The sequence below is a fragment of the Pseudomonas sp. GM78 genome (assembly GCF_000282475.1).
Lineage (GTDB): Bacteria > Pseudomonadota > Gammaproteobacteria > Pseudomonadales > Pseudomonadaceae > Aquipseudomonas.
In genome coordinates this window covers 1-46,986 of sequence record NZ_AKJF01000128.1, presented here as the reverse complement: position 1 = coordinate 46,986, position 46,986 = coordinate 1, and the positions used below count along the sequence as shown (strand labels likewise).

The following is a 46,986-nucleotide window of genomic DNA, read 5'->3' as shown; positions in this document are numbered from 1 at the left end:
TGCCAGCGAAGGCGGCCTGACAGCCGACCCGTCGCTCGCGGATGTACCCGATCAACTGTGGGAGCTGGCCTGCCAGCGAAGGCGGCCTTCAAGCCTGCCTGGATTATGTCGACTAAATACGCCGCCTTCACTGCCACGGATACTTCTTCTCCCACGCCCAGGCATGCGCCACGATCTGTTCCAGCGTGGCATATTGCGGTCGCCAGCCCAGCAGGGTGTTAGCCCTGCGAGCATCCGCCACCAGTCGCGGCGGGTCGCCAGCGCGGCGTGGCGCTTCACTGATGAAGATGTCCCGGCCGGTCACGCGGCGCGCCGTGTCGATCACTTGCTGCACCGAGAAGCCCTGGCCATTGCCGAGGTTGAAGGCCGTGCTGCTACCTCCCGCCAATAAATAGTCCACGGCCAGAGCGTGGGCGGCCACCAGGTCGACGACGTGGACGTAGTCGCGAATACAGGTGCCGTCCGGCGTGTCGTAGTCAAAGCCGTAGACGGTGATGGTCTTGCGCCGGCCCGAGGCGGCCTGCAGGATCAGCGGCAGCAGGTGGGTCTCCGGTTCATGGCGTTCACCCAACTGCCCATCGGGGTCCGCGCCGGCGGCGTTGAAGTAGCGCAGGCACACCGACTTGAGCCCATAGGCACGGTCGAAATCTTCCAGCACCTGCTCCACCATCCACTTGCTGCGACCATAGGGGTTGATCGCGGCCTTGGGGTGCGCTTCATCGATGGGCACATACTCCGGGTCGCCATAAACGGCGGCGGTCGAGGAGAAGATGAAGCGTTTGACCCCGGCACGAACCATGGCCTTGAGCAGCGTCAGGGTGGCCGCCAGGTTGTTCTGGTAATACTTGGCCGGTTCGGTGACGGACTCGCCCACCTGGATGAAAGAGGCGAAGTGGAACACGGCATCGAAGTCGTGGGTTCTGAACAAGGCGTCCAGCGCCTGGGCGTCGGCGATGTCGAGTTCGACCAGTGTCCCGCCCAGCACGGCGCTGCGATAGCCCGTGGAAAAATTGTCCGCTACCACCAGTTCATGCCCCGCGCCAAGCAGCTGCTTGACCATGTGTGAACCGATGTAGCCCGCGCCGCCAATCACCAGAAATTTCATGCAGCTCTCCTTGACATCGTTGCGGTGTCAGCGCGAGGCGCATGACCCGTCCTTCAAAAGAGACCAGTGACCTGCGAGGTCACTTGAGACTATCACTCGCTTGCGATGGATTTTTTTTCAGGAACAGCCAATTGTGCGCCTGCAGGCCGTCGAACTTGATCGTGTAGCGGCCATCCTGGTAGGTGGCAGGCAGTTTTCCAGGTTGTCCAGGAGGCCCGCCCTGGGTGAACAGGGTCAAGCCCGGGGGGGCCAGCAGGGTTAGCGTGCCCTCGAGGGGTTCCACGTAGAAGGGCGTCTTGTTGTTGTCTTTGGGGATGGCCCGGGTGCCCAGGGAAATCAACAGGTTCGCGGACTTGCCGACGGGCGCGTCGTCCAGGCTTTGCACCACCACGCTGGCGTAGGCGGTATTGATGTTCACCTGGATATTGCCCAGCTTGATCGACTCACCGCCGATCCAGCCGGTGGCCGCCTGGGTGCGAGGCGTATCGATGGTGTAGAGGCCTTGTTTCCAGTTGCGCTTGAGTTCACCGGTGTCGGTGGTGGACTCGCTGGCCGTGGCGTCCAGCAGCGACTGGGCCGGGTCATGGAACACCTGTGCGTTGCTGGCGATGATGCCCGGTTGCAACCAGGGCAGTTGCGGCGTCTTTGGCATGGCGATCTGCAGCTTGCCTTTCTCCATGGCGGTGCGCAGCAGGGCCGAATTGGCCGGTGTGATGCTTTGGTTGAACAGGGTCTGCGGCGTCGGTGCGAAGACATAGGCCGTCTTCGCTTCGTGAACGTCGGCGCGCCGATAAAGCAAGGCGGCGGCGGGCAAGGTCGCCAGCATGGCCGGGTCGCTGTAGGCGTGCCAGTTGTCGGCCGATATCGATTGCCCGTTGAGGTCCTCCTGACTGTAGGCATATTGCATCAGCGCATCCCAGCCCTGATGACTGGCCGTGCCGGCCAAATAAAGTGGCAGCGAATGGCGGTCGGCGATGGGGAAGGGTTCGTTGTTCCATTCCGTGACGGTCAGGGGTTTGCCGACGACCTGGCCGGCGGCGATCCAGTCCAGCAGATTGGCGCTGGTCAGCGGGTTTTTCTCAAGCTGTCCCGGGCCACCGTAGCTGTGGACGTCGATCACGTCCCCGGCGGTCAGGGCGGGCAGGGCACTCAGGCCGTTGCCGCCCCAACTGCTGGTCGTGGCAATCGGCACTTTTACGCCTGTCTCGCGCAAGGAATCGATCATGTCGGCGTTGAAACGCCGTTCCAGGTCGTTGAGGAACAGTTTGGCGGGGCCAGGCTCCCAGGACCGCCAGGTCTGGTTTTCTGACAGGTCGTGCTGTTTGGCAAAGGCCTTGGCAGCCTTCATGTACAGCTCGTTGTGCCTGGGCACAGACTTGTCGGGCAACAGGGCGTTGCCATAGTGTTGGGTGATGTCGTTTTCGTTGGTGATCAGCACGGCGGCGATCGCCGGATCGTCCTTGTAGGCCAGGCCCGTATAGCTGTTTACGTGGCTCAGGTAATCTTTGGCAAAGCGTTTCATGGCCTGCTGGATCGTGACGTTTACGTAGGCGTAGCCCTTGAGGTCGGCGATGCCATACTGGTTCTTCGGCAATTCATCGAAGGCAAAGATGTTGTCGTTCGCCCAGAGGCCTCGTCCGACGTGCATGTCGAGCCAGACATAGATGCCCTCGTCCTTCAGGCACTTGATCCACCAATCGAGCTTCTTCAGTGATTCCTGGCTCAGGCGCTGGGTATCATGCACCTCCCGGCCGTCACCGAAGATGTTGGGAAAGACCCACAGCGAGTCATGGTGATGCAGTCGCACCAGATTGAAACCCAGGGCCGAGAGGCGCTTGGCCTGCAGCTTGATCGCATCGTCGGGTGTTTGAAATAACGTATAGGCCGACAGATTGGTGCCCCAGAAGCGTGCCGGGGTGTTGTCGGCAAACAGCAGTTGCTCGCCGACAGCCTTGACGAAACCGCGCTTGCCCGCAGGTTTTTCCTGGGCATTGAGAAAGGACAGGTCGACCGGCGCAGTCTTCCAGTCCAGCCTGTCACTCGGCCAGCTTTTCGGATCCGCAATTCCAAAGCGCTCGGCGTCGGTCGGCCCCAGCACCACATCGCCAGACACGCTGAACGTGGCTGTGAAGTTTTCGCGACCGGGCTTGATCCGGTCCTTGTAGAGGAACGCCCGCACCTGGGAGCGATCACCGGGTTCGAAATACACCCTCTCCAGCGCGGGCTCGAAGCGCATTTCGATGCGCCGCCCTTGGGGTTTGCCCCAGGTCCAGCCACGGTTGCCAGGCAGCAACACCGGTTCGCCCATTTCTTCGGCCAGGGCCGGGTCGAAGTTGAAGACGATGCCCCCGCCCATCACGTTCGACTTGAGGGTGCGGGCATCCAGCACCAGGTTGATGCTCAGCGTCTGCTCGTTTTCCTTGCGAATCTGCCCGGTCGCGTCGAAGTCCAGGATCTGGCTCTTGCCCTGCATGGCGTAGACAAAGGGCGAGATCACCTTGAGCGAGGGGGTAAAATCCGCCCAGTCCCAATTGCCGCCCCAAAAGACGAATTGCGAGGCGACGGCTGGGCTGCCGCCACGCGTAACCTGGGGCAGGCCACTGTGTTCATCCACGCTGGCAACCCATTCCGCCGCCCGGACGTTCAATGGCCAAATGACAAGAAACAGGAGAAAGACTGACAGCAAGGGCATGCGGTAAAAAAAACTCGTCATGAGCGTTACCAGGTCCGTTGGAGGGTACTCTTGCTGCTTTCCGTCTGTGCGCGCTTGAGCCTGCGCGCCATCTGAGCATAGGACACGCCCAGCCCGGCTACCGACCAATACACCACGGGGATTACGGTAATGCTGCTGACGGTGATGATGGTCACCAATATCCCGGCCAGAGTCGCCAGCAAGGCGCGCCCGAGGCGGTACGACTCATCGTCCCGGTTGGGGAACGAACGCATCGCCTTGCGAATGCCGAACACGATCGTGCCGAAAAAAGACACGAACAGCGACAGCCCGATAACGCCCATTTGCAGGGCAATGGCGATATAGGTGTTGACGATGTCGATGATGCCCTGGCCCTGGATCATTGACTGCATTTCAGGGGTGCTGCGGTAATCGAAGGAGCCCAGCCACAGATTGCGCTGGATGACGATCAGCGAGTTATCGATCAAGCGCTGGCGGTAGGTGATGTTCTCGGCTTCCACCGAGCCGATGAAGGGCAGCAGATCAATGATTTTCTGCCCGCCGGGCAAGACGGCCAGCAAGGGCAGGGAGAGCACTGCGGCGAACCCGAGCAGCATCAGGCGCCTGACTGGATAACGGCCGGTGCCGATGAACATGACGATCATGACGGCGACACCGATCCATGGGCCGCGCGACAGGGGCGCAAACAGGCCTCCGGCGAGCAGGAGGGCGCCGAGTCGTCGCTGCATTTTGCTGCGCACGCCCTCCTGCAGGAACAGGTAAAAGCCGGTGGCCACGGCGATGACATAGCCCAGCGCAATGGCCTGGCCGGTGGTGACGCTGGCGCGCAGCGAGCCGCCACGGCTCAGATAGGTGGCGATTTCCCATTGCACGCCCATGGCGTCGGTCAGTGCGTTGTACAGCAGCCATCGGCGGGAAAATTCGAAGAGGCCGATCAGCGACAGCACCATGGCCGCGAGTAAAAAGCCCAACAGTGCGTCCTTGAAATCGCTGACATTCTTCAGCGCCCGGCTGGCAACGTAGTAAGGCAGAAAAACATCGAAGAACAGAGTGAGCGAGTGACGCAACGTGTCTGTGGGCGTGGTCTGGCGCAGGGAAAGCGCGGCAGTCAGGAGGAGAAAGGCGAGCAGCAGTTTGTCCGGCCAGATGCGTCCGAAGGGCAGAGTATCGGGCTTCCTGCGCAAGGCGAGAAACGCCGGGAGCAGCACGCACAGGGACAATATACGTACATGGTTCAGGTCAACAAAATAGTTGACCAGGCCGAAGCCGGGGACCTGCGCCGAGGCCGGAGGAATGAGAAACAACAGGAAGAAAAACAACGTCACGGGGTTGCGCTCACGCTGTCGCGTGACCGTCAGGATGATAGCGGTAACGCCCGCATACACCCAGAAGCTGTGGGAGACAAAGGCCACCAGCGTCAATGCGAACCATAGATTGCGCCGACGGGTGAAATCACTGAGAGGGATCAGATCTGCCGCCGGTCGCCGTGCAAAAGCGAAGACGATACCGGCAAGGACCAGGATGACGACTAACGCGCGAAAGTGCTCAGGCATGGGCTACCGATATATTTGATGAGTGAGCGATGGCTAATGGCTAGTGGTTTGCCTAATAGCGACTATAGTACCTTTCGTGTCGTCCAATACGGGATTGATGTTATGCCTTCAGTAAACATCTCGCCAACGTTTAGCCTTCGCGGGCGAGCAATATCTGCTGGGGCATGGAACCTGGTGGCGTTGGTCACCTCTCAAGTGATGCGCCTGGCCGGCAACCTGGTGATGACCCGCCTCCTGATGCCGGAAATGTTCGGCATCATCAGCATCGCCGCCACCGTTTTATTCATTCTGCACCTGCTGTCCGATGTAGGGTTGCGCCAGAACATCCTGCAGAGCCCGCGCGGCGACGATCCGGTTTTTCTCAATACCCTCTGGACCGTGCAGATCGTGCGCGGCTTTGTGTTGTTTGCCTTGACCCTGTTTCTCGCCGTCGCTGCCTGGTATGCGCAATCCATCGATTTCTGGTCGCACAGCTCCACCTACGCCGCGCCGGAGTTGCCGATGGTATTGGCCTGGACCGGTCTTACCGCGATCATCTACGGGTTCCAGTCGACGAAAGTCGACCTGGCGGTTCGCGCTTTCCAGCAAAAGAAAGTGGTTATCGCCGAATTTCTTTCCCAGGTGGTCGGCCTGCTGGTGATGTTGGCCATCGGTTACTTTACCCGCTCCATCTGGTCGCTGGTGGCTGCCGGCCTGGCCGCGGCCCTGGCCAGCACACTGCTTGGGCATTTCTGGTTCGAGGGACCGTCCAACCGTCTGAAGTGGGAACGTGCCGCGCTCGACGAACTGGTGGTCTTCGGTCGCTGGATACTGTTGTCTTCGGCCGTGGGCGTACTGTCCATGCAGGGGGACCGGATCATTTTCGGCGGCAGCATGACCGTCACCGAAATGGGCGTGTATTCCATTGCCGGACTGATCCTGGGCGCGCTTCAGACCGGTGTATTGAAAGTGGTCGGGGCCGTGGCCCTGCCGGCCTTCGGTGAGGCCTCGAGAACCAACGACCTCGAGCGGCTGCGCAGGTTGTATTACCGCTTCAAGATGATGGTGGACGTTGCGCTGCTGTTTCTTTGCGGATTCCTCTGGGTCACCAGTCCACTCATCATCAAGGTGTTGTACGACGACCGTTACGCCCAGGCAGGCCACATGATGGCCGTGCTTTCGACGTCGTTTTTCGTGATGCGCTACATCGTGGCCAATCAAGTCTGGATCGCCTTGGGACTCACCAAGTACCAGGCCATCGACAACATCATTCGGGTTGTTTCGTTGTGGGTGCTGGTGCCACTGTTATTGGCTATCGGCGGGGTCGATTACGCGATCTGGGGTGTCGCCCTGCATACGTTGCCGACCCTGGTGCTGGTTGTGTATGTCAATCGTCGCGTGGGTATCCTCGATATCAAGCGTGAACTGATCGTGTTGCCTATGCTGGTGGTGGGGGCCTTGTGTGGTGAGCTGGTGCTGGTCGTTTCCAGGTGGCTTTTCGGTTGAAGCGGTTGGCCAGGGTTTCTTGACGTTGAAGCACCCTTTGAATCTCAGATGCAATCTCGATGCCGTGGAGCCGTGAACGATGAGTGAACGCGAGTTGAATGCCTCTGTCATTAGTCGCAGAGGTCTCATTCGGGCATTTGCCCTGTTAAGCCTGGGGGGGCTGGCGATGAAATTCACCGGGGTTGGGGCCCGGCCTCCTGCAGGAAAATCGGAGTTTGTCGTTATCAACGGGTGGGTGTTACCTGCCGCGCATTTCCGGTAACTGCAAATATGATCAAAGACTACCAAACGCAGAAAGACCTGCGCGATCACTATGATTTCTGCATCGTTGGTGCAGGCCCGGCCGGCATTACGCTAGCCTTGCGTTTGGCCGGCAATGGCTGGCGCGTAGTGCTTCTCGAGGGCGGGGGGCGCGAATATGCGCCGTATTCGCAAAACCTCTACAATTGTCCTTCCACGGGGTTGGATGTCTTCGCTGAAGAAACCCGCCTGCGCTACCTGGGGGGTACCTCCAACCACTGGGCGGGTCGTTGCCGTCCCTTCGAACCTTCGGATTTTACCCTGTCCCCTCCGGTGAATTTGCCCGGCTGGCCCATCGCGTTTTCCGAGATGGAGCGCAATCTGCCAGCGGCCATGGCCATTCTGGACCTGCCGCTGGACTCGGGATTCAAGACCGTCAACGCGGCCTTTCACAGCGACGAATTCGAAGCCGACCGTTTCCTGCTCAGTCCGCCGACTCGATTTGCACAAAAATATGCCAAGGAGCTCGAGGAGGCCGAGGGCCTGGACGTCTTCATCAATTGCAATTGCGTCGACCTGGATTTCGACAGCAAGACCGGTCGCATCACCGCCGTCGTAGTGTCCGATTACGAACGCAATCAAGCGCACATCTCGGCCAGGCAATTCATCCTGGCCACTGGCGCGATTGAGAATGCCAGGCAGTTGCTCAACAGCAAATCCTTGGCCGCCGCTGGCGTTGTCACCGAGGATGGCCTGGTCGGTCGATGCTTCATGGAACACCTGAACATCGCCCTCGGTACCTTCATCCTCAACAACGGCGAAAGCCGGGAGGCCAGGCAGTTCTACACCAAGGATGCGTTTGTGATCGAGCATCACTCCGGTAAAGGCAATGTCACGGCTTCACTGTTGTCGGCCGTGGAAACCTATGGGCGCATGGCGGCAATCAAGGGCTTTTTCGAAAACCTGGCTTGCGAGGCTGGCATGGCGCACAAGATCGAGTTCATTACCAAGTTCAACTGTCCCGGTGACGGCGAGCTCTCCACGATGATCGAGCAGTTTCCCAACCGCAAGAGTCGCGTCGCGTTGACCGAAGAGCACGATGAGCTGGGGATGAGAAAGGCCAACATCCACTGGGAGCTCGCCCCTGAAGACAGGGAGACGGTAAAAAGCATAGGCCTGGAAGTGGCAAAGTGTTTTGCCGAAGAGGGGCTTGGCTATGTCAAGTTGGAGGAAGCGGTGTATGACGTTTCCTTGCCACTGAAGGTCGTGCCGCATGCCCATCACATGGGGACGACCCGGATGGCGACCTCCCCTGAATTCGGGGTGGTCGATGAGAACTGCAAAGTGTTCGGCACCAATAATCTGTACGTCGCTGGCAGCAGTGTGTTTTCAACCGCTGGCGCGAGCAATCCAACCATGCCGCTGCTGCAGCTGACGCTGCGGTTGGCGGATTACCTCAACCATCAAATGGGCCCTGCGACAGGCAGGTATTCTTGAATTGAAAAGTCTTAGGGAGAGCAACCAAATCGGGGTGCCACAAAAACAACAAAACCATGGTGCATCTGGTCTTGGAACCGATGTGAAACGCTGACTTTTGTGAGGCTGACAGGATGATTGGGCTAGCAAGGCGTGCAATAAGTTACTACGCATGGAAAACAGGTCGGGGGAAGGGTTTATACAAGAGGTTTTGTCACCCCACAGGCTTCGAATGGGCAGAGTTCCTGGCGCGCTGGGGAGGTATACACTCGGTCGGCAAGGGCGTGTGGATCAATCCCGGTTGCAACATCCCCGACCCTTCGCTGCTGCGCCTGGGCAACAACGTCGGCTTGTCCGATTGCACAGTGTTCGGGCACGACGGCATCATTGGCCTGTTCGAGGTCAGCGCGGGCAAAACGCTCGACTCCGTCGGTGCGGTCGATATCCTTGACAACAGTTTCGTCGGTTATGGCGCTATCGTCATGCCGCGCGTCACCATCGGTCCGAATTCAATCGTCGCCGCCGGTGCCGTGATCACCAAGGATGTTCCGCCCGGAGTCGTGGTGGGGGGTAACCCGGCGAAGGTGCTCTGCACCGTTGAAGATCTGCTCAAGAAAATCGAAGAGCGTTGTGAAGCCTATCCGTGGATAGATCTCATCCGCCACCGCGGCACTCACTTTGATCCGGATTACGAGCCCAAGCTCAGGGCCATGAGAACGCAGTACTTCTTTGGCGAGAAAGCCAATGAGTAGCGCGCCACTGGATGTGCTCGTGGTCAACTACAACACGGCGGGACTGTTGCAGCCCATGTTCAATGCGCTGCGCCAGTCCAAGAGTGCCGACCCGGCGCGCTACCTGGTAGTGGACAATGCCTCGGCGGACAATTCGCTGGATTGCCTGGGCAGTATTTGTCCAGAGGCCGTGTTGCTGGCCAATAAAGACAATGTCGGCTTTGGCCGGGCCAATAATCAATTGGTTGAGCACCTGGAGGGCAAGTACGCGTTGCTGCTCAACACCGACGCTTTTGTGTCCGACGACACCCTGGCCAAGACCCTGGAGTACATGGAGGCTCATCCCGATTGCGGGATCCTCGGTGTACGCCTGGTTGGTCGGGACGGCGAGCTGCAACCCTCCTGCCGCTACTTTCCGACGCCGCTGAATGTGTTCCTCGTGACTGCCGGGCTTGAGCGCTTTTTCCCTTGGGTGAAACTGGTCGACGACCTGGCCTGGGATCATGCCTCGGTGCGCGAGTGCGACTGGGTGCCGGGTTGCTATTACCTGATCCGCCGTGAAGTGATCGACAAGGTCGGCTTGTTCGATCCGCGTTATTTCCTCTACTACGAGGAAGTCGATCACTGCCGGCGCGTCAAGCAGGCGGGGTGGAAGGTGGTCTACTACCCCCACACGTCGGTGGTGCATATCGGTGGCGAGAGTGCCAAGTCGGTCGACAAACTGAACATGGACGGCCGACAGTTGCAGACGCTGCAAATCGAAAGCGAGCTGTTGTATTTCCGCAAGCATCACGGTTTGCCGGGGTTGGCCTTGCACATGCTGCTGGTCGGCCTGTGTGACCTGATCCTGGGGCTCAAGGCTTTGTTGAAAGGTCGCGGTCGGGCCGCCATCAAGGCGTGTTGGCAACACACCCGTGTGACCTGGGCACTGCTGCGTAAAACCAAACTCGGTAGTCAACCCACACGGTAGGTCAGGCCATGTTCGAAAACATACGTGCGGACTTGCGAGCATACGAGGGTGATTGGGGCGCCCAGGGTTTCTGGGTGATGCTGGTGTATCGCTTCGGGCGTTGGCGCTATGGCGTGCGCCCGGCGCTGTTACGCAAATTGCTCTCCTTTATCTACAAAGTGCTGTTCAAGCTGGTGCAGATCGTGACAGGCATCGAGCTGCCGTGCGAGGTGGTGGTCGGGCGCAACTTCGTCATCGATCATTTCGGCGGCATCGTTATCAGTGGCTATGCGCAGTTCGGCGATGACTGCCGAATCCGCAATGGCGTGGTCGTGGGGCTCAAGAACGTGAAGGAGCCGATCGCCCCGGTGATGGGCAACAACGTCGATATCGGCACCGGCGCCAAGGTGCTGGGCAATATTCGCATCGGCAACAATGTGGTGATCGGCGCCAATGCCGTGGTATTGACCGATGTACCTGACAACTCGGTGGCCGTCGGCGTGCCGGCGACCATCAAGCAGCGCAAGCTCGCTGATGCCGAGCAATACTCATGAGCACGGTGTCGACGGGGGTTGGCGTCGTGGTCATCGGTCGCAATGAAGGCCAGCGCCTCGAGCGCTGCCTGGCTTCGCTGGTCGGGGCGGTGCAGCAGATCGTCTATGTCGACTCTGGCTCCACCGATGGTTCGGTACAGATGGCCGGACGGCTTGGCGTCGAGGTGGTCGAACTGGACATGAGCATTGCGTTCACGGCCGCACGTGCGCGCAATGAAGGTTTTGCCCGACTGCAACGCCTGTTGCCGTCGATGCGTCATGTGCAGTTCGTCGACGGCGATTGCGAGGTGGTCGCCAGCTGGCTGCCCCATGCACAGGCCTTTCTTGAGGCCCACCCTGAGGTGGCGGTGGTGTGCGGGCGGCGCCGCGAACGTTTTCCGCAGCGTTCCATTTATAACCTGATGTGCGATCTCGAATGGGATACGCCAACCGGTGCGACCAGCGCCTGTGGTGGCGATGCACTGATGCGCGCCGACGCCTTCGTCACCGCGGGCGGGTACCGGCCGGACCTGATTGCCGGGGAAGAGCCGGAGCTTTGCGTGCGCCTGCGAGCCAAGGGCTGGAAGGTCTGGCGCTTGCCTGCGGAAATGACCTTGCACGATGCGAGCATGACCCGCTTTGCTCAATGGTGGCGGCGTACCCTGCGCGGCGGTTATGCCTTTGCCGAGGGCGCGTTTTTACACGGGGGCGCACCGGAGCGCCATTGGCGCCGCGAGTCGCGTCGGGCCTGGTTCTGGGGCTTGGGCGTGCCGCTGGCAACAGTGATTGCCACGCTGATGCTGGGCTGGCCCGGGCTGCTGGTGCTGTTGGTCTATCCGCTGCAGGTCGCGCGCCTGGCGAGGCGGGGCGCTGGCCCTGCACGGCAAAACTGGTTACTGGCGTTCTTCCTCGTGCTGGGCAAATTTCCCGAGATGTTCGGGCAGGTCAAGTTTCTTTTGAACAGGTTCGGTGCCGGCAAATCCGCATTGATCGAATACAAGTGAGACTTCGATGGACTATTGGATAATCGTCAAAAGCGTCTTCTCCCTGCACGCTGGCTATTCCCTGAGGGCCCTGAAGAACAAACTCAAGTTTGCGCTGTTGGTGGGCAAGAACTGGACCGAGCTGAATCTGTTTTTCGGGCGTATGTCCAACGCCTTGGGCGATAGCGGTATCGAGAAGCTCGGCGGCGATTGCCTGGGCGTCATCCACTGGCCCTACATCAGCAAGAGCTGGAACTCCCAGGACAAATTGGGCGTCATGGCCTCGCACTACGAGGTGGTCACCAAAAGCTGCCCGCAGCTGCTGCTGTTCGGGCGCGACGACAGCCTGGTCCTGAGCGACCTGACGGCGTGGTCCGCCGGCTGTACCCTGGTGCTGGACCGCCCGTTCTGGTTCATGCGTGAAGGCGAGCTGGTGCTGAACCTGTTCCAGGGCGATTTGCGCATTGCCTCGATCGCCTTCACCTTGTGTTGCACGGACGGTGAGCTTTGCATCTTCATTGGTGCCGTGCAGGGCATACACAAAGGTATCGAGAGCGACCGGTCGCTTGCCATCTACAGGGATGTCACCAAGGACTTCGAAGGCCTGCGGCCCAGGAGTTTTCTGATTGAAGTGATCAAGTACATCGCCGGCAATATCGGTGTCGAAAAAATCTACGCGGTCGGGGATGTCTATCGTCATCATCGCCACCCGTACTTTGGCGCGCATAAAGCCCAGGAGCTGGCCGCCAATTATGATTCGATCTGGCTTGAGCACGGGGCGACACCTTCTGCGCGCGAAGATTTTTTTGAAATTCCCATGGCATCGTCCAGAAAGCCACTGGACACCATTGCTTCAAAAAAACGCGCCATGTATCGCCGGCGCTATGAGTTGCTGGACGATACCTTTGCCAGGATCGACCAGGTGTTGATCGGCAGCTACGCAGTGAATTGACGTGACCGGTTACTGGACTACTGTGGGGGTACCTGCAGTGACAACTTCGACGACATTCAAGCCGGGTGCCCATGCGTATCGCTTATTTCATCAATCAATACCCGAAGGTCAGCCATAGCTTCATTCGTCGCGAGATCCTGGCGTTGGAGCGCCAGGGCTTTGAGGTTCAACGCATCGCGCTGCGAGGTTGGGACGGCGAGTTGGTGGACGCCGAGGACGAGTCCGAACGCGGCAAGACCCGCTATGTGCTGGAGGGTGGCGTCAAAGCGCTGTTGCGACCTGCGCTGCAGGTGCTGCGTGCCCAGCCGCGGCGGTTCTTTTCGACGCTGTGGCTGGCGTTGCGCATGGGCCGGCACGCCGATCGGTCCTGGCCGTACCATCTGGTCTATTTGCTCGAGGCATGCAGCGTGCTGTCCTGGGTACAGGCGTTCGGCGCCCGGCACGTGCATGCCCATTTCGGCACCAACTCGACCGAAGTGGTGATGCTGGTCAACGCACTCGGCGGGCCGACGTACAGTTTTACCGTGCATGGCCCGGAAGAGTTCGACAAGGCGCAGTTCATCCACCTGGGCGAGAAAGTCCGGCGTTCGGCGTTTGTCGCGGCCATCAGCGCCTATGGGCGCAGCCAGCTGTATCGCTGGGTCGAACATGCGCACTGGGCGCGGGTCAAGGTCGTGCATTGTGGCCTGGAGCGGGCCTTCCACGATGTGCCGGCGGTGGCGATGCCGTCTGCGCCGCGGTTGGTCTGCGTGGGGCGGTTGTGTGAGCAGAAGGGCCAATTGCTGTTGCTCGAGGCCGCGCGGCGCTTGGCCGAACAGGGTGTGGCGTTCGAGATCGTCCTGGCCGGCGACGGCGAAATGCGCCCGCAGATCGAAGAACTGATTGCCCGGCATGGCCTGCAATCGCGTGTGCGCATCACCGGCTGGATCAGCAGCGAGCAGGTGCGCACGGAAATTCTCGCCGCCCGGGCCCTGGTCTTGCCGAGCTTCGCCGAAGGTTTGCCGGTGGTCATCATGGAAGCCATGGCGTTGCGCCGGCCGGTGCTGACGACTTATGTGGCGGGCATTCCCGAACTGGTGCGCCAGGGCGAGAACGGCTGGCTGTTTCCCGCCGGCGCGGTGGAAGAGTTGGCGGCGGCGCTGGCGGACTGCCTGGCACAGCCTGTCGAGCAGTTGCAACGCATGGGCGAGGCGGCTTATCAGCGAGTGCTGGAGCGCCACGATATCGATACCGAAGCGACCAAGTTGGCTCATCTGTTCAAGGCGCAAGCATGATCACATTCCTCAATTGGCTACTCGGTGTACCGCTGGCAATCATCCTCCTGCCGGTGTTGGTGCTGTTCGTGCAGGTACTGCTGGCGGGTTTGCCGGTGCGAACACAAGCGCTCGCGCAACGCCCGCGACCTCGGGTCGCAGTGCTGGTGCCGGCCCACAATGAGTCCTCGATTATCCAGGCCACCTTGAATTCCCTGCGCCCGCAACTGCAGGAGGGCGACCGCCTGTTGGTGGTCGCCGACAACTGTTCTGACGATACCGCCGCGATGGCCCGTGCGGCCGGCGCCGAGGTGGTGGAGCGCAGCAATGCCCAGCAGCGTGGCAAGGGCTATGCCCTGGATTTTGGCGCGCGTCACCTGGCCAGCGATGCGCCGGACGTGCTGATCATCGTCGATGCCGATTGCCAGGTGAACGAAGGCTTCATCGAACGCCTGGCCATACAGTGCATCGACTCGGGGCGGCCGACCCAGGCGCTTGACCTGATGCGTGCCCCAACGGGTTCCGGGCTGAAGGTGCAGATCGCCGAGTTTGCCTGGTGCGTGAAGAATCGGGTGCGGCCACAAGGCTGGGCCCGGTTGGGGTTGCCCTGTCAGTTGATGGGCACGGGCATGGCGTTCGTCTGGCGCGACCTGCCCTTGATCACCCTTGCCAGTGGCCACATCGTTGAAGACCTGAAAATGGGCCTGGATTTCTGTCGCAGCGGCAAGCCGCCGTTGTTTTGCCCCGATGCCCTGGTGACCAGCTATTTCCCGCGCAGTGACGAAGGCCTCACGACCCAGCGTACGCGCTGGGAGCATGGTCACCTGGGCGTGATCCTGGGGGACGCGCCAAAATTGCTCGTGGAGTCGCTTGCCCGACGCAACTTCAACCTGCTGGCCATGACCCTGGATCTATTGGTACCGCCGCTGGCCTTGCTGACGTTGTTGTTGGGCGCGGCGTTTATCCTGTCCTGGCTGGTGTTCTGGTTGTTCGGCGCATGGCTGCCGGCCTTGATCGCATCGGTCGGGGTGGGCCTGTTGATGGTGACCATCTTGCTGGCGTGGAGCCAGTTCGGTCGCGCCATCATCGCCTTTTCCGCCTTGCTGTATGCACCGTTCTACGCATTGAAGAAAATCCCCCTGTACCTGGGCTTCCTGGTCAAACGCCAGGTGGAATGGGTGCGTTCCAAGCGAGATGACTCCTGATGCGCACATTGGCCTGGCAGCACAATTGGCAAACGATCATCCAGACACTCAGGGTCATCAAAGATGCCGATCAAGAGCAGCGCCTGATCGAGACGTTGTCCAGGCCGCAACGGGCGACGGTGCTTGGATTCGTCAATGCCCATGCCATGAACCTGGTTGCCAAGGACAACGCCTACTATCAGGCACTGTCGGCCGCCGACGTGTTGCTGCGCGATGGCTCCGGCATGTCGATCCTGTTTCGCCGAATGGGCAGGGAGCCTGGGCTGAACATGAACGGCACGGATTTGATTCCCAAATTACTGTCGGCCTACAAAGGACGGCGCGTGGCGTTGTGGGGCACGCAAGAGCCTTTCCTGGGCAATGCGGCAAAGCATTGCGAGACGGCATTGGCAGTCAATCTCGTGTCTGCCCACCATGGTTTCGCCGACGTCGAGACCTACCTGACGCTCGCCCGGCAACATCAGCCGGAACTGATAGTGTTGGGCATGGGCATGCCCCGGCAGGAGGTCGTTGCTGCGCGGCTGGCGGCCAGCGGCGTGCCTTGCCTGATCGTGTGTGGGGGGGCGATCCTGGACTTCCTCGGTGGCAAGGTGAACCGCGCTCCGCAATGGATGCGGGGCCTGGGTTGCGAATGGGTGTTCAGGCTGGTCAGTGAGCCCAAGCGCCTGTTCAGTCGCTACGTGGTCGGTAACCCGATGTTCATATTGAGAACGCTTGCCTGCACAGCGCCGACTGGCGGGTGAGGTCGGGGCGTATGAGCAGGATTGGCTCTGTAATATCTTGCAAAACTCTGGCATAGCATCTTTACTGCTCATGTAAGCGACGACTTGCTGGCGCGGTAGAGATTTGTTTCGCCTTTTATGCGAAGGGCGACGAAAGTTTGACGTCAAGCGCCTTCGAATCGAAGCCTGGTTTTCCGTCTGTTATTCCTTGATTCGAACTTCCGAATAATCTTTCTTTAATTAATTAGTGTTAATACAAAATGAAAGAATATGTAAAGGCACAGTTGCGTCAGTTGATCACGCCGTCGGTACGCTTTGAACTGAGGAAAGTTCACGCCTGGCTGCGCGATATTGCCGCTCGGGCCTGTTTCTGGCGCTGGGAATTTGTCAGGTTCAAGCTGCGCGAAGATAGCGCTTACGACATTCTCTATATGGGCCGCAAGGCACAGCGCGAATTTGTGAAAGTTCTCATGGGTGCTGAACCTCAGGTAGCCAATCAGCAAGTTAAGACGGATAAGTCAGGTCGGACGGTGTTTGTCAGTGAAATACCGACGCCGGGTGCACTCTGTGTGCCCCAGTATCTTAGCGCTGTAGTACCCCTGGGCCGGTCGATCGAGGACATCACCGCAAGGTACAACTCCGAATTGCGCCGCAATCTTCGCAAGAACCGCTTGCGCTACCGCCTTAAACAGGCGTTGAACGATGATGAAATCGAAAGCGCCGACCAAGGCATGCTGCAACCTTATGCCAGCGCAAGGCATGGCACGTCTGCTTCGCAAATCGAGCAGCAGGAGGTGCGCAGGGTGGCGAAAACCGCTGGCCGCCTGGACCTGGTGCTGCTGGAAGACGAAGTGGTCGCCTGTCACCTTGGCTGCGTGATTACCCGCGCAGGCAAACGCTACTGGAGCACGATCCGTTTCGGCTACCCCGAAACAGTCTATTCGGACGCGAAAAAGCTACGGGAAATCAACTCGATCACCACCTTCATGGCGCTGGAATGGGCGTTGGAAAACGGCTTCGACTATTACGATATCGGCACCTGCCTGGCGCGCCCGGACGATGGCTTGCTGGAGTGGAAAAGACGGCGCGGTGGCGATGTCGATACGCTGAATAACCACGGCTATCTATTTGTTCGCCTGCCCAAGGTGGGCGTCGCGCAATTTCTCTGGGAAACCCCCTTGTTTGCCGTAGAGGGTAGAAAACTGACTCTGCATCTGGGTTTGCCGGACGGGGAAAGTGATGAAGACGTCGCCGAGCGTTATCGCGAAATGGGATTTGGTGGGCTCGGCAAGGTTTATCTGCATTGCGCAAAGGCGCCACAAGAACAACTGCTCGAGACTTTACGGGGGCGATACAGTCATCTGAAATCGCCCCCTGTTCTGGAAACCATTATTTGCAACTGATTGGAGTCTTGATTTTGCGCACAGGGACGGCAAACGCTATTTGTATTTGAACGTAGAGTGGTAATCCTTATGTCGCAATCGAATATGTTGGTGAGCGGCGCTGGGGCGAAATGGAGTTTTGCTGCGTATAAACACATTTTCAAGGAGAAACTTGTCAGGAAACCGCCGCAGAACCTGCAAAGTGTCGCGGTCAAAACCTGGGAAGTGGCTCCGGCGGATGTATCGATTGCTCCGCCTGCTTTTTACCTGCCCAACCAGCTTGAACGCGTGACGGGGTGGCAGTTTTATCCCTTCGAACATCCCCGTCGCACCATGGAGGGTAACGGTCCCGTCCAGCACGGTCCGACTCGGGCCTTTCTGCTCAAGGACGCGTGGTTGATCGACGGCGCGCTTTACAAGGATGATGCCAAAACCTGGTTATCGCCCAGGGCCCATTGGTTGCCGAAGATTCGCATCGAAAACGAAATCGATCGCGGGGCGATGTATTGCACTGTGGGTGGCAACACCTGGTTTGGCTCGTGGATGGTGGATGATTGCATCACCTATCCAATGGCTTGCGAGGAGGGCGTGCCGGTGACCACGGCGCTCGCCGAAACCGAGGTTAGCGCAACCAGGCACGGGATACTTCACGCCCCCGGCTATGAAAAGTGGCTGGGCATGAACCCGCTTCGTTTGCGCAACGGTTTTTTTCGTGAATTGGTGATCTTTGACGACATCAGTCAGAACCGGCACAAGCACCTGCGCTTTCGCGCAATGTCTGAAAAGTTGCTGTCGCATGTCAATGTCGTTTCGCATCCGGGGGTATTCGTGCTGCGGGGCAACAAGGGCGAGTTGCGGTTGTTGCGCAATGAACTGGAACTGGCCGAGCGTCTGCGCGAGCGCCGGGGATTTCGCATCATCGACCCATCGAAAATGGATGTGGCGAGCATCGTCGCCGCCTGTGCCGGGGCCAGGACAGTGATCGGCATCGAAGGCAGCCAACTCATACACGGCGTCAATGTCCTTGCACCCGGCGGTTCGCTGCTGATCCTGCAACCTCCGGATCGTTTCGTCTGCTTCTTCAAGTACCTGACGGATCGCGACCGGCAGAACTTCGGTTTTGTGGTGGGCACTCCGGACGGCGAAGGTTTCAGGATCGACCCCGATGAGGTTGAGCGCACGCTCGACCTGTTCCCGGCCTGACATCTTTCCAGGCTTTTCCTTTCCTGTTGGTAACCCGGTAGCGCTGATGGTCAGCGCTACCCGGCGTTAGATATCGCTCAAGACACGACTAGTAGGCATGCTTGCCAGAGAAGGCCGTCACTGTTCGGGCAAGGATGACGAAGTCGAGCCACAGCGACCAGTTGTTGATGTATTCGATGTCCGAATCCACCCGGCGAATCATTTGCTCGATATCCTTGGTTTCGCCACGATATCCACGCACTTGGGCCAGGCCAGTGATGCCAGGCTTGATGTTGTGGCGCGCAAAGTAGTCGGCGATGTCGGGCGAATACTGCGCATCGTGCTGGATGGCATGCGGACGCGGCCCGACCAGGGACATTTCGCCCATCAGCACGTTGAACAGCTGCGGCAGCTCATCCAGGCTGGTGCGTCGAATGAAGGCGCCGACCCGGGTCATGCGCGGATCATTCTTTTGTGCTTGCTTGACCACACCGTCTTCGGGCTGATGGACGACCATGCTCCTGAACTTCCAGATGCGAAAAGGTCCGCCACTCCAGCCCATCCGTTGCTGGCGAAAGAACACCGGCCCCGGGCTGTCGAGCTTGATGGCAATGGCGACGATGGCCAGCACTGGCGCTGCAAATAGCAAAAGCAGAAACGCCAGCACGCGGTCTTCAAGGTTCTTGAGCAGCAGGCGCATGCCCATCAGTGGCGTTTCGGACAAGGTCAGCACGGGAATGCCGGCAATCTCTCGAACGCTGTGATTGATCAGGCGCAGGGAAAAGATGTCCGGCACCCAGTTGACCGAGATGTGCTTGTCGAACAACTTCAAGTACACATCCTTGATCACCTGCGAGCCGTCCAGTGGCGTGACGAAGTAGACGGTGCGGATGGAATGCTGCACGACCAGGTCGTCCAGATCGGAAATATGACCCAGTATCGCCAGGCGGTTGGGGTTTTCCGAGCCGTCCTTGCCCTGGTCATCGGCCGCCCCGATCAACACGGAGCCGACCACTCGTTCACCCAGCCAGGGATTGTTGCTGATTTTCTGATGCAGGAAATCCGCCAGCTCGCCCGAGCCGATGATCAGTGCGTTGTCCCGTTGGGTGGGGTGAGCCAGGAATTTCTTTTGCAGTTCACGGGTCGCGAGGTGCAAAAGCAGCTGGGCGAAATAACCGATGACGAACAACTCACCCACCAGCAAGCGTGAGTACTGTTCGCTCTGTTTCGTAAGAAAGGCCATGGCGACGAGAAAACAAAAAGCGGCGGTCCACGCCTTGAACAGTTTGAAGGCCTTGATGGCAAAGCCGACATTGCTTCGATAAATGGCGTAGTGGTCGTAGACGACGGCCAATGCCCCCAGCAACAGCAGGACCATGATCACATAAGCCTGCGTGATGAAGCCGACGTGATAAACAATCAGGTACCACGCGACACCGGTGACAGCGAGGCTATCGAGGCCTGCCTGGATAAAGATACTGGTACTACTTCTTCGCTGGAGTACGGAACGGCTACTGCTCGGCTCAAAAATCATGATCAGATCCCATTTTTGCTGCCCCCCTCGCGCCCAACCCGAACGCGATCCAGGTCAAAACCACCTTCGTTTCAGAGCTTTAGCCTCAGCGGCAAGCTACTTATAGTCGAGAAATCCACCGTCCACCGAAATTTGCAGGCAGGGGAAAAAGCGGCATCCCGTGCTATCACTTTAGCAGCAGTGTGGATTCATTCACGCAATGGACGAAGTTTAGTCTGCAGCATTGACGCAGGCGCCGGCCGGCCTGCTTTTGGGGGGATTGGACGACCATCGGTAGCACTTGAATTGCCTGGGCGGGAAGAGCGGATGAGCAGCGCCGTCAGTTACTCATCCCGTCTTCGATGGCGATGCCTTGGGCGCGCATCTTGCTGATCAGTTCGGCGCGGGTGCCAGGCAGGTTGAGCATGGTTTTGGCGCGCAGTGCCGCCACTTCGTCTGCGCTGTAGGGCTGGTAATCGGCGGGTCGGCTTTTTCCGGCCATACCGTCCTCGCGCATCAGCCAGTTGAGCAGGTCAGCCAGTTGCGCGTTATTCAACGCCGATTGCGACATGCCCGGCACGCGCACCAGGAATTCGCGACCGCCGGGGACTTTCAGGAAGTTACCGACAAACCCGGTCATTCGCGGCGTGTCATTGGCCGCCGAGCCCATGCCGTTGCCCAGGTGGCAACCGGCGCATTGCAACTGATAGTTCACACCCACGCTGTAGCCGGCCTCGGCGATGGGCTTTTGCAGTTCCTCGTTGCCCGGCGCGTGATGCTGCGTCGGGTCCGGGATGGCCCGGGCATGGGCGAGTGGGGTGGTCAGGGCGCAGGCCAGGCCGAGGATTAGCAAACGACGCATTTCGAACCCCTAATTTGTTGTGCCTTGAAAAGATCGCAGCCTGCGGCAGCTCCTACAGGAGCACGCGGTCAATGTAGGAGCTGCCGCAGGCTGCGATTTTTTAAAAAGAACGCCGATTGCCAGGGCAACCGGCGGTGGTGCGTGTCAGACCGCCACGCCACGGATGATCGAAACGGTGCAGTGATAGATGTGCGATTTGGCGGCCAGGCACCAGTTCACATCGTTGTTGTTGAACGGACGGTAGGCCGGTTCTTCACTGTCGTTACGGGTACAGGCGCACTGGGCGCAGCTTTGCTTACCGCAGCAGTCGTTGTACGAAATGATGTAGTCCTTGCCGTCGGCCGGGTTGCGGCAGGTGCCGATCCAGGTCACTTGCGAGGCCTCGGTGCCCGGTGGGCAGGAAGTCACCGAACCGCCGCAGCAACTGCACAGAAAGCCGTCGATGGAGCAGTAGCGCCAGTAGTCGCAGCTGTTCGGATCGCCAGGGTCGCCGGCTTTCGGGTCGGTGGCGGCCAGCGCCTTGCTGGTACGGTCCAGCGGCAGCAGCACGGGCAGGGCGGCACCGGCAACGATCAGCGAGCCCATGCGGGCCAGCAGTTTGCGGCGCGAAGTCGTGTCGGCAACACGGCGCGAGGAGCGCTCGAACAACAGATCCAGCAGTTTCATGAAGGTCTCCCTGCCTTATCAGTGGCTATGGCCGTGGCTATGATCGTGAGCGTGGTCGTGGGGCTGAGCATTGAGGTACTGCTGCAGCGTGGCGTGCTTGAGGTGCTCGACTTCGAACAGGCTGTCCAGGTGCTCGCGGGAGTTGACCAGGCCTTTGGCGCGCAGGGTGCCGGACTTGTCGATCAGTGCGGCGTACGGCAGCTTGCCGATCTGGTAGGTCATGCCCACTTCCGGACCGACCACATAAGTGGCGTCTTCCAGTTTGTGTTCGCGGATCAGCGCTTGCTGGGCGTCCATGTCGCCGTCGCTGACGAACACCACGTCCAGCGTGCTGGCCTGTTCCTTGGCGATGGACTTGATCGCCGGCAACAGCGATTTGCAGATCGGGCAGGTCGGCGAGAGGAAGAACAGCAGTTGCGATTTCTCACCGGCATAACCGAAGTTCACCGGGCGACCATTACGGTCGGCAGCGGTCACTTGCGGTGCGGCTTCGTTGACGGCCACGCCTTTGTCCATCATCAGCGCGCCGGCCGGGGCCAGACGGCCGTGCAGCACGCCAATCTGACGGACCAGGCCCATGACGACGAACGCCACGGCCACCAGCAATACCCAGAGCAGAACGTTGGAAACTATCAAGCCTTCCATTTTGATTACCTACCAATCAATTTGAGCAGAAGAGGGGAGTTCGCCGCCAGACCATCGGCCGCGGCGTAGATGAGCAGCGCGACGGCGGCAGACGCCAGGGTCACGAAGCCATCGAACACAGTCATGTCGCGGGCAATCGGTGCCACGCTGGCCAGCAGCGCCAGCGCCACCAGCACGCTGTTGCGCAGCAGCAGGACCGGGCGCAACGGTTGCGCCTGGTCGGGACCTGCACAGCCGCAGTCGATGTCGCGACGACCGCGCCACAGGTTTATGCCGATGGCAGCGGCGTACAGTGCCAACAGGCCCGCCGCGCTCAACGCCGCCCAGGGACGGCTGACCGGCACCAGCAACGCGAAGGCAATGGCCAGTTCCAGTAGCGGAATCAACCGCGCGCTCGGGTGCACCAGCGCGTCAGGCAGCAGTTGATAATCGGCAAGCTGTTTGCGAAAGCGCGCTGGCGCCCGCACCTTGTGGGTCGCGGCACTGGCCAGCAGCACCGCAATGGCGATGGCGCTGGCAAGGATGAAGATCGGATCTGATTGCATGGCCGAACCTCGGTTAGTAGCTCATGACCTGAGTCGCGGTTTTCGCGACCTTGGCCATGCTGCCGGTGTGCTTGTTGGTCTTGAGGTCGAAGATCTGCAAGCCGCCTTCAACGTCGGTGCCCAACAGCAACGGTTTGTCATCACCCGTCGCCTGCATGCTCCACACCGGTACCGGTGCTTCCAGGGTGCCGATTTTCTTGCCCGTCTTCAGGTCGAAGGCCCAGATCAGGGGGCTTGGGTCTTCCCACTTCATCGGTTCATGGGCGTCGTGCATCAGCACGTACAAGCGATTCAGCTTCGGCGCGACTGCCATCAGCTGCCAGCCGCCCGGTGCCCAACCGGCTTTCTTCTCTTCATCGGTGACCAGCGACCAGCTCGGCAGGATCTTCGGCGCGTCGCCGCTGAAATCCACACCGCGCAGGGTGCCGGTGGTGGTGGTGAAGTAGTAGGTGTCGCCGACGTTGACCGCACGCTCCACCAGTTTTTCCGCGTTCGGGTCGAAGAACGGCGTGCGGCTGCGCGCGGTTTCCTTGCCCTCGTCGTTGATCGTCACGACCTGCAGGCTGCCGTCGCCGCACAGCGAGGCGAACTTACGCTTGCCGATCGGGTAGTTGAGCACGCAACCGGGAATCGCGATTTCCGTGGCCACTGCTTTGGCCTGGGTATCGACCACAGTCACCGAAGTCGACGGGGTGAAGTTGTAGACGTAGACGAAACGGTCATCGCCGCTGGTCTTCAGGCCGTAGCGTTGGGTCAGCGACTCGGCGCGCTTGTTCGGGATCAATACTTCCCAGGCCGGCGACAGGGTCGAGCTGTCCCACGCGGTCAGCACGTCGGTGCGGGTGCCACGGGTGCCGCGCGAATACCAGATGTCGGCGCTGTAGATCAGCTTGCCGTCATGGCTCAGGGCCGAAGGCGCGGCAAAGCCGGTCGGGACCATGCCGAGCACGCGCTTCTGGTCGGGGTCGACCACGGTGACACGCCCGGCGACGAAGCTTTCGAACTCGACATCGACGACGAATGCCCGGTGCGGTTCAGCGGGGAAGGCCAAGGTGGTCTGGCCGATGCCGGTGTCGGCGGGCAGGTCCGCGCGGGCACTGTTCAAGCCGAGTACAAGCAGGCTCAGGCCTAGCGCTGACTGTACGGAGATCCTGTTTGTTCGCATAAGGGGAACTTCCTGAATTATTGGTAACGCGGATCGCGGGTGAGTGGGCAGATTCTGACCATCGAATAGTGCCTCGCCCGGCAATCGCGGGAATTGCCCTGCCTGCCAAGTGTTTGTGTATCTGTGCCAGAGGAGTCAGCGGTGCGTTGATCGATCGTTCCCACGCGAAGCAAAGGAATGCAGCCCGGGACGCTCCGCGTCCCTTCCAGAGCCGAACGCAGAGCGTCCGTTGAGGCATTCCCACGCAGAGCGTGGGAATGATCAGATCGCGGGGGGATCAGGCGGAGGTGGCGAGGAGAGGAAGGGAGAAGGTGAATACGGCGCCGCATGGCTCCAGGTTTTGCGCCCAGATATCGCCCCGATGACGGCCGATGATGTTCTTGCACAGCGCCAGGCCGATGCCGTTGCCGCTGACCTTGGACGAGAAGAAGCCATCGAACAGCTTCTCTTGCGCCTGGGCCTGGATGCCGCGGCCGCTGTCTTCGATGCGCACCAGCGCCACGCCGTCGGCGGCGCTGGCATGAATGCGCAACACCCGGCGTTCGAGCGGCAGATCGGCCATCTCTTCAATCGCATTGAACGCCAGGTTGAGGATGACCTGGCCAATCAACACCTTCTCGCAACTGACCCGCAGCGGCTCGGGTGAGGTCACGACGTCCACGCGCACCAGGCTTGGATCGGCCCGCAGGCTGATGAAATAGCGGGTTTCGCGCAGCAGCTCGTTGAGGTCGATCAGCTCTTCGCTTTGCTCCAGTTTCACCACGTAATCGCGCACGCTCTTGATGATCACCGAGGCGTGCTCGATTTGCCGCACGGCGCTCTGCAAGCCCCAGGTGACGCCTTGATCGGCGTCGGCCGCGTTGCCCAGGCGAATCACCGCACCCTCGATGAAATTGCGGGTGGCAGCCAGCGGCTGGCTCAGTTCATGGGCGATGGCCACGGCCATTTCACCCATGGCGTTGTAGCGCGCCAGGTATTCGAGTTTCTGCTCGCTGAGCCGGCGCGCTTCTTCGGCCTGCACCTGCTCGGTGACGTCGCGAAACAGCAGCAGATGCCCGACCAGGTCATCCTCAATCTCTATATAGCGGCACGTTGCGTCATGCCAGCGCCATTCGCCGTCGCGCCGCTGTACTTGGTAATGCACGTTGAACGGCGTGTGTTCCGGTGTCTCGTGGGCGAACTGTTGCAGCAGACGCTGGCGCGAATCCTCATCGCACCAGGCCAGGAAGTTCTCGCCCATCAATTGATGGACTTCACTGCCGAGCAAGTGCGCGCCGGAGTCGCTGATAAAACCGATATCGCCCTCGGGGCCGAGCACCGCCACGCCCTCGGCCAGATCCTGCATGAACGCCTTGAGCCGGCTTTCGAAGCGCTTGAGGTCGCGCTTGACCTTGTCCTCCTTGGAGATGTCGCGGAACTGCACCATCAGCACATCGCGACCGTCCAGGTGCACCAGGGTCGCCACGGCCTCGGAAAGAATCTCCACCCCTTGCTTGGAGCGATAGCACCATTCGATGGCGCGCTGACCGGTGCGCGCGGCACCTTCCAGCCAGCGCAGGCCCACCGAACGCCGGTACTTCGGTGCGTCGCGGGTCATGTCCGGGGCTTTGAGCGGCGTCAGTTCTTCCAGGGTAAAACCCAGCGCCGCCAGGGCGGCAGCGTTGGCCCAGAGAATTTCCTTGGTGTGCGCATCGTGAAGAATGATGCACAGCGGCATGGCTTCGATCAGCGCATGGAAATCGTTTGGTTTTGGCAAGTACATCGCAAAGCCCTTTACGGCAGAGGGTTCCAGTATGGCGCTTTATACCTGCTCGCACAGGGGGACGCGCTCAGAGGTAACCGGTGTGCAACTAGGGGATTTCTTTAGCCGGGGGGCTGCACGCACCAATAGTTGCGCTGCGCAGCGGTTTTTACACTGGACCGCAATGCAAGGGTGACCACGCCGATCCCTTGTAGGAGCAAGGCTTGTCGGATCGCCGCACCGCCGCGATGGCGTACTCAAGGGCGCCATCGCGGGCAAGCCTTGCTCCTACAGGTAGAGCGGTGCGGTGTCCCCCCACTAACAATAATCAAAACGGAGAATGCCCATGCTGCGTTCAGCGGTTGCGCAACAAGACGCATCGATCGGCGTTGACGAGAATGTCGTCGACAGCCAGGCCTTTGCGCAGGTACTGGATGAAGTGCGCCAGCGCCGCGACGAGTTCGACGCCGGCTCCCATGTGCCGCGGGACATGATCGAGCGTTTCAAGCAAGTGGGCATCTACCGTGCCGCCACGCCAAAATGCTTCGGCGGTGACGCCCTGGCGCCGGCCCTGTTCCTGCAAATGATCGAGCGCATCTCCGAAGCCGACGGCTCGGCGGGCTGGGTTGCCAGCTTCGGCAGTGCCGGCGTCTACCTGGCGGCTTTGCCACGCGAAACCCTGGCTGAGCTCTATGCAAAAAGCCCTGACCTGGTATTCGCTGGCGGCCTGTTTCCATTGCAACCGGCCGAAGCGGTAGAGGGCGGTTATCAGGTCAATGGCACCTGGAAATTCGCCAGCGGCTGCAAGGGCGCTGACTTGCTGGGTGTGGGCATCGGCGCTGCGGGCGGCAAGCCGCGCACCGCGGTGTTCCGCCCGGAGCAGGTAGAGATCGTCGAGAACTGGGACGTGGTCGGACTCAAAGGCACCGGCAGCCACGACCTGCGCGTGTCCGACAAGCGCGTCGACGAGCGCTGGACCTTCATCCGCGGCGGTGCCTCGACCATCGACGAACCGCTGTTCCGTTACCCCTCGATTGCCTATGCCGCGCAAGTGCTGGCGGTGGTCAACCTCGGCCTGGCCCGCGCTGCCCTCGATGAAATCAGCCGCATGGCTGGCGGCAGTGGCATCACCGGCGCGCCGAAACTGTCCGACCGCGCCTACGTGCGCATCGAAATCGCCAAGGCCGAAGCCAAGCTGACTGCCGCCCGCGGTTTCTTCTACAACGCCACCGAACAGGTCTGGAACTCGATCCTTGCGGGTAATCCGGTCACCCCGGAGCAGACCAGCCTGTTGCGTTTGTCTGCCATTCACGTGTCCCAGGCCGGCGCCGAGGTGGTGCAGAGCGCCTACAGCCTGGCCGGTACCACCGCCATTTACCTGCGCCATCCACTGCAACGCTACCTGCGCGACTCGATGGTGGTGACCCAGCACGCCTTCCTCAGCGAAGGGCTGTATGACGGCGCCGGCTCGGTGTTCCTCGGCGTACCGCCGTTCCCGGGCTACATCTGAAACCTCTAATTCAAGGATCAATACTCATGACCCAAACCACTCAAGAACCATTGCGCGTCGTCTTCTGCATCGGCATCACCCAGAACTTTTTCGACCTGCCCACCGGCGAAGGCCTGAGCGTGTGGAAAGGCTTCAGCAAGATGATGGGCGACTTGGGCGCGATGCCCGGCATCACCGTGCTCGGCGCCATGGATGACGACCGCCTGATGGTCGGCCCGTCCACTACCTCGCCCTGGACCGTGTACATCATGGCCGACGTCGACTGCCACCAGACGGTGATCGACGCCTGCAACCTGTTCCGCACCACGCCGGTGAACGAATACAGCCTGTGGCGCTACGCCAAGGTCGAAGCGCGCATCGGTCGCCCGCTGACCATCCCTGACGCGGCCAAGGTGTAAGCCATGAACGAGGCCTTGCTGCAGCGTCTGACAACGCTCGAAGGGGAAAGCGCGGTGCGTCGCTTGATGGCGCGCTACATGGATCTCTGCGACGTGCCGCGGGCGCCGACTCAGGTCAGCGAGCTGGCCGAGCTGTTCTGCCTCGATGCGATCTGGGAAGGCGTTGGCCGCGAGACCGCGCAGACCTTCGGCCAGCATCGTGGACGCGAGGCCGTGGCGGCGTTTGTCGGCGGTTACCTGCCGCCGTCGGACCACTTCCAGCTGAACCTGCATTACCTCACCAGCGAGTCGATCGTGGTCGACGGTAATTCGGCGCAGGGGCAGTGGATCATGCAGCAGATCTCCACCTACGCCGATCAGCGCAGCGAACTGTTCGGCACTCGGCTGAACATCGATTTCCGTTGTGTCGACGGAGTGTGGCTGATCGCGCATTTCCGCACGCAACGGCTGTTCAATAAGGAGTTGTGCGCATGAGTACGTTCATCAGCGAATTTCTCCTCGGTGGCAACGGCAAGCGCGTGGCCATCAAGGACTCCATCGACATCGCCGGCTATCCGACCCGCTCCGGCAGCCGTGCCTTTGCCGATGCGCCGGCGGCGACGAAAAACGCCGAAGTGGTGGACGCGATTCTCAACGCTGGCTGGCAGATCGTCGGCAAGACCAACCTGCATGAACTGGCCTTTGGCGTCACCGGCATCAACGACTGGACCGGCACGCCGGTGAATCCTCAAGCCCCTGATCGGGTGCCGGGCGGTTCTTCCAGCGGTTCGGCATCGGCCGTCGCCGCCGGTTTGGCGGACATCGCCCTAGGCACCGACACCGGTGGTTCGGTGCGGGTACCGGCGGCCTGCTGCGGCATCGCAGGATTGAAGCCGACCTACGGCCGTGTCAGTCGTATCGGCGCGCATCCGCTGGAGTCCAGCCTCGATTGCGTCGGGCCGTTCGCCAGGACCATGGAAGACCTGATCGCCGCCATGCAGGTGATTTGCCCGGGTTTCAACATGCAAGGTTTGCCAGGTGACGGCGCCAAGGTCGGCTTCCTCGACGTGGCCTGTGATGCCCATCTGCAAGCCAGCCTCGGTGCTGCCGCCGACCGCGCGGGCTGGCGCCGCAGCCACCTGCAATTGAGCGAATTCGAAGCCGCGTTCGCCGCCGGCCTCACCGTGATCAATTTCGAAAACTGGGCCGCGTTCGGTCACCTGACCGGCAAAGGCCTGATCGGTGCCGATGTGGAAACCCGCCTGCTGGCGGCCAGCCGCACTACTCGTGAAGAGCTCGCAGAGGCAGAAGCCGTGCGCACCCGTTTCACCCAGCAGGTGGATGCCGCGCTGGAAGACTTCGCTGTGTTGCTGTTGCCGACCATGCCGAGCCTGCCGCCGACCCTGAGCGAAGCGCGCAGCGGCAGCAAGGCCGTGGCCGGCATGACCCCGCTGGTGCGTCCCTTCAACCTCAGCGGCCATCCGGCGCTGACGGTGCCGGTGGAACTCGATTGCGGCGGGCTGAAAGTCGGCCTGCAGATCGTCGGTCGCAAAGGTCAGGACGAACTCGTCTGCGCCTTCGGTGCGCAGCTGCAAGCCTCAACCCTTTAAATCTAACAAGAAGCCATGAGGAGAACCGCATGAGCACTCATGAATACCGGCTGATCGCAACGTCGAAAAGCCCCGAAGAGCTGGTCCAGCACGACCGTGTCGACGTCTCGCTGTACAACGACCCGGCGCTGTTCGAAGCCGAGCTCGAGAAGATTTTCTACCGCACCTGGGTGTGGGTCGCCCACGAGAGCGAAGTGCGCAACAGTGGCGACTTCAAGACTGCCACCATTGGCCGTCGCCCGGTGATCGTCGTTCGCGACAAGAAGAACAACATCAACGTGCTGGAAAACCGCTGCCGCCACCGCGGTGCCACTGTGTGCGAGAAGCACAAGGGCAACGCCACCGGTTTCACCTGCCCGTACCACAGCTGGTCCTATGGCCTGGACGGCAAGCTGCGCGCGCTGCCGTATCCGGACGGCTATGAAGGCATCCTGGAAAAGTCGGAATTGCCGCTGACCAGCCTGCGCGTGGAAAGCTATGCCGGCATGGTCTTCGCCAGCTACAACGACGAGATCGAACCGCTGGAGGACTTCCTCGGCGGCGCCAAGCACTGGATGGACCTGTTCATGAAGCAGGGCGCCGGTTACCCGATCAAGACCCAGGGCGAACACAAGTTCAGCTTCAAGGGCAACTGGAAGATCCAGCTGGAAAACACCACCGACGGTTACCACTTCCCGATCGTGCACAAGTCGTTCATGTCGTCGGTGGATGAAGAAACCTCGGAAATGCTTTCGTTCATGACCGACGAGCAGGCCGTCACGCACTCGCTGGGCAACGGCCACAGCGTGATGGTGATGGTGCCGGAGCACGTCGATCTCGATCACGATGACGGCACCGAACAGTTGCAGGAACGCTTTGCCCACGTCACCGAGGAACTGTCGAAAACCATGCCGGCCGATCAGGTGCGCCGCATCGTGCGCTCGCTGCACGGCGCCGGTTTCAACCTGAACCTGTTCCCCAACGTGGCGATGTCGATGTCGTTCTTCCGGGTGCTGCGTCCGGTGTCGGTCACCGAGACCGAGATCCGCCACGTTGCCCTCGGCATGGACGGCGGCCCGGAAATCGCCAACCGCGAACGCATGCGTATCCACGAACACTTCCAGGGCCCGTTCGGTTTCGGCAGCCCCGACGATGCCGAAGCCTGGGACCGCGTGCAGCGCGGCTCGTATGCCGGCGTCGACGCGCCGATCCTGGTCAACCGCGGCCTGAACCGCGAAATCACCGCTGAAAACGGCGACAAGGTCAGCCACGCCACCGACGAGGGCGGCATGCGCGGAGCCTACGACATGTGGAAAAGGATGATGAGCCAATGAGCAATCAAGACACCCTGAACGGTTTTTCCGGCCCGTTGGCGCAGGCCATCGAGTTCATCTGGCGCGAGGCCGAACTGCTCGACCACAAGAACTACGCCGAGTGGGCGAGCTTGTGGAGCGAAAGCGGCAAGTACATCGTGCCGATCGACCCGGACACCGAAGACTTCGAGGCGACGCTGAACTACGCCTACGACGACGCACGCATGCGTGACCTGCGCATCGAACGCCTGACTGCCGGTTACTCGCCGTCGGCGGTGGACGCGGCGAAAACCATCCGCACGATCTCGCGTTTCCGCCTGGTCGAAGCGGCCGGCGACATCGTCGAAGTCAACTCGGCGCAGTTGCTGTACGCCTACAAGCGCGGCGTGCACACGCCGTTCGTGGCCGACCTGAACCACCGCATCCGTTTCACCGATGGCGTGCCGACCCTGGAGCGCAAAGTGGTGCGGCTGATCAACTCCACCGACAGCCTGAGCGCGCTCGGCTTCCTTCTGTGAGGGCAACATCATGAGTCGAGTAGCCCTTGTAACGGGTGCCTCGCGCGGACTGGGCGAGTGCATCGCCCGCCGTCTGCACGGGGCGGGTTATCGCGTCGCCCTGGCGGACGTGCGCCTCGATGGCGTGCGGCGCCTGGCTGCCGAGCTGGATGCCAGCGGTGCCAGCGCTGTCGCCATTGAGCTGGATGTGCGCAGCAAGGCCGACTTCCAGCATGCCCGCGACGTGCTGGTCGAGCATTGGGGCGGCTGCGACATCCTGGTGAACAACGCCGGGGTGTCGAAAGTCGCGGCGCTGATGGACATCACGCCCGAAGAGTTCGACGAGTCGATGGCGATCAACCTGCGCGGCACCTTCGTCGCCTGCCAGGTGTTCGGCGCGCACTTCGCCGAGCGTGGTTTTGGCCGCATCGTCAACATCGCCTCCCTGGCCGGGCAGAACGGCGGCACCGCCACCGGCGCGCATTACGCCGCGGCCAAGGGCGGCGTGGCGACGCTGACCAAAGTTTTCGCCCGTGAACTGGCGCCGCAAGGCGTGACGGTCAACAGCATTTCGCCAGGTCCGCTGGACTTGCCGGTGGTGCGCGAAACCGTGGCCCCGGAGCGTCTGGAACAGATCCTGAAAATGATCCCGGCCGGCACCCTCGGCGACCCGGCGTTCATCGCCGACAGCGTGCTGTTGTTGATCGCCGACAACGCCACCTCCGTAACCGGTGCGTGCCTGGACGTCAACGGCGGCCTGTTCATGCGCTAAGCAGCAGAAAAGTGCCCCCCTGTAGGAGCGAGCCTGCTCGCGATGGTCGTCAACGATGACGCTGGAAACCTGACACCCCGTGGCGGCCTCAGGTTCATCGCGAGCATGCTCGCTCCTACAGGGGGCGAACCAGTCTGTACCGTTAAACAAAAAAAATGAATTTCAGGTGATGCCATGATGAAGGTGAAAATCGAAAGGATCGTCGACGAAGCACAGGATATCCGTTCCTTTCGCCTCGTGCGCAGTGACGGCCAGCCGCTCGACACCTATGAACCGGGTGCCCACGTCGACCTGACCGGGCCGACCGGGGTGACCCGCCAGTACTCGCTGTGCAGCCCGCCGCAGGATCGCCGCGCCTACCTGGTGGCGGTCAAGAAGGAGCCACAGTCGCGCGGTGGCTCCCAAGCCTTGCATGAGCAAGTGGAAGAGGGCATGGAGCTGGAAATGGGCGCGCCGCGCAACCTGTTCCGCCTCGACCCCAATGCCCGCGAGCATGTGCTGTTCGCCGCCGGCATCGGTGTGACGCCGCTGTTGAGCATGGCCTATCGACTGGCGGAAAGTGGCCAGCCGTACCGCCTGCATTACTTCGCCCGCTCGGCGCAGTACGCCGCGTTTACCGAACTGCTGGCGACGAATTTCGGCGACCACGTGGAGTTCCACTACGGCGTCGAACCGGGTGACCTGGACACTGCATTGAGCACCTGCCTGGACCGCGCCAACCCGGCGGCCCACGTCTACACCTGCGGCCCGGCGCCGTTCATGAACAAAGTGGTGGAAGTGGCGGCGCGCAGTCGCGCCGATGAGGCCATTCACCTTGAGCACTTCGCTGCGGACCCGGCGGCCAACAGTGCCCCGGCCGGCGGTTTCGAAGTGCAGCTGGCCAGTTCCGGCGTGGTGCTGCAAGTGCCGGCCAACACCAGCTTGGTGGATGTGTTGCAGGCTCATGGTTGCGACATCGACACCGAGTGCCGCGAAGGCATCTGCGGCACTTGCATCGTCGAGGTGCTGGAAGGCGTGCCGGAGCACCGCGACAACTGCCTTTCCAACAAGGAAAAGGCCTCCAACCAGCAAATTTGCGCCTGCGTTTCACGGGCACTTTCCGCTCGTCTGGTATTGGACATTTGACGTAAAGGACGCTGGAAAGCGTGCGCCGGTGCCTGTTGAATGGGCGCCCGGCGGCCACCCAGGGAGGAGAAGGCTGGAACACCAGACATTTTTACCGAACCGCTCGGCGAAGCGGTCGAAAAATAACAACAAAAACGTGAGGCTTTGCGGACATGATTACAGCATCGACGGTGCGCAACGAGGCGTTCGAAAGTTGGCTGAGCCAGGTAAACCAGGCCTGCGGGCGTTTTGACGCCCGGGCGCTGGACACCGACTTCTACGGCCAACTGACAGAATTTCGCAGCGGCGCGATCAACCTCAGTGTGGTCGACATGGCGCACGTGCATCTGTATCGCACCAGCAAGGACGTCAGCACCAGCAGCGACGGCCACTATTACGCGGTGTTCCAGCTGCGCGGCAGCTCGCACCTGGAACAGGGCGACAACCGCACGCAACTGGGCTGTGGCGACATCGCCCTGATCGACGCCAGCCGCCCGAGCGACATGACCTACAAAGATGACTCGCGCCAGTTGTCGCTGATCCTGCCGCGTCAGGTGGTGGAGCGGGGGTCACACTTCACTGCCGTCAACTGCGCCACGCGCATCGGCGCCAACAGCCCCCTGGCGGCGATGGCCAACAAGCTCGTGCTGGAGACGCGTCAGCAGGAAGGGCTGGACATGCAGGAAAGCGAGGCGGTGCTCGACGCCCTGGCCAGCCTGCTGCTGCCGGGGATCAGCGCCCGTGACGGCGCTGCCGATCCCCATGAGCGGCAGTTCCGCAAAATCATCGCCTTCATCGACGCGCACCTCAGCGACGAAGAACTGTGCCCCGAACTGATTGCCCGTGAAGTGGGTATTTCCGTGCGTGGCCTGTACCGGATGTTCTCCAAGCGTGGCCTGGTGGTGGCGCAATACATCAAGCACCGGCGCCTGGACTTCTGCGCGGAAAACCTGCGCCGTGCCGATGTCGAGCAGAAGCTGTCGGCGCTGTGTTACGCCTGGGGTTTTTCCGATTCCAGCTACTTCTCGTCGGCGTTCAAATCGCGCTTTGGCGTGTCGCCGGGTGCTTATCGCAAGCGCTATAGCCAGCACTGACACCGCGTCATCGTTCATCGCCAGCAGGCTGGCTCCCACAGTGGATCTGCGGTGTACAACCGGGATCAACCTGTGGGAGCCAGCCTGCTGGCGATGGCGGCGTCATGACCGCCACCCATCACTCAATGCCGCGCAGGCTCATCCACCGGCAGATGCAGCACCTCGCGCACCAGCATGGCAATGCTGCTCACGCCCATCTTTTCCTTGATCTTGGTGCGGTGCACGTCAACGGTCTTCACGCTGATGTTCAGCTCCCGGGCGATCACCTTGCTGGCCTTGCCATCGATCACCAGCATCAACACTTCACGCTCGCGGCTGGTCAGCAGCGCCAGCTTGCCCTGCAGGTTCTGACGCTGCTGCTGATCGGCCTGGGCGTGCACGGCGGTCTTGAGCGCCGCCTGGATGCGGTCGATCATCTGCTGCGGATTGTAGGGCTTCTCGACGAAGTCCAGCGCGCCGTTCTTCATTGCCGTGACCGACATCGGTATGTCGCCATGGGCCGAGACGAAAATGGTCGGCAAGGTGCTGCCGCGCTGGTTGAGAATCTCCTGCAACTGGAAACCGCTGGTTTCCGGCATGCGCACATCCAGCACCAGGCACGCGGGCTGCCTGGGGTCGTACTGGCTGAGGAATTCTTCGGCGCCGGCGAAGCACTGCGCCTGCACGCTGACCGACTCCAGCAGCCAGGCCAGCGAGGTGCGCAGGTCTTTGTCGTCGTCAACGATGTAAACAATCGGTTTGCGGGTTTCCATCAGGGGCTGCCACGAAAATTCTAATTATTGTTTTCGCACGCGAACGCGCGGCACGCATCGGCTGTGTTTTTTCCAGCCTGTAAGCAGGATACCCACTGTCGCCGGCCCTTGCGATAAAGAAACCACCTAGTCGACTAGCGGAAACCTAACCTCGCCATGGGGATCGTCAGAATGGTTGCGCCGTGCCCACAGCCTTAGTCTTGTTCCATCACCTACGGGCCGTTTCAAAGCGGTCCTCCTGAAGGAAGGGGCATCGACATGGCCGACCTGAGCCAGCAGCAAATCGACTTTCGCAACGCCATGGCGCAGCTGCCTGCTGCGGTGAACATCATCACCACCAACGGCCCGGGTGGGCGCTGCGGCATCACCGCCAGCGCCGTGTGCTCGGTAACCGACTCGCCGCCCACGGTACTGGTGTGCGTCAACCGCAACAGCGCCACCCACGACGTCTTCCGCAACAACGGCCGCCTGTGCGTCAACGTGCTGTGTGGCGAACAGGAAGAACTGGCCCGGCACTTCGCCGGCATGACCCAGGTGCCGATGGCCGAACGTTTTGCCTGGGACCTGTGGGACGACGGCGCCGCCGATGTACCGGTGCTGCGCGACGCCCTGGTGCAACTGGAGGGGCGCATCAGCGAATGCAAGGAAGTGGGCTCGCACTCGGTGATGTTCGTGGAGCTGGACAAGGTTGGGGTGCGCGAACCGCGCGATAGCCTGGTGTATTTCAACCGGTTGTTCCATCGCCTGGAACACGCTGGGGCGCATTGCTGATAGACCGCGTTATCGTTCTTCGCGGGCAAGCCTCGCTCCTACAAGGGCGAGTCGATCACAACGTTTGTGAACGACACAAACCCGTAGGAGCGAGGCTTGCCCGCGAAGGCGGTCTCAGGTCGAAGCACGTGTTTAATGGCTGTCAGATCAACTTCCTGCAAACTACAGTGCCTTGCGTCATTGCCTACAGGTACGCCAGAATCCGCCGGCTTGTGCACCTTGGCAGCCATCGGTAACTTGATTCGCGTCACTGATCTCCAGTGATCGGGTTTAGTAGCCCGTGGTATTAGAAGGTGCACGAGTGACGGTCATACAGGTAATTCCATACCTGAATTTGATGGTGGCTGTGCGTAGGGCGTCCCTGGGCGCGCCGGCTTTCTTCTTTTCCCCGGTCTACTAACCTGCGTACAGCCGCCACCCCACGTTTAGTAGCGATGGAGTGGCTGCATCACAACGGAAAAGAAAATCATGTTCAAGGTAACGCCTGATCCACCGAGCACCGATTCATGCCCAGACCCGGCCGCCCATATCATGGCCACCCCGCACAAACCCTCCACACTGTTCACCATCAACCCCGATATCGACACCCAAACCCTGCTGGCTCACGCCTGCGAGTCGTTGGCCTCGGCCAGTGTGATGAGCAATGACCTGGCGGGGTTTCTGCAAGGCTCGCACCGCAACACGCTGCTGGGTATCGCCCAAGTGATCATGTTGGGAGAGTTGGCGGTGAACCGGGCGCTGGATAACCTGGATTCATCCGAGTCTGCGACACACAGCTGATCCCCTGTGGGAGCGAGCCTGCTCGCGATGAGGTCAGCACATCCTGCAACTAAGGTGACTGAGACACCGCCATCGCGAGCAGGCTCACTCCCACAGGGATCTCCGTAAACACAGGATCTGTGTACGAAAAAAATCCAGTATGGGAGTGAGCCTGCTCGCGAAGTCGGTCTATCAGGCGTGCAAATATTCCCGGGCCAACCGGCAAGCCCGCTCAATCAACATCGGCGCCATTTCAATCGCCGTCGGCGTGCCCTGGCGGGTATGAATCCAGCCCAGGTACGTGGTGCCGCGCAGCATCAGGAACAACGCCAGCGTCCTGCGATCCGCCTCGGTCAACGGCTTGACCCTGTGGTAACCCTCGAGCAGCGCCGCCTTGATCTGCTCATAGCGCGGATCATCCAGGCAGAAATACAACGCGGTCGCCAGCTCGAACATGTGCCAGCCAAACCCGGCGTCGTCGAAGTCGATCAAGCGCAGGCGCGGGCCTTCGATCAGCAGGTTTTCCGGGACGAGGTCGGCGTGGATCATGCCGAAGTTGCCCAGATGGCGGCCGTATTGGCGCAGGTCCTTGCGCGCCGTACGCCGGGCCTGTTGCAGCAGGTCCCGTTGCTCATCGCTCAGCTGTTCGAGCTCCCAGAAACGCCCCCAGAACGGATTGGCCCCGATCAAGCCTTCCTCGTCCCAGGCATGCCGGACAAACTCGTCCGGCTGCTGCCAATCCGTCGAATGCACATGAATGCGCGCGGCGATCGCGCCGGCCTCGGCAAACAGGAAATCGATTTCGGTATCGGCCTGCACCCCGGTCTCCGAGGTGCCGGCCGTGGTGCCCGGCAACCAGGCGAGCATGTCGACATGGCGTTCGCCGATATCGGCATGGCGCACTTCGATCAGGTGGCGCCGGTCCCGGGCGCGAATGATCTGTGGCACGGTAATACCGGCGCTTTCCAGGGCTTCCATCCATTGCAATTCGGATCGTAGTGCCGCTTCGCAGTGATAGCCGTTGCGATGAATGCGCAGGGCGACCCGCTGGCCGTCGTGGCGGCGGGCAGAGAACACCGCGTTTTCGCGGAACTTCACCAGTTCGATGTCGCCGAAATCGCCGTCCCAGTGTTGCAGGGCGTGGCGCGCCAGGTCGTGCAACCGGGCGACTTGCTGATCGTGGCTCAGGGTGTGGAATTCAGTCATGGCAGATCCTCAAATCGCGCTCAGGGCATGGTCCAGGGTGTCGACGAACAGGTCGGCGTGCTCGCGGCTGAACACCAGCGGCGGGCGCAGCTTGAGAATGTTGTCGCCGGCGCCGATCTTGCTGATCAGCACGCCGTTCTCGCGCATGTCGTTGACCACCTTGCGCGCTTCCAGCCCGGCCGGTTCCTTGCTGGCGCGGTCACGCACCAGCTCCATGGCGAAGAACAGGCCCTTGCCGCGCACGTCGCCAATGATCGAGTGCTTGTCTGCCAGAACCTGCAAACGCTGCTGCACATAAGCACCGACGCTTTGCGCGTTTTGCAGTAGCTGCTTTTGTTCAATCTCGTCCAGTACCGCCATGCCGACCGCCGCCGCTACAGGCGAGCCGCCGAAGGTGTTGAAGTACATGGCGTTGCGTCCGAATGACTCGACCAGCGCCTTGTGGGTGATCAGCCCGGCCAGCGGGTAGCCGTTACCCATGGGTTTGCCGAGGGTGACGATGTCCGGCACGACGCCGTGGGCCTGATGCCCCCAGAGGTGGTCGCCGGTACGGCCGAAACCCGATTGCACTTCATCGGCGATGAACAGGCCACCGGCGGCGCGGATCAACTCGGCAGCCTTGGCGACGAAACTGGCCGGCACCCGGGGCAAGCCTTCGTTGGCGAACAAGGTGTCGATCAGCAGCGCGGCGGGACGAATGCCCTGGGCCTGCATCGAGGCAATGGCGGCCGCGATATTGGCCGCGTATCGCTCCGCCAGCTGCGCCTCGCTGGTGCCTGCCGGTGCCCGGTACAGGCACGGAATCGGCACGGCGCGGGCATGGGCGGCGAAGGGTTCCGGCGAGGGCAGGGCAGTGGTGACCTGCGCCAGCGACGCGGAATTTCCATGGTAGTTGTAATCGCTGACGATGATGCCGGTGCCGCCGCTGGCGTAGCGCGCCAGGCGCAGCGCCAGTTCGTTGGCCTCGGTGCCGGTGCAGGTGAACATCGCGGTGTCCAGCGGCTGGCCGAAGGTCGCGGTCAGGCGTTCGGCATAGCGCACCACCTGCTCATCGAGGTAGCGGGTGTGGATGTTCAGCGTGGTGGCCTGGCGGTGCATGGCCTCGGTCACGTGGGGGTTGCAGTGACCGACGCAGGGCACGTTGTTGTAGACGTCCAGGTAACGGCGACCGTCGACGTCGAACAGCCACACGCCTTCGCCGCGCACCAGGTGCAGGGGCTTGTCGTAGAACAGCGGCGAGGCGCTGCCGAGTACGCGGTGACGGCGTTGCAGGAGAGTGTCAGGCATGGTCTGGAACCTCGATTGGGGCGGTGCGGCGAGTGCGCAGCAGGAAGTTGAAAATACACAGGGCGAAGGTCACGCCGAGGGCGATCAGCATGCTCAGGTCAAGCTGGAAGCAGGCGGCGACCACCACCAGCGTCAGGGCCAGGCCCAACCAGGCAACCAGCTTGCCGCCGATCAGGCGGAAGGGGCGTGGCAGGCCGGGCTGGCTGCCCTTGATGCGCAGGTACGCGCCGAAAATGCACAGGTAGCAAACGTTGAGCAGCAGCACGACCGCGAGCATCACCGTGGCCGGATCGACTTCGGACAAGGGCAAGCCGATGGCGCCGATCAGCAGCAATGCCGGATACGGCGTGCCGCGTTTGCCGGTCTTGCCCAGCCACTGCGGGAACAGGCCGTCGCGAGCCATCGCGAAGAGTTGCCGGGAAGCTGCGTACACCAGGGAGAAGAAGGTGGCGATCAAACCGAATACGCCACCGCAGCCAATCACCTTGGCCAGCCACGAGCCTTCACCGAACGCGCTGTTGCTGGACATCGCGGCGTACAACGGGTCGCCCGCCGAGCCCACCAGTTCGACACCGCCGGCGCCCGGTGCGCATACCAGCACCACCAACGCGGTGATCAACAAGGTACCAATGGCCGCCAGAATGCCGCGGGGCATGGTGCGACCCGGGTTTTCAGCTTCTTCCGCCGCCGAGCCGGTTTGTTCGACGGTGATGAACAGCCAGATCGCGAACGGCACGCAGGCGAAGATGCCGCCCAGGCTGACGGGGGTGGCGACATTCGCCGGCAACGCCAGCAGGTTGGCCAGTTCGACATGCGGTGCCATGGCCACGCCGAACGTCAGCAGGGCGACGACGGCAATCACGCCGGCAATGAACGTCAGGCCCATGGCCTCGCCCACGCCGCGCAGGTGAATGCCAATGATCACCGCGAACAGGGCGATTTTCACCGGCCAGCCGCCAAGACCGAAAATCGACTCGGTGTAGGCACAAATGAACGTCGCCGCCGCCCCGGTGCCGATGGTCAGGGCCAACGCACAAGCCACCCCGACGAGGTAACCCACGAACGGCCCGAACGCACTTTGCGCATACACGAACACACCGCCCGCGCTGGGCAACGCGGTGGACAGCTCCGCCACGCATAACGCCAGCCCACCGCACAGCAGCGCCATCAACAAGGTGGCGATCAGCATGTTCAGCCAGCCACCGGCGGCCAGGCCAAAGTTCCAGCCGGAAAACTGCCCGGCCACCACCAACGCAATTCCAAGGCCGGCGATCTTAGGCCAGCCCAACGCACTTTTCTTGAGCACAGAAATCTCCCGCGACCCGAAGGTCGATTTATTGTTTTTAGTGAGAAATGGAGGGGGTTCAGCGTTGCTTTGCGCTTCGATACTACGCGCGGGGTGCGGCGCGGCATGTTTGCGTGCATGCCATGTGGTTGGTTGTGGGTGCCAGATTGGACACAAACCCTGTAGGAGCGAGCCTGCTCGCGATGACGGAGTGTCAGGCGCGGGAGATGTTGGATGTGCTGGCCTCATCGCGAGCAGGCTCACTCCCACAGGGGATCTTCAGTGAACACAATATTTGTGTATGACAAAGATCCAATTGTGGGAGCGAGCCTGCTCGCGATGGCGGTTGATCAGGCAGCATCCATGTCAGATACGAAAACTCCCCACCAACTGATTCAACCGCGCCGCCTGCTGCTCCAGCTCAGTACAAGCCCGCAACGTCGCCTGCAAATTCTCCACGCCCTGCTGGTTCAGCGCATTGATCTGCGTGATATCGACGTTCAAGGCCTCGACCACGGCCGTCTGTTCTTCGGTGGCGGCGGCGACAGACTGGTTGACGTTGTCGATCTCGCCGATGCGTTGGGTCACGCTGCTCAAGCGGCTGCCGGCGAGGTTGGCGATGGTGACGCTCTCTTCGCTGTGCTGCTGGCTTTCGGTCATGGTGGTGACCGAGTCGCGGGCGCCCACTTGCAGCTCCTCGATCATCTGCTGGATCTCCTGCGCCGAGGACTGGGTGCGGCCGGCCAGGCTGCGCACCTCGTCGGCCACCACGGCAAAGCCGCGGCCGGCTTCACCGGCACGTGCCGCTTCGATGGCGGCATTGAGCGCCAGCAGGTTGGTCTGCTGGGAGATGCCCTTGATCACTTCGAGGATCTGCCCGATGTTCACGGTCTTGTCGTTGAGCACTTCGATGTTTACGCACGACGCGCTTATTTTTGCCGACAGCTCGTGCATCACATCTATGGTGCGTTGCACCACCTGGCGACCGTCTTCGGCCTGTTGCCGGGCACTGGAGGCCTGATGCGAGGCATCGGAGGCGTTGTTGGCGATTTCCTGGGCGGCAGCGCCCAACTGGTTGATCGCGGCGGCCACGCTGGTGGTGCGGGTGGCTTGATCGTCGAAATTGCCCAGCGACGAATTGGAGGCGTCCAGCACTCGGCGGGCGCCTTCGTTGACGCCATGGGCCGCCGACGAGACTTCGCGGATCGAGTGATGGATGCGCTCGACAAAACGGTTGAACGCCGTAGCCAACTGGCCGATTTCATCCCGTGACTGCACCTGCAGGCGCCGGGTCAAATCTCCCTCGCCAAGGGAGATACCCTCCATGACCCGAGTCAGCATTTGCAGCGGCCGGGTGATGCGCCGTGCGGTGTACCCGATCAGCAGCAGGCCAAGCAGGGCCGAGCCGCCACCGAGCAGCAGCTCCAGCGCAGTGCTTTGCACGCCCTGGGCATCGAGTTGTTTTTGCAGGGTGGCGACCGGTGCCAGCAATACTTCCTGCGGCACGCCGACCAGCACACCCCAGGGCGCGGCGCCGGTAATCGGTGGCAGCGGTTCGAGGACCTTGATTTGCTGTGGGTCGACAAACACCTTCGGCTGACCCAGGCGCAAGGCGTCCATCACCTGGGCATTGTCCATCGGTTGCCCGAGGCGGCTGATGTCCTGGCTGTTGGCGGAAATCACGCCACGGGGGCTGACGATGCTGATCTGGCCATGGCCGTCGAACAGCTGCAGCGCACTGGACTCGCTGTTCTTTTGCAAGGCGGCGAGGTTGATGTCGAGACCGACCACGGCGATGACCTTGCCGTTCTCCAGCAGCGGGAAGGCGACGCTGGTCACCAGTTTGCGACTGCCCGATGCCTCGTCGAAGTAGGGCTCCAGCACGCAGGCCTGGCGGGTGTCGCGGGCGCAGGTGTAGAACGCGTTGTAGGGTGTGCCGCTGGGCCCTGGCTCGGTGTTGGCCAGCAGGCCTTCATCGCCGATCACCGCTTGCAGTTCACCGGGTTTGCTTTGCACCCAATACAGGGAGAAGCGTCCGGTCTCGTTGCTGCCCAGCTCCGGCTTGTTGGCGAAGCCGGCATCGGCACCGTCCAGGGCGTCGGGTTCAAAAACGACGTAAAGCCCGAGCAGGTCGGGCTTGTCGATCAGGGCCTGTTGAAGCTGGGTGCTCAGCTCCTGGCGCAGTTGTTGGCGGGTCAGATGGCCCTGGTGCTGGAGTTGCCTGAGGTACAGCAAATACCGCGACAATCCCTGGCCGAATTCGTGGGTCTGCATGAACGTGCGTTGCACTTGCATGGCCTGCACTTTACCCAGGGCCTGCATGTGTTCCCTGGCCGCGTCGGCGAGCATGTCGCTGCTGGCCCGGGCCACTTGCTGGCTGCTCTTGTGCGTCTGGTATAGCGACAGGCCCATCAGCAAGCCCACCACCAACACCAGACAGAGGCCGGCGAGCAGGGTGATCTTGCTCTGGATCGTGAGGAATCTTCTGTGCATGGGAAAGGCCTTTTTCCACGGGGGCAGCGGATGCGCCACTGCCCCGGCATGACTTAGAAAGAGCTGGCGAAAATCAGCTGGCTGTAGAGGTTCTTGTCGTTGTTGCCCAACTGCGTACCGCCCTGGTCGGCGCTCTTGTCCGGCTGGAACAGACCGACCAGCGGCATCACCGTGATGTGGTCGTTGAGGTGCCATTCGGCGTACAGGTCGACTTCGTGGCCATCGGTGTTGCCCAGGTCGCGGTCGATGGTGTCGAAGTTGAAGTACATCGCGCCGACGGTCAGGTTCTCCAGTGGCGAGACGGTGAACTTGAGTTGCTGGATGCGCGAGTTGGTGTTGAACGGGCCGGCGTAGTTGCCCGCCACTTCACCCTGGAACCAGGTGCCGAAGCCGCGGCTGAAACCGTAGAACAGCGTGTCGTAGCCTTCCGAGAAACGGCTGTAGCGGTAGCCGGCATACGGCGTCCATGGCGCCTCGGAAAAGGTCCAGCCAGCTTCCAGGTACCAGGCGTCTTCGGTGGCCGTGTGGGGTTTGTCCTGCTTGGCGTATTCGCCGGAGAGGAACAGGTCCTTGACCCCGGCGTTGCCGGTCGCGCGCAGGCTGTAGGTCTTCATGCCATCGCGCTCGAGTTGCGCGGGGGAGGCGAACTCCTCGTCGACATCCTTGGTGTCGATGTAGGTCAAGCCGACGGTCCCGGCCTCGGCCACGTGCTCCAGGGTACCGACGTACATTTCGGTCTTGGCCTGGGCGCGGTTGTTGGATTTCAACCACATCAGGTCACTGCGCCAGCCTTCCTTGCCGCCGATACGCAACACCGCGGTTTCGTCGAAGGCCTTGCGCGCCGCCAGCCAGTAGGCGCCACCGCGATTGAACTCGCCGTCGGCCAGGCCTTTGCCCAGGTTCAGTGCATCGCCGTTGATCAGGAAGCCGTCGCCGACCATGATGTTCTGGCGACCGAAAGACAGGTCGATGCCGTCGGTACCCAGCACCGGAAACAGATCGCTCGAGCGCCAGCCGAGGTAGGCGTCTTCGAACTTGGTGGTGCGTTCCGAACCGTCGGTGAAGCCGGCGGCGTCACCGTCGCCCCAAGTACCGGAGCTGAGCATGTTCGCCGCGCCGTAGGCGGTGCCGACACCCGCCAGGCCCTGGTCGAAGCTCAGGCCGTACTTGATGTAGCCCTCGCGCCACGACGACGAACCTTCGTCGAGACGACCCGACAGGGCGTAGTTTTCCTGGCTGTGGAACACGCCGAAAACCGCTTCCAGGGTGGCGTTCAGATGACTGTCGTCACTGGCGTAGAGTTCGTAGGCGCTCGCCTGGCCGGCACTGATCATCAACGCCAGTGTAGAGAGGCGAAGCAAGGGGGACTTGAGCATGGTGTGGCATCCGTTCTTGTTCTTGAGCGCAGGGTTGCGGTCGCTCCAGATACTAATGCCGGGATTTTTTGCGCCTTGTTGCCTCGGTGCCAAAGAGTTGGTTGTGCTTGCCAGATTGCATGGCGGGGTGACAGTGCACACATGGGTGCACTGATCGAGAAGGGAAGGTGGAGTGTTTCTGGTTAAAGAGAGCGGGGTCAGAACACTATCGAATTCTTCTCAGGTTCATGGCCTTCAACTTCCTGAGCATGCCCATGACATCGCGCAGGACAGGCGTCCTGTCGAACAGGGACAGCGCATGCAAGTCCGTGCGCGAGGGTCGTTGGTAGCCCAGGTTCCAAGTGAAATAGTAGGCCTGAACGTCTTTGTTCGAATGAATCAGCGTATTGAGGGCGGCGTCATAGTGCATCGGCCCGCCGTCAGGATGCCCTGGCGGGCGCTCCAGGATCTGCAGCAGGAAATCGCGCAACCGGGTAATGCATTTGCCGTTTACCGCATAGAAATGCGACAGGTGTATAGGCTGGTCGACGGCTTTCCAGGTGGGCGAGCTTGAGTCGCCTTCAAACGGATGGCCAAAGTAGGCGATGTCCCACTCCATGCCTTCCAGGGACTCGATGGCCTGTTTTCCATAGTGGGAAATGCGCCTGGAAAACTGTATGTCATCCTCCAGGATCAGTATGTTTTTCACATTCAGGTGTATCGCTTCTTCCAGTATCCCCAGGTGGCTCATGAAGCAGCCCCTGGCCCCGAGGCTCGGGAAGCCATTGTCCTCACTGGGCGTTACAGCCGGGAAAAAGCTGACTTTTTCATGATCAAAGGGAAAACCGTTGCGCGCGAATTCTTGTACCGTTTCTACGCGGCGATCCTTTCTTGACACAATATTGACGATTCTTGTTCGATCAAAATAGTCGGTCACATTCATCCAGCAGTTCCTCAGCGCAGGTGATCAGGGCGGCTGGATTGCAGTATAGGCAGAACTTTGGATCAAGCCTGGCTATCGCTGATCGCGCCCGTGCAGCAGTTTGGCAGAACCGCCAACACAACTGGCAGGCAGGGCAAAACCTGCGGGTCACCGACCACCGACAATCCTCTCAACCTGCCGAAGCACCAAAGCCTCGGCACTTTCAGTGTTGGCGTTCGCCTTGATTGCGAACGCGCGGATTTTCAAGGTCGTTTCTCATGTTCACCACCCTGCGTTTGTCCCTCGTTGCTGTGTTGTCCGTCACTCTGGCGCAGGCCGCCGTCGCTGCCGATTGCGCACCGCAGCAGCAGCGTGGCGCCGAACTGTTCGCCAATGAGTGCGGGGTCTGCCATGCGGTGAGCAAAGGCACGGCCGGCATGATGGGGCCGAACCTGGCAGGTGTGGTGGGGCGCAAGTCCGGCTCGCTGGAAGGCTTCAACTACTCGCAAGCCATGCGCAACAAGAACATCGACTGGCAAGCCGAGAACATCGCGCAACTGATCACGCAACCCCAGGCCTATGTGCCTGGCACCTACATGCCCTACATGGGCATGGCCTCGGCAGATGATCGCCAGGCGGTGGTGTGCTTCCTCAAAGAACAACACTAATTGACGCTTTCGCCGGCCCGCCGGCTCGTCCATCTGAATGAAAGGTGATTTATGAGCAACGTTGAAATCCTGCCGCAGGTTGCTGCATTCCTCGATCGCCAACACGGCTGCTTTATCGATGGCCAGTGGGTGTTTGCCGAAGGTCAGAACATTGCCGTGGTCAACCCGGCCACCGGGCAAACCCTGTGTCAAACCCTTGACGCGCCTCTGGAAATCGTCGAGCGCGCCGTGCAATCGTCGCACCAGGCTTTCAAGTCCGGCGTGTGGTCGGGCCTGCGTCCAGCGGACCGTGAGCGCATCCTGCTGAACTTCACCCGCCTGGTGGAAGAGCATGCCGAAGAGCTGGCACAGCTGGAAACCCTGAGCCAGGGCAAGTCGATCAACATGGCTCGCGCCCTGGACCTGAACGCCACGGTGGAGTTCATGCGCTACATGTCTGGCTGGGCGACCAAGATCGAAGGGCAGACCTTCGACGTGTCGATCCCGTTGCCGCCGGGCGCCAAGTTCACGGCGTTCACCAAGCGTGAGCCGGTGGGCGTCGTGGTTGGCATCGTGCCGTGGAACTTCCCGCTGCTGATCGCCGCCTGGAAACTAATGCCGGCGCTGGCCACCGGTTGCACGGTGATCATCAAGCCGGCGATGGAAACCCCATTGACCGCCATGCGCCTGGCCGAGCTGGCTCTCGAAGCGGGCATTCCGGCCGGTGTGTTCAATGTGGTGACCGGCGGCGGCGCTTCGGTCGGCGGCGTGCTGACCGCGCACCCGCTGGTGAGCAAAGTGTCGTTCACTGGCTCCACCGCCGTGGGCAAGAGCGTCGGCGTTGCGTGCATGGAAAACATGACACGCTTCTCCCTGGAGCTGGGTGGCAAGAACCCGATGATCGTGCTCGCCGATGCCGACATCGAAAAAGCCGTGCAGGGTGCGATCCTCGGTGGCCTGCTGAACAATGGCCAGGTGTGCGCGGCGGCTTCGCGCTTCTACGTGCATCGCTCGATCCACGACAAATTCGTCGAGGCCCTGGCGGCGGCGGTCTCGGCGATGCCGATTGGCGCGGGCATGAACTGCGCGGCGGCGATCAACCCGCTGGTGTCGCGCAAGCAGCAGCAGAGCGTGCTCAAGCACATCGAGCTGGCCCGCCAGGAAGGTGCGCGGGTGGTGGCTGGCGGCGAGTTGCTGGAAGGCGAGGGCTTCTTTGTCCAGCCGACCATCCTCGCCGACATCGACCACAGCATGGCCATTGCGCGCGAAGAGGTGTTCGGTCCGGTGCTGGGCGTGATGCCGTTCGACGATGAAGACGCGGTCATCGCGCTGGCCAACGACAACCGTTACGGGTTGGCTGCCAGCCTTTGGACCAACGACCTGGGCAAGGCGATGAATCTGGTGCCGCGCATCGAAGCGGGTACGGTTTGGGTCAATGCCCACGTATTGCTTGATCCGGCGATGCCATTCGGTGGGGTCAAGCAGTCGGGTATGGGGCGTGAGTTTGGTCGTGCGGTGATTGAGGCTTACACCGAGCTCAAGTCGGTGTGTATTGCTCACTGATCAACCTGGTACATATCCGTTGCTGCGGTAACGCCCACCTAGGGTTTCGCCCTTACGGCGAGTCCCTTTTTCAAACGCCAAAAAGGAACCAAAAGGCTTTGCCCCACCAC

General features: G+C 61.1%; 41 protein-coding genes and 2 pseudogenes. 25 read left to right on the top strand and 18 right to left on the bottom strand.

The genetic code is table 11. The annotated features are described in order from the left end of the window. Positions 1-127 precede the first annotated feature (127 nt). From galE to PMI35_RS10780, 3 genes are all read right to left on the bottom strand, one after another. Positions 128-1,105, bottom strand: coding sequence for a UDP-glucose 4-epimerase GalE (galE, locus tag PMI35_RS10770; RefSeq protein WP_008062148.1), 978 nt, complete (start codon positions 1,103-1,105; stop codon positions 128-130). A 79-nt stretch (positions 1,106-1,184) separates the two neighbouring features. Beyond that, positions 1,185-3,818 (bottom strand): hypothetical protein, encoded by a 2,634-nt coding sequence (locus PMI35_RS10775; RefSeq protein ID WP_008062146.1) that lies wholly within the window; start codon positions 3,816-3,818, stop codon positions 1,185-1,187. 5 nt (positions 3,819-3,823) lie between these two features. Next, positions 3,824-5,350, bottom strand: coding sequence for an O-antigen ligase family protein (locus tag PMI35_RS10780; RefSeq protein ID WP_008062144.1), 1,527 nt, complete (start codon positions 5,348-5,350; stop codon positions 3,824-3,826). A gap of 102 nt (positions 5,351-5,452) precedes the next feature. On the opposite strand from PMI35_RS10780, the gene PMI35_RS10785 reads away from it, so the two are divergent. The 12 genes from PMI35_RS10785 to PMI35_RS10845 all read left to right on the top strand — a co-directional run bounded on the left by PMI35_RS10785 (position 5,453) and on the right by PMI35_RS10845 (position 18,464). Next, complete coding sequence (locus tag PMI35_RS10785) at positions 5,453-6,835, top strand: oligosaccharide flippase family protein (protein ID WP_032831802.1); 1,383 nt, start codon at positions 5,453-5,455, stop codon at positions 6,833-6,835. Between the two features lie 270 nt (positions 6,836-7,105). Continuing rightward, positions 7,106-8,572: a GMC oxidoreductase gene (locus PMI35_RS10795; protein WP_008062138.1), complete on the top strand. Its 1,467-nt coding sequence runs from the start codon at positions 7,106-7,108 to the stop codon at positions 8,570-8,572. A gap of 113 nt (positions 8,573-8,685) precedes the next feature. Beyond that, positions 8,686-9,303 carry an acyltransferase gene (locus tag PMI35_RS10800; RefSeq protein ID WP_008062136.1) on the top strand — a complete coding sequence of 206 codons (618 nt, stop codon included), beginning with the start codon at positions 8,686-8,688 and terminating at the stop codon, positions 9,301-9,303. Next, entirely contained in the window at positions 9,296-10,252 is a 957-nt protein-coding gene (locus tag PMI35_RS10805; RefSeq protein WP_008062134.1) for a glycosyltransferase family 2 protein, read from the top strand. Before PMI35_RS10800 ends, PMI35_RS10805 begins: the two co-directional genes overlap by 8 nt. A gap of 8 nt (positions 10,253-10,260) precedes the next feature. After that, positions 10,261-10,785, top strand: a complete 525-nt coding sequence (locus PMI35_RS10810) for a serine O-acetyltransferase (RefSeq protein WP_008062132.1) — start codon at positions 10,261-10,263, stop codon at positions 10,783-10,785. A 5-nt stretch (positions 10,786-10,790) separates the two neighbouring features. After that, positions 10,791-11,768 (top strand): glycosyltransferase, encoded by a 978-nt coding sequence (locus PMI35_RS10815; protein ID WP_032831804.1) that lies wholly within the window; start codon positions 10,791-10,793, stop codon positions 11,766-11,768. A 7-nt stretch (positions 11,769-11,775) separates the two neighbouring features. After that, positions 11,776-12,699, top strand: coding sequence for a DUF535 family protein (locus PMI35_RS10820; protein WP_008062127.1), 924 nt, complete (start codon positions 11,776-11,778; stop codon positions 12,697-12,699). A gap of 71 nt (positions 12,700-12,770) precedes the next feature. Further along, positions 12,771-13,973 carry a glycosyltransferase gene (locus tag PMI35_RS10825; protein ID WP_008062125.1) on the top strand — a complete coding sequence of 401 codons (1,203 nt, stop codon included), beginning with the start codon at positions 12,771-12,773 and terminating at the stop codon, positions 13,971-13,973. Beyond that, positions 13,970-15,157, top strand: a complete 1,188-nt coding sequence (locus PMI35_RS10830) for a glycosyltransferase family 2 protein (RefSeq protein WP_008062123.1) — start codon at positions 13,970-13,972, stop codon at positions 15,155-15,157. Before PMI35_RS10825 ends, PMI35_RS10830 begins: the two co-directional genes overlap by 4 nt. Next, on the top strand, positions 15,157-15,900 hold the full coding sequence (locus PMI35_RS10835; protein WP_008062121.1) for a WecB/TagA/CpsF family glycosyltransferase: 744 nt from the start codon (positions 15,157-15,159) through the stop codon (positions 15,898-15,900). The genes PMI35_RS10830 and PMI35_RS10835 overlap by 1 nt, the downstream gene beginning before the upstream one ends. Positions 15,901-16,139: 239 nt before the next feature. Beyond that, positions 16,140-17,282: a hypothetical protein gene (locus tag PMI35_RS10840; RefSeq protein ID WP_008062120.1), complete on the top strand. Its 1,143-nt coding sequence runs from the start codon at positions 16,140-16,142 to the stop codon at positions 17,280-17,282. Positions 17,283-17,351: 69 nt separating this feature from the next. After that, positions 17,352-18,464: a glycosyltransferase 61 family protein gene (locus PMI35_RS10845; RefSeq protein WP_008062117.1), complete on the top strand. Its 1,113-nt coding sequence runs from the start codon at positions 17,352-17,354 to the stop codon at positions 18,462-18,464. Between the two features lie 88 nt (positions 18,465-18,552). On the opposite strand, the gene PMI35_RS10850 is transcribed toward PMI35_RS10845, so the two are convergent. The 7 genes from PMI35_RS10850 to PMI35_RS10880 form a co-directional block, all read right to left on the bottom strand. Next, a complete protein-coding gene (locus PMI35_RS10850; protein ID WP_008062114.1) occupies positions 18,553-19,977 on the bottom strand; it encodes an undecaprenyl-phosphate glucose phosphotransferase in 1,425 nt (474 codons plus the stop codon). Between the two features lie 319 nt (positions 19,978-20,296). Next, positions 20,297-20,818 carry a hypothetical protein gene (locus PMI35_RS10855; protein ID WP_008062112.1) on the bottom strand — a complete coding sequence of 174 codons (522 nt, stop codon included), beginning with the start codon at positions 20,816-20,818 and terminating at the stop codon, positions 20,297-20,299. Positions 20,819-20,962: 144 nt separating this feature from the next. Further along, positions 20,963-21,484 (bottom strand): methylamine dehydrogenase light chain, encoded by a 522-nt coding sequence (locus PMI35_RS10860; RefSeq protein ID WP_008062110.1) that lies wholly within the window; start codon positions 21,482-21,484, stop codon positions 20,963-20,965. An 18-nt stretch (positions 21,485-21,502) separates the two neighbouring features. Continuing rightward, complete coding sequence (gene mauD, locus PMI35_RS10865) at positions 21,503-22,129, bottom strand: methylamine dehydrogenase accessory protein MauD (RefSeq protein ID WP_008062109.1); 627 nt, start codon at positions 22,127-22,129, stop codon at positions 21,503-21,505. Between the two features lie 5 nt (positions 22,130-22,134). After that, entirely contained in the window at positions 22,135-22,674 is a 540-nt protein-coding gene (locus PMI35_RS10870; RefSeq protein ID WP_008062108.1) for a MauE/DoxX family redox-associated membrane protein, read from the bottom strand. Positions 22,675-22,687: 13 nt separating this feature from the next. After that, on the bottom strand, positions 22,688-23,839 hold the full coding sequence (locus PMI35_RS10875) for an amine dehydrogenase large subunit (RefSeq protein WP_008062107.1): 1,152 nt from the start codon (positions 23,837-23,839) through the stop codon (positions 22,688-22,690). Positions 23,840-24,116: 277 nt separating this feature from the next. Further along, positions 24,117-25,601, bottom strand: a complete 1,485-nt coding sequence (locus tag PMI35_RS10880; protein WP_008062105.1) for a sensor histidine kinase — start codon at positions 25,599-25,601, stop codon at positions 24,117-24,119. 325 nt (positions 25,602-25,926) lie between these two features. Here PMI35_RS10880 and PMI35_RS10885 point away from each other — a divergent pair, with 325 nt between their 5' ends. The 9 genes from PMI35_RS10885 to feaR all read left to right on the top strand — a co-directional run bounded on the left by PMI35_RS10885 (position 25,927) and on the right by feaR (position 33,836). Further along, complete coding sequence (locus PMI35_RS10885) at positions 25,927-27,090, top strand: acyl-CoA dehydrogenase family protein (protein ID WP_008062103.1); 1,164 nt, start codon at positions 25,927-25,929, stop codon at positions 27,088-27,090. Positions 27,091-27,116: 26 nt separating this feature from the next. Next, a complete protein-coding gene (locus PMI35_RS10890; protein WP_008062102.1) occupies positions 27,117-27,488 on the top strand; it encodes a hypothetical protein in 372 nt (123 codons plus the stop codon). Between the two features lie 3 nt (positions 27,489-27,491). Beyond that, the gene (locus PMI35_RS10895) at positions 27,492-27,962 is read left to right on the top strand and encodes a nuclear transport factor 2 family protein (protein ID WP_008062100.1); all 471 of its coding nucleotides are present in this window, start codon (positions 27,492-27,494) and stop codon (positions 27,960-27,962) included. After that, positions 27,959-29,077 carry an amidase gene (locus PMI35_RS10900; RefSeq protein ID WP_008062098.1) on the top strand — a complete coding sequence of 373 codons (1,119 nt, stop codon included), beginning with the start codon at positions 27,959-27,961 and terminating at the stop codon, positions 29,075-29,077. The genes PMI35_RS10895 and PMI35_RS10900 overlap by 4 nt, the downstream gene beginning before the upstream one ends. Positions 29,078-29,106: 29 nt before the next feature. Further along, entirely contained in the window at positions 29,107-30,390 is a 1,284-nt protein-coding gene (locus PMI35_RS10905) for an aromatic ring-hydroxylating oxygenase subunit alpha (RefSeq protein WP_008062096.1), read from the top strand. Then, positions 30,387-30,887 (top strand): aromatic-ring-hydroxylating dioxygenase subunit beta, encoded by a 501-nt coding sequence (locus PMI35_RS10910; protein ID WP_008062094.1) that lies wholly within the window; start codon positions 30,387-30,389, stop codon positions 30,885-30,887. The genes PMI35_RS10905 and PMI35_RS10910 overlap by 4 nt, the downstream gene beginning before the upstream one ends. A 10-nt stretch (positions 30,888-30,897) precedes the next feature. Beyond that, entirely contained in the window at positions 30,898-31,638 is a 741-nt protein-coding gene (locus PMI35_RS10915) for an SDR family NAD(P)-dependent oxidoreductase (protein ID WP_008062091.1), read from the top strand. A 174-nt stretch (positions 31,639-31,812) separates the two neighbouring features. Continuing rightward, positions 31,813-32,763, top strand: coding sequence for a PDR/VanB family oxidoreductase (locus tag PMI35_RS10920; protein WP_008062089.1), 951 nt, complete (start codon positions 31,813-31,815; stop codon positions 32,761-32,763). A 152-nt stretch (positions 32,764-32,915) separates the two neighbouring features. Beyond that, positions 32,916-33,836 (top strand): transcriptional regulator FeaR, encoded by a 921-nt coding sequence (feaR, locus tag PMI35_RS10925; RefSeq protein WP_008062088.1) that lies wholly within the window; start codon positions 32,916-32,918, stop codon positions 33,834-33,836. A 122-nt stretch (positions 33,837-33,958) separates the two neighbouring features. On the opposite strand, the gene PMI35_RS10930 is transcribed toward feaR, so the two are convergent. After that, positions 33,959-34,588 (bottom strand): response regulator transcription factor, encoded by a 630-nt coding sequence (locus tag PMI35_RS10930; RefSeq protein WP_008062087.1) that lies wholly within the window; start codon positions 34,586-34,588, stop codon positions 33,959-33,961. Positions 34,589-34,846: 258 nt separating this feature from the next. Between PMI35_RS10930 and hpaC the strand changes: the two genes are divergently transcribed. Both hpaC and PMI35_RS10940 read left to right on the top strand, forming a co-directional pair. After that, complete coding sequence (hpaC, locus tag PMI35_RS10935; protein ID WP_008062086.1) at positions 34,847-35,359, top strand: 4-hydroxyphenylacetate 3-monooxygenase, reductase component; 513 nt, start codon at positions 34,847-34,849, stop codon at positions 35,357-35,359. 468 nt (positions 35,360-35,827) lie between these two features. Next, positions 35,828-36,139 carry a DUF6124 family protein gene (locus PMI35_RS10940; protein ID WP_008062085.1) on the top strand — a complete coding sequence of 104 codons (312 nt, stop codon included), beginning with the start codon at positions 35,828-35,830 and terminating at the stop codon, positions 36,137-36,139. A 171-nt stretch (positions 36,140-36,310) separates the two neighbouring features. Here the strand turns inward: PMI35_RS10940 and PMI35_RS10945 are convergent, their stop codons facing one another. From PMI35_RS10945 to PMI35_RS10970, 7 genes and pseudogenes are all read right to left on the bottom strand, one after another. Further along, on the bottom strand, positions 36,311-37,324 hold the full coding sequence (locus PMI35_RS10945) for a phosphotransferase enzyme family protein (protein WP_008062083.1): 1,014 nt from the start codon (positions 37,322-37,324) through the stop codon (positions 36,311-36,313). 9 nt (positions 37,325-37,333) lie between these two features. Continuing rightward, positions 37,334-38,611, bottom strand: a complete 1,278-nt coding sequence (locus tag PMI35_RS10950; protein WP_008062077.1) for an aspartate aminotransferase family protein — start codon at positions 38,609-38,611, stop codon at positions 37,334-37,336. Next, entirely contained in the window at positions 38,604-39,917 is a 1,314-nt protein-coding gene (locus PMI35_RS10955) for an amino acid permease (RefSeq protein ID WP_008062076.1), read from the bottom strand. The genes PMI35_RS10950 and PMI35_RS10955 overlap by 8 nt, the downstream gene beginning before the upstream one ends. Before the next feature lie 345 nt (positions 39,918-40,262). Then, positions 40,263-40,862: pseudogene (locus PMI35_RS35960) on the bottom strand (methyl-accepting chemotaxis protein); the annotation flags it as partial. A gap of 258 nt (positions 40,863-41,120) precedes the next feature. Then, positions 41,121-42,170, bottom strand: a pseudogene (locus tag PMI35_RS35955) (HAMP domain-containing protein); the annotation flags it as partial. Between the two features lie 272 nt (positions 42,171-42,442). Next, positions 42,443-43,765: a hypothetical protein gene (locus PMI35_RS10965; protein ID WP_008062074.1), complete on the bottom strand. Its 1,323-nt coding sequence runs from the start codon at positions 43,763-43,765 to the stop codon at positions 42,443-42,445. Between the two features lie 205 nt (positions 43,766-43,970). Beyond that, positions 43,971-44,687, bottom strand: a complete 717-nt coding sequence (locus PMI35_RS10970; protein WP_008062073.1) for a glycosyltransferase family 25 protein — start codon at positions 44,685-44,687, stop codon at positions 43,971-43,973. Between the two features lie 257 nt (positions 44,688-44,944). Here PMI35_RS10970 and PMI35_RS10975 point away from each other — a divergent pair, with 257 nt between their 5' ends. Together PMI35_RS10975 and PMI35_RS10980 are read left to right on the top strand one after the other, a co-directional pair. Further along, complete coding sequence (locus PMI35_RS10975; protein WP_008062072.1) at positions 44,945-45,334, top strand: c-type cytochrome; 390 nt, start codon at positions 44,945-44,947, stop codon at positions 45,332-45,334. Positions 45,335-45,385: 51 nt separating this feature from the next. Beyond that, positions 45,386-46,876, top strand: coding sequence for an aldehyde dehydrogenase family protein (locus PMI35_RS10980; RefSeq protein WP_008062071.1), 1,491 nt, complete (start codon positions 45,386-45,388; stop codon positions 46,874-46,876). The last annotated feature ends 110 nt before the right edge of the window (positions 46,877-46,986 follow it).

Excerpts from the sequence above, each read along its gene's own strand:
- PMI35_RS10975 (WP_008062072.1), top strand. The coding sequence starts at position 44,945 with ATGTTCACCACCCTGCGTTTGTCCCTCGTTGCTGTGTTGTCCGTCACT.
- PMI35_RS10900 (WP_008062098.1), top strand. The coding sequence starts at position 27,959 with ATGAGTACGTTCATCAGCGAATTTCTCCTCGGTGGCAACGGCAAGCGC.
- PMI35_RS10930 (WP_008062087.1), bottom strand. The coding sequence starts at position 34,588 with ATGGAAACCCGCAAACCGATTGTTTACATCGTTGACGACGACAAAGAC.
- PMI35_RS10885 (WP_008062103.1), top strand. The coding sequence starts at position 25,927 with ATGCTGCGTTCAGCGGTTGCGCAACAAGACGCATCGATCGGCGTTGAC.
- PMI35_RS10860 (WP_008062110.1), bottom strand. The coding sequence starts at position 21,484 with ATGAAACTGCTGGATCTGTTGTTCGAGCGCTCCTCGCGCCGTGTTGCC.
- PMI35_RS10915 (WP_008062091.1), top strand. The coding sequence starts at position 30,898 with ATGAGTCGAGTAGCCCTTGTAACGGGTGCCTCGCGCGGACTGGGCGAG.
- PMI35_RS10840 (WP_008062120.1), top strand. The coding sequence starts at position 16,140 with ATGAAAGAATATGTAAAGGCACAGTTGCGTCAGTTGATCACGCCGTCG.
- PMI35_RS10880 (WP_008062105.1), bottom strand. The coding sequence starts at position 25,601 with ATGTACTTGCCAAAACCAAACGATTTCCATGCGCTGATCGAAGCCATG.
- PMI35_RS10810 (WP_008062132.1), top strand. The coding sequence starts at position 10,261 with ATGTTCGAAAACATACGTGCGGACTTGCGAGCATACGAGGGTGATTGG.
- PMI35_RS10775 (WP_008062146.1), bottom strand. The coding sequence starts at position 3,818 with ATGACGAGTTTTTTTTACCGCATGCCCTTGCTGTCAGTCTTTCTCCTG.
- PMI35_RS10920 (WP_008062089.1), top strand. The coding sequence starts at position 31,813 with ATGATGAAGGTGAAAATCGAAAGGATCGTCGACGAAGCACAGGATATC.
- PMI35_RS10805 (WP_008062134.1), top strand. The coding sequence starts at position 9,296 with ATGAGTAGCGCGCCACTGGATGTGCTCGTGGTCAACTACAACACGGCG.
- PMI35_RS10850 (WP_008062114.1), bottom strand. The coding sequence starts at position 19,977 with ATGATTTTTGAGCCGAGCAGTAGCCGTTCCGTACTCCAGCGAAGAAGT.
- PMI35_RS10980 (WP_008062071.1), top strand. The coding sequence starts at position 45,386 with ATGAGCAACGTTGAAATCCTGCCGCAGGTTGCTGCATTCCTCGATCGC.
- PMI35_RS10780 (WP_008062144.1), bottom strand. The coding sequence starts at position 5,350 with ATGCCTGAGCACTTTCGCGCGTTAGTCGTCATCCTGGTCCTTGCCGGT.
- hpaC (WP_008062086.1), top strand. The coding sequence starts at position 34,847 with ATGGCCGACCTGAGCCAGCAGCAAATCGACTTTCGCAACGCCATGGCG.
- galE (WP_008062148.1), bottom strand. The coding sequence starts at position 1,105 with ATGAAATTTCTGGTGATTGGCGGCGCGGGCTACATCGGTTCACACATG.
- PMI35_RS10965 (WP_008062074.1), bottom strand. The coding sequence starts at position 43,765 with ATGCTCAAGTCCCCCTTGCTTCGCCTCTCTACACTGGCGTTGATGATC.
- PMI35_RS10875 (WP_008062107.1), bottom strand. The coding sequence starts at position 23,839 with ATGCGAACAAACAGGATCTCCGTACAGTCAGCGCTAGGCCTGAGCCTG.
- PMI35_RS10835 (WP_008062121.1), top strand. The coding sequence starts at position 15,157 with ATGCGCACATTGGCCTGGCAGCACAATTGGCAAACGATCATCCAGACA.
- PMI35_RS10800 (WP_008062136.1), top strand. The coding sequence starts at position 8,686 with ATGATTGGGCTAGCAAGGCGTGCAATAAGTTACTACGCATGGAAAACA.
- mauD (WP_008062109.1), bottom strand. The coding sequence starts at position 22,129 with ATGGAAGGCTTGATAGTTTCCAACGTTCTGCTCTGGGTATTGCTGGTG.
- PMI35_RS10895 (WP_008062100.1), top strand. The coding sequence starts at position 27,492 with ATGAACGAGGCCTTGCTGCAGCGTCTGACAACGCTCGAAGGGGAAAGC.
- PMI35_RS10820 (WP_008062127.1), top strand. The coding sequence starts at position 11,776 with ATGGACTATTGGATAATCGTCAAAAGCGTCTTCTCCCTGCACGCTGGC.
- PMI35_RS10950 (WP_008062077.1), bottom strand. The coding sequence starts at position 38,611 with ATGCCTGACACTCTCCTGCAACGCCGTCACCGCGTACTCGGCAGCGCC.
- PMI35_RS10825 (WP_008062125.1), top strand. The coding sequence starts at position 12,771 with ATGCGTATCGCTTATTTCATCAATCAATACCCGAAGGTCAGCCATAGC.
- PMI35_RS10795 (WP_008062138.1), top strand. The coding sequence starts at position 7,106 with ATGATCAAAGACTACCAAACGCAGAAAGACCTGCGCGATCACTATGAT.
- PMI35_RS10855 (WP_008062112.1), bottom strand. The coding sequence starts at position 20,818 with ATGCGTCGTTTGCTAATCCTCGGCCTGGCCTGCGCCCTGACCACCCCA.
- PMI35_RS10940 (WP_008062085.1), top strand. The coding sequence starts at position 35,828 with ATGTTCAAGGTAACGCCTGATCCACCGAGCACCGATTCATGCCCAGAC.
- PMI35_RS10845 (WP_008062117.1), top strand. The coding sequence starts at position 17,352 with ATGTCGCAATCGAATATGTTGGTGAGCGGCGCTGGGGCGAAATGGAGT.
- PMI35_RS10785 (WP_032831802.1), top strand. The coding sequence starts at position 5,453 with ATGCCTTCAGTAAACATCTCGCCAACGTTTAGCCTTCGCGGGCGAGCA.
- PMI35_RS10910 (WP_008062094.1), top strand. The coding sequence starts at position 30,387 with ATGAGCAATCAAGACACCCTGAACGGTTTTTCCGGCCCGTTGGCGCAG.
- PMI35_RS10890 (WP_008062102.1), top strand. The coding sequence starts at position 27,117 with ATGACCCAAACCACTCAAGAACCATTGCGCGTCGTCTTCTGCATCGGC.
- PMI35_RS10970 (WP_008062073.1), bottom strand. The coding sequence starts at position 44,687 with ATGAATGTGACCGACTATTTTGATCGAACAAGAATCGTCAATATTGTG.
- PMI35_RS10905 (WP_008062096.1), top strand. The coding sequence starts at position 29,107 with ATGAGCACTCATGAATACCGGCTGATCGCAACGTCGAAAAGCCCCGAA.
- PMI35_RS10830 (WP_008062123.1), top strand. The coding sequence starts at position 13,970 with ATGATCACATTCCTCAATTGGCTACTCGGTGTACCGCTGGCAATCATC.
- PMI35_RS10870 (WP_008062108.1), bottom strand. The coding sequence starts at position 22,674 with ATGCAATCAGATCCGATCTTCATCCTTGCCAGCGCCATCGCCATTGCG.
- PMI35_RS10945 (WP_008062083.1), bottom strand. The coding sequence starts at position 37,324 with ATGACTGAATTCCACACCCTGAGCCACGATCAGCAAGTCGCCCGGTTG.
- feaR (WP_008062088.1), top strand. The coding sequence starts at position 32,916 with ATGATTACAGCATCGACGGTGCGCAACGAGGCGTTCGAAAGTTGGCTG.